The sequence below is a fragment of the Pseudomonas sp. Marseille-P9899 genome, from assembly GCF_903166565.1.
GTDB classification, from domain to species: domain Bacteria; phylum Pseudomonadota; class Gammaproteobacteria; order Pseudomonadales; family Pseudomonadaceae; genus Aquipseudomonas; species Aquipseudomonas huaxiensis.
This window is the reverse complement of record NZ_CAESCG010000003.1, coordinates 512,896-570,162: the sequence shown is the minus strand read 5'-3', so window position 1 is coordinate 570,162 and position 57,267 is coordinate 512,896. Positions and strand designations below refer to the sequence as shown.

48 protein-coding genes, 1 tRNA gene and 2 pseudogenes (2 of these 51 cut by a window edge) are annotated in these 57,267 nt (G+C 61.8%); 26 read left to right on the top strand and 25 right to left on the bottom strand.

Annotation, left to right across the window (positions count from 1 at the left end):
- From HWV67_RS18395 to rpoE, 5 genes are all read right to left on the bottom strand, one after another.
- Positions 1-709 carry the 5' end (the start) of an RCC1 domain-containing protein gene (locus HWV67_RS18395; RefSeq protein WP_175652259.1) on the bottom strand. 3,353 nt of this gene lie to the left of the window's left edge, so 709 of the gene's 4,062 nt are visible here — the first part of the coding sequence; the start codon lies at positions 707-709; its stop codon lies beyond the left edge, outside the window.
- A 202-nt stretch (positions 710-911) separates the two neighbouring features.
- Positions 912-2,285: a DegQ family serine endoprotease gene (locus HWV67_RS18390; RefSeq protein WP_256680158.1), complete on the bottom strand. Its 1,374-nt coding sequence runs from the start codon at positions 2,283-2,285 to the stop codon at positions 912-914.
- A gap of 315 nt (positions 2,286-2,600) precedes the next feature.
- The gene (locus tag HWV67_RS18385) at positions 2,601-3,563 is read right to left on the bottom strand and encodes a MucB/RseB C-terminal domain-containing protein (protein WP_175652257.1); all 963 of its coding nucleotides are present in this window, start codon (positions 3,561-3,563) and stop codon (positions 2,601-2,603) included.
- Positions 3,564-3,580: 17 nt separating this feature from the next.
- A complete protein-coding gene (locus HWV67_RS18380) occupies positions 3,581-4,174 on the bottom strand; it encodes a sigma-E factor negative regulatory protein (protein ID WP_095154837.1) in 594 nt (197 codons plus the stop codon).
- Between the two features lie 31 nt (positions 4,175-4,205).
- Positions 4,206-4,787: an RNA polymerase sigma factor RpoE gene (rpoE, locus tag HWV67_RS18375; RefSeq protein WP_010220971.1), complete on the bottom strand. Its 582-nt coding sequence runs from the start codon at positions 4,785-4,787 to the stop codon at positions 4,206-4,208.
- 456 nt (positions 4,788-5,243) lie between these two features.
- Here rpoE and nadB point away from each other — a divergent pair, with 456 nt between their 5' ends.
- Entirely contained in the window at positions 5,244-6,851 is a 1,608-nt protein-coding gene (gene nadB / locus HWV67_RS18370) for an L-aspartate oxidase (RefSeq protein WP_175652256.1), read from the top strand.
- Positions 6,852-7,465: 614 nt separating this feature from the next.
- Here the strand turns inward: nadB and HWV67_RS18365 are convergent.
- The 3 genes from HWV67_RS18365 to HWV67_RS18355 form a co-directional block, all read right to left on the bottom strand.
- Positions 7,466-7,705, bottom strand: a complete 240-nt coding sequence (locus HWV67_RS18365) for a hypothetical protein (RefSeq protein WP_012273933.1) — start codon at positions 7,703-7,705, stop codon at positions 7,466-7,468.
- A 957-nt stretch (positions 7,706-8,662) separates the two neighbouring features.
- Positions 8,663-9,112: a hypothetical protein gene (locus HWV67_RS18360; protein ID WP_131672185.1), complete on the bottom strand. Its 450-nt coding sequence runs from the start codon at positions 9,110-9,112 to the stop codon at positions 8,663-8,665.
- 194 nt (positions 9,113-9,306) lie between these two features.
- Positions 9,307-10,746: a tyrosine-type recombinase/integrase gene (locus tag HWV67_RS18355; RefSeq protein ID WP_012273935.1), complete on the bottom strand. Its 1,440-nt coding sequence runs from the start codon at positions 10,744-10,746 to the stop codon at positions 9,307-9,309.
- A 43-nt stretch (positions 10,747-10,789) separates the two neighbouring features.
- On the opposite strand from HWV67_RS18355, the pseudogene HWV67_RS18350 reads away from it, so the two are divergent.
- Positions 10,790-10,981, top strand: a pseudogene (locus HWV67_RS18350) (L-aspartate oxidase); the annotation flags it as partial.
- On the opposite strand, the gene HWV67_RS18345 reads toward HWV67_RS18350, so the two are convergent.
- Together HWV67_RS18345 and HWV67_RS18340 are read right to left on the bottom strand one after the other, a co-directional pair.
- A complete protein-coding gene (locus HWV67_RS18345; RefSeq protein ID WP_175652255.1) occupies positions 10,950-11,402 on the bottom strand; it encodes a protein YgfX in 453 nt (150 codons plus the stop codon). The pseudogene HWV67_RS18350 and the gene HWV67_RS18345 overlap by 32 nt on opposite strands.
- Entirely contained in the window at positions 11,386-11,640 is a 255-nt protein-coding gene (locus HWV67_RS18340) for an FAD assembly factor SdhE (RefSeq protein WP_095154834.1), read from the bottom strand. The genes HWV67_RS18345 and HWV67_RS18340 overlap by 17 nt, the downstream gene beginning before the upstream one ends.
- Positions 11,641-11,775: 135 nt before the next feature.
- On the opposite strand from HWV67_RS18340, the gene ygfZ reads away from it, so the two are divergent.
- Both ygfZ and HWV67_RS18330 read left to right on the top strand, forming a co-directional pair.
- Positions 11,776-12,705: a CAF17-like 4Fe-4S cluster assembly/insertion protein YgfZ gene (gene ygfZ, locus HWV67_RS18335; RefSeq protein ID WP_175652254.1), complete on the top strand. Its 930-nt coding sequence runs from the start codon at positions 11,776-11,778 to the stop codon at positions 12,703-12,705.
- A 61-nt stretch (positions 12,706-12,766) separates the two neighbouring features.
- The gene (locus tag HWV67_RS18330; RefSeq protein ID WP_095154832.1) at positions 12,767-13,576 is read left to right on the top strand and encodes an HDOD domain-containing protein; all 810 of its coding nucleotides are present in this window, start codon (positions 12,767-12,769) and stop codon (positions 13,574-13,576) included.
- A gap of 18 nt (positions 13,577-13,594) precedes the next feature.
- On the opposite strand, the gene HWV67_RS18325 is transcribed toward HWV67_RS18330, so the two are convergent.
- Entirely contained in the window at positions 13,595-14,977 is a 1,383-nt protein-coding gene (locus HWV67_RS18325; RefSeq protein ID WP_095154831.1) for a sensor histidine kinase, read from the bottom strand.
- A complete protein-coding gene (locus HWV67_RS18320; RefSeq protein ID WP_110973365.1) occupies positions 14,970-15,641 on the bottom strand; it encodes a response regulator in 672 nt (223 codons plus the stop codon). The genes HWV67_RS18325 and HWV67_RS18320 overlap by 8 nt, the downstream gene beginning before the upstream one ends.
- 202 nt (positions 15,642-15,843) lie before the next feature.
- Here HWV67_RS18320 and HWV67_RS18315 point away from each other — a divergent pair, with 202 nt between their 5' ends.
- From HWV67_RS18315 to HWV67_RS18295, 5 genes are all read left to right on the top strand, one after another.
- On the top strand, positions 15,844-17,133 hold the full coding sequence (locus HWV67_RS18315) for an OprD family porin (protein ID WP_175652253.1): 1,290 nt from the start codon (positions 15,844-15,846) through the stop codon (positions 17,131-17,133).
- A gap of 35 nt (positions 17,134-17,168) precedes the next feature.
- Positions 17,169-18,149, top strand: a complete 981-nt coding sequence (locus HWV67_RS18310; protein WP_175652252.1) for a Bug family tripartite tricarboxylate transporter substrate binding protein — start codon at positions 17,169-17,171, stop codon at positions 18,147-18,149.
- Positions 18,150-18,305: 156 nt separating this feature from the next.
- Positions 18,306-18,764, top strand: coding sequence for a tripartite tricarboxylate transporter TctB family protein (locus HWV67_RS18305; RefSeq protein WP_110973362.1), 459 nt, complete (start codon positions 18,306-18,308; stop codon positions 18,762-18,764).
- A gap of 1 nt (position 18,765) precedes the next feature.
- Positions 18,766-20,280: a tripartite tricarboxylate transporter permease gene (locus HWV67_RS18300; RefSeq protein WP_095154826.1), complete on the top strand. Its 1,515-nt coding sequence runs from the start codon at positions 18,766-18,768 to the stop codon at positions 20,278-20,280.
- A complete protein-coding gene (locus tag HWV67_RS18295; RefSeq protein WP_175652251.1) occupies positions 20,273-21,322 on the top strand; it encodes an AbrB family transcriptional regulator in 1,050 nt (349 codons plus the stop codon). The genes HWV67_RS18300 and HWV67_RS18295 overlap by 8 nt, the downstream gene beginning before the upstream one ends.
- A gap of 65 nt (positions 21,323-21,387) precedes the next feature.
- On the opposite strand, the gene HWV67_RS18290 is transcribed toward HWV67_RS18295, so the two are convergent.
- The 4 genes from HWV67_RS18290 to ung form a co-directional block, all read right to left on the bottom strand.
- Positions 21,388-23,325, bottom strand: coding sequence for an autotransporter outer membrane beta-barrel domain-containing protein (locus tag HWV67_RS18290; protein WP_256680148.1), 1,938 nt, complete (start codon positions 23,323-23,325; stop codon positions 21,388-21,390).
- Between the two features lie 556 nt (positions 23,326-23,881).
- A complete protein-coding gene (locus HWV67_RS18285; RefSeq protein ID WP_175652249.1) occupies positions 23,882-25,834 on the bottom strand; it encodes a hypothetical protein in 1,953 nt (650 codons plus the stop codon).
- Between the two features lie 338 nt (positions 25,835-26,172).
- Positions 26,173-28,086, bottom strand: a complete 1,914-nt coding sequence (locus HWV67_RS18280; RefSeq protein ID WP_175652248.1) for a hypothetical protein — start codon at positions 28,084-28,086, stop codon at positions 26,173-26,175.
- Between the two features lie 176 nt (positions 28,087-28,262).
- Entirely contained in the window at positions 28,263-28,955 is a 693-nt protein-coding gene (gene ung / locus HWV67_RS18275; protein ID WP_175652247.1) for a uracil-DNA glycosylase, read from the bottom strand.
- Positions 28,956-29,084: 129 nt separating this feature from the next.
- On the opposite strand from ung, the gene HWV67_RS18270 reads away from it, so the two are divergent.
- Positions 29,085-30,191 carry an enoyl-CoA hydratase/isomerase family protein gene (locus tag HWV67_RS18270; protein WP_175652246.1) on the top strand — a complete coding sequence of 369 codons (1,107 nt, stop codon included), beginning with the start codon at positions 29,085-29,087 and terminating at the stop codon, positions 30,189-30,191.
- 33 nt (positions 30,192-30,224) lie between these two features.
- Here the strand turns inward: HWV67_RS18270 and HWV67_RS18265 are convergent, their stop codons facing one another.
- Positions 30,225-30,701 (bottom strand): hypothetical protein, encoded by a 477-nt coding sequence (locus HWV67_RS18265; RefSeq protein WP_095154822.1) that lies wholly within the window; start codon positions 30,699-30,701, stop codon positions 30,225-30,227.
- 213 nt (positions 30,702-30,914) lie between these two features.
- On the opposite strand from HWV67_RS18265, the gene HWV67_RS18260 reads away from it, so the two are divergent.
- The 5 genes from HWV67_RS18260 to HWV67_RS18240 all read left to right on the top strand — a co-directional run bounded on the left by HWV67_RS18260 (position 30,915) and on the right by HWV67_RS18240 (position 34,769).
- Positions 30,915-32,402 (top strand): sensor domain-containing diguanylate cyclase, encoded by a 1,488-nt coding sequence (locus tag HWV67_RS18260; protein WP_175652245.1) that lies wholly within the window; start codon positions 30,915-30,917, stop codon positions 32,400-32,402.
- On the top strand, positions 32,395-32,616 hold the full coding sequence (locus tag HWV67_RS18255; protein ID WP_175652244.1) for a cysteine-rich CWC family protein: 222 nt from the start codon (positions 32,395-32,397) through the stop codon (positions 32,614-32,616). The genes HWV67_RS18260 and HWV67_RS18255 overlap by 8 nt, the downstream gene beginning before the upstream one ends.
- A 31-nt stretch (positions 32,617-32,647) precedes the next feature.
- On the top strand, positions 32,648-33,340 hold the full coding sequence (locus tag HWV67_RS18250; RefSeq protein ID WP_175652243.1) for a pseudouridine synthase: 693 nt from the start codon (positions 32,648-32,650) through the stop codon (positions 33,338-33,340).
- A 323-nt stretch (positions 33,341-33,663) separates the two neighbouring features.
- Positions 33,664-34,548 carry an alpha/beta fold hydrolase gene (locus tag HWV67_RS18245; protein ID WP_175652242.1) on the top strand — a complete coding sequence of 295 codons (885 nt, stop codon included), beginning with the start codon at positions 33,664-33,666 and terminating at the stop codon, positions 34,546-34,548.
- Positions 34,549-34,695: 147 nt separating this feature from the next.
- Positions 34,696-34,769: transfer RNA gene (locus tag HWV67_RS18240), tRNA-Gly, on the top strand.
- 157 nt (positions 34,770-34,926) lie between these two features.
- On the opposite strand, the gene HWV67_RS18235 is transcribed toward HWV67_RS18240, so the two are convergent.
- Positions 34,927-35,226, bottom strand: coding sequence for a hypothetical protein (locus tag HWV67_RS18235; RefSeq protein WP_175652241.1), 300 nt, complete (start codon positions 35,224-35,226; stop codon positions 34,927-34,929).
- A gap of 74 nt (positions 35,227-35,300) precedes the next feature.
- Here HWV67_RS18235 and HWV67_RS18230 point away from each other — a divergent pair, with 74 nt between their 5' ends.
- From HWV67_RS18230 to HWV67_RS18220, 4 genes and pseudogenes are all read left to right on the top strand, one after another.
- Positions 35,301-36,653, top strand: a complete 1,353-nt coding sequence (locus tag HWV67_RS18230) for an APC family permease (protein WP_175652240.1) — start codon at positions 35,301-35,303, stop codon at positions 36,651-36,653.
- 42 nt (positions 36,654-36,695) lie between these two features.
- Positions 36,696-37,988 (top strand): annotated as a pseudogene (locus HWV67_RS32175) (PDC sensor domain-containing protein); the annotation flags it as partial.
- A gap of 102 nt (positions 37,989-38,090) precedes the next feature.
- Positions 38,091-38,846, top strand: coding sequence for a methyl-accepting chemotaxis protein (locus HWV67_RS32170; RefSeq protein ID WP_371864275.1), 756 nt, complete (start codon positions 38,091-38,093; stop codon positions 38,844-38,846).
- A gap of 64 nt (positions 38,847-38,910) precedes the next feature.
- Positions 38,911-39,858 (top strand): cation diffusion facilitator family transporter, encoded by a 948-nt coding sequence (locus HWV67_RS18220; protein ID WP_175652239.1) that lies wholly within the window; start codon positions 38,911-38,913, stop codon positions 39,856-39,858.
- A 145-nt stretch (positions 39,859-40,003) separates the two neighbouring features.
- Here HWV67_RS18220 and HWV67_RS18215 read toward each other — a convergent pair whose 3' ends face one another.
- A complete protein-coding gene (locus HWV67_RS18215; protein ID WP_175652238.1) occupies positions 40,004-41,089 on the bottom strand; it encodes a type I restriction endonuclease in 1,086 nt (361 codons plus the stop codon).
- Positions 41,090-41,327: 238 nt separating this feature from the next.
- Here HWV67_RS18215 and HWV67_RS18210 point away from each other — a divergent pair, with 238 nt between their 5' ends.
- Complete coding sequence (locus HWV67_RS18210; RefSeq protein ID WP_175652237.1) at positions 41,328-43,058, top strand: SulP family inorganic anion transporter; 1,731 nt, start codon at positions 41,328-41,330, stop codon at positions 43,056-43,058.
- A gap of 37 nt (positions 43,059-43,095) precedes the next feature.
- Here HWV67_RS18210 and HWV67_RS18205 read toward each other — a convergent pair whose 3' ends face one another.
- Positions 43,096-43,734: a LysE family translocator gene (locus tag HWV67_RS18205; protein WP_175652236.1), complete on the bottom strand. Its 639-nt coding sequence runs from the start codon at positions 43,732-43,734 to the stop codon at positions 43,096-43,098.
- Positions 43,735-43,800: 66 nt separating this feature from the next.
- Entirely contained in the window at positions 43,801-44,874 is a 1,074-nt protein-coding gene (locus HWV67_RS18200; protein ID WP_175652235.1) for a glycerophosphodiester phosphodiesterase, read from the bottom strand.
- A 112-nt stretch (positions 44,875-44,986) separates the two neighbouring features.
- Here HWV67_RS18200 and HWV67_RS18195 point away from each other — a divergent pair, with 112 nt between their 5' ends.
- The 4 genes from HWV67_RS18195 (at position 44,987) to HWV67_RS18180 (ending at position 50,328) form a co-directional block, all read left to right on the top strand.
- On the top strand, positions 44,987-46,012 hold the full coding sequence (locus HWV67_RS18195; protein WP_175652234.1) for a DUF4917 family protein: 1,026 nt from the start codon (positions 44,987-44,989) through the stop codon (positions 46,010-46,012).
- A gap of 103 nt (positions 46,013-46,115) precedes the next feature.
- The gene (locus HWV67_RS18190) at positions 46,116-46,661 is read left to right on the top strand and encodes an RNA polymerase sigma factor (protein WP_095154809.1); all 546 of its coding nucleotides are present in this window, start codon (positions 46,116-46,118) and stop codon (positions 46,659-46,661) included.
- Positions 46,658-47,611, top strand: a complete 954-nt coding sequence (locus tag HWV67_RS18185; protein WP_175652233.1) for a FecR family protein — start codon at positions 46,658-46,660, stop codon at positions 47,609-47,611. Before HWV67_RS18190 ends, HWV67_RS18185 begins: the two co-directional genes overlap by 4 nt.
- A gap of 146 nt (positions 47,612-47,757) precedes the next feature.
- Positions 47,758-50,328 (top strand): TonB-dependent receptor, encoded by a 2,571-nt coding sequence (locus HWV67_RS18180; RefSeq protein WP_175652232.1) that lies wholly within the window; start codon positions 47,758-47,760, stop codon positions 50,326-50,328.
- 34 nt (positions 50,329-50,362) lie between these two features.
- Here the strand turns inward: HWV67_RS18180 and HWV67_RS18175 are convergent, their stop codons facing one another.
- From HWV67_RS18175 to HWV67_RS18160, 4 genes are all read right to left on the bottom strand, one after another.
- The gene (locus HWV67_RS18175; protein ID WP_175652231.1) at positions 50,363-51,580 is read right to left on the bottom strand and encodes a class I SAM-dependent methyltransferase; all 1,218 of its coding nucleotides are present in this window, start codon (positions 51,578-51,580) and stop codon (positions 50,363-50,365) included.
- Positions 51,581-51,686: 106 nt separating this feature from the next.
- A complete protein-coding gene (locus HWV67_RS18170; RefSeq protein WP_175652230.1) occupies positions 51,687-52,304 on the bottom strand; it encodes a TPM domain-containing protein in 618 nt (205 codons plus the stop codon).
- A 195-nt stretch (positions 52,305-52,499) separates the two neighbouring features.
- Positions 52,500-53,252: a TPM domain-containing protein gene (locus HWV67_RS18165; protein WP_175652229.1), complete on the bottom strand. Its 753-nt coding sequence runs from the start codon at positions 53,250-53,252 to the stop codon at positions 52,500-52,502.
- Positions 53,252-53,848 (bottom strand): LemA family protein, encoded by a 597-nt coding sequence (locus HWV67_RS18160; RefSeq protein ID WP_175652228.1) that lies wholly within the window; start codon positions 53,846-53,848, stop codon positions 53,252-53,254. The genes HWV67_RS18165 and HWV67_RS18160 overlap by 1 nt, the downstream gene beginning before the upstream one ends.
- 186 nt (positions 53,849-54,034) lie before the next feature.
- Between HWV67_RS18160 and bglX the strand changes: the two genes are divergently transcribed.
- Entirely contained in the window at positions 54,035-56,332 is a 2,298-nt protein-coding gene (gene bglX, locus HWV67_RS18155; protein ID WP_175652227.1) for a beta-glucosidase BglX, read from the top strand.
- Positions 56,333-56,395: 63 nt separating this feature from the next.
- On the top strand, positions 56,396-57,267 hold the start of the coding sequence (locus tag HWV67_RS18150; RefSeq protein WP_175652226.1) for a sensor histidine kinase. The gene runs 886 nt beyond the window's last position; 872 of the gene's 1,758 nt are visible here — the first part of the coding sequence; its start codon is at positions 56,396-56,398; the stop codon falls past the right edge of the window.

Genomic DNA, 57,267 nt, shown 5'->3' with positions numbered 1-57,267 from the left:
GCCCGACATCGGCCTCGGTCACCTCGTACGTGACGAACTCTGCGCCCCAGTTCAGCGTGATCTTGTCGTACTGACGGATATTGGGATAAGCGTCGATAGTCACCTCTACCCCGCTTTGCGCCGCCTCATCGTCGATGATCCCGCTCGGCGGCAGCGCGAGCTTTGGCGACAGCAAATTTCGATGGCCAGGCAGATCCGGTTCCGGGTCCGTCCCGCCTGGAAATTCCATACGCACGAGAATATCGATCGGCGTGGATTTCCTCAGGTCGCCGCCACTGTCGCGGCTCACCGTACAGAACAAACTGTTGACGCCCGCAGGGATTCTGCTGGCGGCAATGAACATCGGGACGTTCTCACCGACGTGCTCCGGAAACACAAGGCTGGATGCCACCGGGCTGCTGTCGTTTCCCCAGAACACATTGATCCAGTCGCCGTCGCGCATGTTGGCGTAGTGCTGGATCAACACCAGCAAGCCCGAGGCATTGGCATGAGCCACATGATGATTGACGCCGCCCAGCACGCCTTCGGTCTGCACGGGTGTGATCAGGCCTGGAACATAAACGGGGTCCAGCAGATGGGTCCCATCGCTGAGGCCCGATCGGGTCTTGAAGCGTTGGTTGTGCTGCTCGAGCGCTTCAGTCAGGTCATGTGCCGGGGCTGCCTGGATCTGCGCCGGCTGCTTGATTGCAATTAGCCGATCAATGGTCATGAGCATTCTCCAAAGACTATCGGGCCCGATGGATGTGCCAGCGACACGAACGGGCTCAGACGATTGAAGAAGCAAACGCACCAAGCGCACAACTGACAGAAATACCAGTTCCACTGCGGCGCTTTTGCAGAGCAATAAAAAATGCCAGTCAGCTTAGCTGACTGGCATTAATTCAAGACTGCCCTTTTCTAAGGAGAGCGGCTTATTCAGCCAGCTTGAAGGTGATGAAGCTGGCACGGCCCTGACGCAGTACGCGCATGGATACCGAGCGGTTCTTCGGCAGTTCCTTGGCAGTTTCGGCGAACTCCTTGGCCGAACCGATCGCCTGGTTGTTCAGGTGGCTGATGACGTCACCCGGACGCAGGCCGATCAAGGCCGCCGGACCGTCCTGGACTTCCTTGATGACGACGCCACCTTTGAGATCCAGGGTCTTCTTCTGCTCGGCGGTCAGGTCGGAGACCGTAACGCCCAGGCGGTTGCTGTTGCGCTCAAGCCCGCCGCCAGCACTGGCGCTGACTTCCTGATCATCATCCGGCAGCGCACCGATGGTCACGTCGAGGTTCTGGCGCTTGCCGTTGCGGATAATTTCCAGCTTGGCCTTGGCACCGTCTTTCAGACCACCCACCAGGTGCGGCAGGTCGGCGGACATGATGATTGGCTGGCCGTTCAGGTTGAGGATCACGTCACCCACCTGCAGGCCACCCTTGGCGGCCGGACCGTTTTCCAGCACCTGGGCTACCAGGGCACCGGCCGGCTTGTCCAGACCGAAGGATTCAGCCAGGTCCTTGTTGACCTCCTGGATCACTACGCCCAGCCAGCCACGGCTGACCTTGCCGTCTTTCTTCAACTGGTTGGAAACGTCGATTGCCACATCAATCGGGATCGCGAACGACAGGCCCATGAAGCCACCGGAACGGGTGAAGATCTGCGAGTTGATACCCACGACTTCGCCATTCATGTTGAACAGCGGGCCACCGGAGTTACCCGGGTTGATCGCCACGTCGGTCTGGATGAACGGCACATAGGTGTCGTTCGGCAGGGTACGGCCCTTGGCGCTGACGATACCTTTGGTCACCGAATGGTCGAAACCGAACGGCGAGCCGATCGCCAGTACCCACTCACCCACTTTCAGCTTGGACGAGTCGCCCAGCTTCACGGTCGGCAGGTTCTTGCCTTCGACCTTGAGCAGTGCCACGTCGGTGCGCGGGTCGGTGCCGACCAGCTTGGCCTGCAACTCACTGCGGTCGGACAGGCGGACGATGATTTCGTCGGCATCGGCGACCACGTGGTTGTTGGTCAGCACGTAGCCATCATCGGAAATGATGAAGCCCGAACCCAGCGACTGCGCTTCACGCTGGCGATCACCGCCGCGAGGCTGCTGCGGAATGCTGCGCTCGAAGAACTCGCGGAACATCGGCGGCAGGCCCTCGAGGTCCGGCATCTGACCGGCAGCGACGCGGCGATCCGGCAGTTTCTGCTTGGTACTGATGTTCACTACGGCCGGCGAAGCCTGCTCGACCAGGGTGGTGAAGTCCGGAAGGGCTTCAGCCTGGGCAGCAGCCATCTGGCCGAGCATCAGCACGGCCGCAAACAGCGATAGATAGGATTTCAAGCGTGGTATTGACATACGGCTCCCGTCACAACGAGCGTGGTTAAGCAGTAGGGACCTGCCAACGAAAAAGGCCTGGTGACAAACCCAAGGGCTGCGACCAGGCCAGAAACATTGGCATTCTTGATGCTGCAACAGCAGGAAAGGCCAGACCCCGAAGGGGCTGACCTATAGAAAAATCTGGATATTTTTGCAAACTTGAAGGCTTACCAATCATGTCAGCGGCTCTGGGACATGCTTTTCATCCTTGTCATCCATGTACTAAAACAACTCCAGGGTTTATCACTGGCTGGCTTGAGCGTCCTGCAGGCGCATCGACAGCGCCACACGCTCAGCGGTGCCAATCGGGATTTCTCCGACTACCGTGACCATCATTTCGCCCTTTGGCGTGGTCAGTTGCCGCGAGACAGCGGCAGTCGGGCCCAACTGGGTGCGAGCGTCAGAACCGGCACCACTGTCGATCGTCTCGAGGAATACCGAAAACCGCGCCAGACCATCGTCATACATCATGCTGCTGATACTGTGCTTGCCGTCCGGGTCCTTGCGCACACTGCTGTTGACCAGCTCGAAACCGGGCGGCAGCCAATCCGAACGCCAGCCCACCACTGCCTCGTTGACCTGACCTGACGCCGGGGCAACCTGCTGGCAATTGGCACTGGACTTGAGCTCACCGTCGCTGGGGACCCTGGTCTCCAGGCTGGTGAACTGGAAGCGCTCCAGCAGTTGCTCCTTGTCGTTGATCAACAGGGACTTCAGCGGGAGCGCTGTTTTACGATCCAGGTACAACTCGAATGCATACCGATGCTGGTCACGCGGGCGCAGGGTAAGAATCACCACATCGCGCCCGGCGACGCGGGATTGACCCGCGACGCTCAAGTCGTACCAGTTCATCAGTTTCAGAGGATCGAGGACTCGCGCCGACGACTGCGTCGCATTGCCCACACCCGGAACCAGGGCCCCGCTCACGCATTGGGTCTGCCCATCGACACGCACGACTTCCTGGGCCGGACCATCGAGCTGCAACAGCCGCTCGCTGACTTTACCGTCCTGGACCCGATGCCAGATATCGTGGGTGGAGAAACTACCATTGCGCTCGTAAACGAAAGTGCCCTGATAACTTTGCTCCTGCTCGGCCTTGGCCAGACGGTTTAGCCAGTCAGCGGCATCTGTCGACGAGTTGGCGGCCAAGGCCGGCAGCGTCAGGCAGCCGCTGAGCAAGAGCGGTATGAGAGGTAGCGCGCGCATGATCCTCCTTGGTGTTCCTAGCGATTATCCAGGCTGGCGGCACGAGCGTAAGGCAGTGCGCTTTCAGTACCCTTCACTGCTGCTTCCTGAGCGTGTTGGCGCATATAGCCTGGCAGACGCTGGTCTTGCCAGCCGCTTTGGCCTTGCAGCACGCCATTGGCCATCGGCCCGGTAGGCTGTTCAGCACTTTCACTATAGCCTGCCAAAACCGCCGGACCCTGGACCTGTGGTGCAACCAGGCCTTGTTGAACCGGTTGCTGGGCAGCCAGTTGGGCACCCGTGATTTCGTCCTGGTTGTACAGGCGTACACCGACCAGCACTGCCAGCGTCACCGAGGCGGCTACCGCCAGACGACCGACAGTACGCCATGGGCCGCGAGTAACCTTGGCCGGCGTGGCTTCATCGGCCAGCGCGGCGGAGACCGCGGAGGCGATATCCAGTTTCGGCAGCAGCAGTTCCTTGTGCATCGCTGCACGGGCGACCTGGTAACGCGACCAGGTGGCTCGGGTGTCGGAATCGTCCATGGCACTCAATACCCGACGTAATTCCAGTTCGTCCGCTTCGTTATCCATCACCGCGGACAGCGATTCCTGCAAAGCTTCACGACTCATGGCGGTTCCTCTCTTGGCTGTCGCCGCTGTCTCAGGTTTCCTGCAACAACGGCTGCAGGGCTTTGTCTATGGCCTCCCGAGCGCGGAAAATACGAGAGCGCACGGTACCCACCGGACACTGCATGACGCTCGCAATGTCCTCGTAACTCAGACCATCGAATTCACGTAAAGTTAACGCCGTACGCAAATCTTCTGGCAGTTGCTGGATGGTTCGATGGACGGTGCCTTCGATCTCGTCCCGCAACAGCGCGCGTTCTGGGGATTCGAGGTCCTTGAGGCCATGATCGCCGTCGTAAAACTCTGCATCCTCGGAACTGACATCGCTGTCCGGTGGCCGCCGACCGCGGGACACCAGATAGTTTTTCGCCGTGTTGATCGCAATGCGGTACAGCCAGGTATAGAAAGCGCTGTCACCACGAAAATTGCCAAGAGCACGGTAGGCCTTGATGAACGCTTCCTGCGCAACATCCTGGGCCTCATGGGTGTCGTGCACGAATCGCACGATCAACCCGAGAATCTTGTGCTGATACTTCAGCACCAACAGATCGAACGCTCGCCTGTCGCCGCGCTGCACGCGCTCGACAAGCTGCTGATCCTCTTCCTGGGTTAGCATGAACACTCCTCGGTGAACCTGGAGGGGTGCTGCATTGGCCATCGTTCAGGCTTGCAACCATAGACTCGGGCTTTTTGCAAAAGTTCTCCCCCTCCAGACAAGTTTCCGGCGGCCCTTGATCGGCTCGCACGAAAAACGCAGCGCGGTCGCTGCCGGCTGCGTCAATAAATCAGTCTTCTATACATGGGCAACGATCAAAACGACCGTCGCCTCCTGCCGCTGCGGCTGCTGGCGTACAGGCAACCCTCTATGGATAGGTACGTTTCCAGTAAAGTTCCACGCGTGGCTGCCAGAAGCGCGTCAGTGACATGGAAATCAGGGCATTGAGGCTGCTATAAAGGCACCCCACCCAGATTCACGATAGTTTCACAATGCCATAAACGCTTGACCATTGTGCCGATACCACCGTCCTTATACCAGTGTCCTTCGTGGTCGCCCCGCGCGGAAAATCCAGACATGAGCCAACAATTACAACATGACGTCCTCGTGATCGGCAGCGGTGCCGCGGGCCTGAGCCTGGCACTGAACCTGCCCTCCCATCTGCGCATCGCGGTACTGAGCAAGGGCGATCTCGCCAACGGCTCGACCTTTTGGGCGCAAGGCGGCGTCGCCGCGGTGCTGGACGATACCGACACCGTGCAATCCCACGTCGAAGACACCCTCAATGCCGGCGGCGGCCTGTGCCACGAAGACGCGGTGCGCTTCACCGTCGAGCACAGCCGCGAGTCGATCCAGTGGCTGATCGACCAGGGCGTGCCGTTCACCCGCGATGAACATGCCAGCGTCGACGACGGTGGTTTCGAGTTCCACCTGACCCGCGAAGGCGGCCACAGCCACCGGCGCATCATCCATGCCGCCGATGCCACGGGTGCGGCCATCTTCAAAACCTTGCTGGACCAGGCTCGGCAGCGACCGAACATCGAACTGCTGGAGCAGCGCGTGGCGGTGGACCTGATCACCGAACGCCGCCTCGGCCTGGATGGCGAACGCTGCCTCGGCGCCTACGTGCTCAATCGCGCGACCGGCGAGGTCGACACCTTCGGCGCCCGCTTCACGGTGCTGGCCACCGGCGGCGCGGCCAAGGTCTACCTCTATACCAGCAACCCGGACGGCGCCTGTGGCGACGGCATCGCCATGGCCTGGCGCGCCGGTTGCCGGGTGGCCAACCTGGAATTCAACCAGTTCCACCCGACCTGCCTGTATCACCCGCAGGCCAAGAGCTTCCTGATCACCGAGGCCCTGCGTGGGGAAGGCGGGCTGCTCAAGCTGCCCAACGGCGAACGCTTCATGCCCCGCTTCGACCCGCGCGCCGAACTGGCGCCACGGGACATCGTCGCCCGCGCCATCGACCATGAAATGAAGCGACTGGGCGTGGACTGCGTTTATCTGGACATCAGCCACAAGCCGGCCGATTTCGTCAAAAGCCACTTCCCGACCGTCTATGAACGCTGCCTGACCTTCGGTATCGACATCACCCGCCAGGCCATCCCGGTGGTCCCTGCCGCCCATTACACCTGTGGCGGCGTGATGATCGACCAGGACGGCCGCACCGATGTGCCGGGCCTTTACGCCATCGGCGAAACCAGCTTCACCGGCCTGCACGGCGCCAACCGCATGGCCAGCAACTCGCTGCTGGAGTGTTTCGTCTATGGTCGCTCGGCGGCTGCCGACATCGTCGCGCAACTGGAACAGGTCGGCATGCCCAACGCCCTGCCCTGCTGGGACGCCAGCCAGGTGACCGACTCGGACGAGGACGTGATCATTGCGCACAACTGGGACGAGTTGCGGCGATTCATGTGGGACTACGTCGGCATCGTGCGCACCAACAAGCGCCTGCAACGGGCCGAGCACCGTGTGCGCCTGCTGCTGGATGAAATCGACGAGTTCTATAGCAACTATCGCGTAAGCAGAGACCTGATTGAATTGAGGAACCTTGCTCAAGTAGCGGAACTGATGATCAGGTCTGCCATGAAACGTAAGGAATCTCGGGGTCTGCACTACACGTTGGACTATCCAGAGCTGCTGCCAGAGGCGAAGGATACGATCCTTACACCCGACAAATGAGGCACGTTAGGAGCCATAGCGTAGCACCATGGGGCCCCAGTTTGTAACAGCTTTGGCGCACATTTGTCCCAACGCTGAGGTCCTTATCACCTGCCCGCAAGGGTCCTTATCGTGCGCCTGAGCGAGCATGCGAGGGCCTATGGGGGTAAGCGCGCAGGTTAGTAGTTACAGGTGGTCACTCAGATTTTTGTGCCAGATCCTCATGAGGTGCCCTTGAGGCACCCATACAGCCAGAAGGCCACATGGACTCCAACGCAGGCCCGTAGGCCGCGCTAAACGTGTCCATGAAGTTGTCCTAAGAGTTAAGGGATCGGTGAACCGTCAGGTTTGTGAGACCGTATTGAGTGGCAATCTCAAGGATGCCCTCATAGGATTTAGGCCAGCCTCCACCACTTGAGTCGTTGGTGGCCCCTGACTGGAGCAGGGCAAAGCAAACGGCTGCATATGGGGTCAGGTGATCGACTTGTATCTTCGTAACCACCCGTTTGTCCTTGTAGGTATAACAGAGAGTAAAACTCATGGCTGGCCTTGCCGTAACATGGTCGATGCCCAAGCATAGCAACTAAACAGCTCGCCCATGAGGCCCATTACGGACCTCATGGATACAGCGGGTGTTACGGCTTGACGACCACACGGGTGATCAGCGGAAAGTCTACGGTCTCGACCTGAAGTTTCTCAGTAGGGTCCGCTGGGTTTGCCAGCTTGATCTTGACCTTGGCCTGAGCCATTACGTCAGCCACACCGCTCACCTCAAAGTCCCAGCCCTGTACGCCAACATTACGGCTCGCAAGGATCTTCCATACGTCGCCTTCTTGGTCATGACGGAACGACAGCGAGGCAAAGCCCTTGTGCATCTCGAAGTACGTTGTCGTGACGCTTGCCAGTCATTGCGGCAATCTCGACGGTGGTCATGGTGATTTCTTTGATACCGTTAAACATAGTAGTGGACTCCTTTTGAATGCTCCCTGAGTTCGCTCCCACAGGCCGACCGTCAAGGCCCCACTACGGGCATCGACCATGGCTCAAGAAGCATTCAGAAAGACTTGACGTTGAAGTAAGCCCAGCGACGGACGTAGAGGAATTCAGAGCGACCGCTTAGCTAAGCAGTCTGCCCTGTTCTTGTGAGGATTTTTAATCTGGTCATACTGGAGACCCAACGAGCCGTTACGGTCACAGTTCGGTTACCACGACACCGAAGGTAGACCCAAGATCTTAATGAGCTACCTTAAGGTAACTCTAAGAGTATTCTCTTTAAGTTTTTATTCTTTATAGAATTAAACTAATAAGACTTAAACTTATAGTCATCTTATAGAGGTCTTTAAGTTAAAAGGCCCCTTTATACTGTGCGATCAGTGATAGGAGGCCCAAACCTATCAAGGGTCATTCCACACGGAGTGGTCAGACAGAATCGCTACAGTGGACCTGATGCTGGTCCCAGAGGTCCCGTTAGGGCTCTGCTTGGTGGTCGTGGGGTCTTGGATATAGGGCTACCTATGAGAGGTAGCGCCAGTCACTGGACGTACACGCCTTGCCCGCAGAGGGCCACCTTGAGGTGACCTTGCGGCATCTTGAAAGGAAAGCAACGCTGATTTAGCCTGTCCCTCTTTGGGTGAGGGTTTTTAAATCTTCGTCGAACGTGCTGCCAACTTGTTAGTTAAGCCACACGCTACAACTGGCTACGCTGTCTCCGACCACTCCGCCCTGTAAGACGCAGTTCGCTGATCGACGGACTCACCTGCTGCTTCACCCAGCTCCAAATCGCTTCGGACCGTGGTACCGATAAGGAATAGCGCTCAGAGCACAAACTAAATCTAAGCCATCCCGCTATACCGTTTGTAAACTTTTAGCGGACACTGAATTTTTTTGCTCAGCCACTCGAATAGCTCGTTACCTCCAGAAAGCATACCTTCCTCGAACTCATCAAAGCCGAAGAGCTTCGCCGCTTCCGAATCTGACTTAAGTGCCATGCGCACTACGTGATATTGCGCCACCGCCGCGCTTGCATCTTCTTCACCATAGAACACGCAAAAAATAAGCTCCAGCGCATTAAGCTCGAATGGACAGCCTCGACTTTGACTGGCTGCATCATAAAAACCACTTATATAGCCCATCAGCCAAAGATCAATAATCGGTTTTCCGTCGTTGGTCCAGTGAACTAATGGAGGATTTCCTCTATCTTCACCACCGCAGAGTAACTGGTACTGCGCCTTGAGCGCCGAGCACACATCAGCTACAAGGTCTGTCACCGCTGGACTACTCACAGGGTAAACCTTCGGCGCTGGCTCGCTCCGCCTCTTAAAAAAACTCATTAGGCCCATTTGCAATGGATTCCTTTCAACCCGTAATGGCTGAAGGCTACCACATACCCAGCGAATCTCCTGAAGCCCGCACACCATAAGCACCATTGAGGCGCTCGCATTGCCTCCGTACAGATCGAACGCCAGCGACCCTCGAATCAGCCTTCTGATAATGCCTCAATCAGAGCTTCGGCCATTCGTTTTACCTCAACCGCACTCCCAGCCCCGTACAGGTCATAACTGATCGACCCCGAGGCGTGCCCCAAGATGGACTCAGCGGTCCCCACAGGCACCTCAGCGGCCTTCAGGGCACCGGCCAGAGAGTGACGCAACGAGTGGAAGGTCTGGGTCCGATCAGCTTTCAAGCTCAAGACATCCCGTAGCGCCCCATTAAGCACGTTCGAGAACTGACCAGCTCCCAAGGTGAACAGCCGAGAGTCGGCCTTCCTGACAAACTCAAGGAACGCCTTAAGGTCGAACCCATAGGCCCCGTCAGTTAGCGGTATGACACGCAGAGCATTCTTGGTCTTGGCTGTCTTGCCATCGTTCCTATTAATGTCGATGACCCACACTTCCCCGACCTGCTTAACGTCAGCTTTGGTCAATTGCCTCAGTTCCTCAATACGGGTCCCAGTGATCGCACCAAGGGACAACGCCCAGCGCTGCCATGCGTCCACTGGTAGAGAATTAGCATGGGTCATCAGAGCCTTTACCTGAGCCTGAGAGAGCGCCTCACGCGAACTGTCAGCGCCCTTAGTCGGCTTCAGACCCTTGTCGAAACTCTTGTCGAGATAGCCGTTATTCACAGCCCAATCCATGACCGTCGATAGCCGGGTCAGCAGCTTCTTAACCGTCGACGGTTTACGGTCCTCAAGGAGCTTGTCCCGTAGGCCCTTCATCTCCTCCCGTGTGTGGCTCTTCATGTCCAAGTCACCAAGGACCGCACCGATGGCCTCACACGATGACTTCACGTCCCGCATGGTGCTGGCCTGAATGCTGTCCTTGCGTTCCTCCATGTAGAGCGCAGAGAGAGACTTAAAGGTCAGACCCGGAGAAGCATTTACAGATTGGGAGAGAAAGAGGGCTTCAGGCGTGCCACAAGGTTCATCGTTGAGGTCCTTAACGATCTCGACCAGCTTCCCTGAACGGCCCCGCATACGCTCCTGAGAGGCCTCAAGGATCTCAAGGGCCTTACTGACTGCCCGCTGCTGATTCACACTCAGAGGCAACGTTGCGGACGCCTTACGCAACGCCAAGTGATGCTCATCGTTGATCATCTCGTAAGCGACCAGTGAGCTGTCACCGTGTGCCATCGTCAAGTTGTACTCAGCGAAGTCAGTCAGGCGCGCGCGCAGTTCATCCCATGACGCCTCTGGGTTGTCCAAGTGGTAGGCCTTGAGGGTCGAAAGGATGTCGTCTGAGATGGTCATTGCGGTGGCCTTGTCGGTGGTCCTGAGTGACAGCGTGAAGAAGCCCTTAACGGTTCCTTGCGGGCGAAGGCGAAGGTAATAGCGACCAGACCGGCGATAGTGGTATGGCTTGGCGAGCGCAGTTTGTAACAGGTTTGTCCCACTTTGGGAGCGGTGGTTGACGGTCATCGGCTGAAACCCCTGTATCCATTGGGTTTAGCCTCACAGGGTCGAGTTCTACAGCAACTACAAAGTCAGCCGTGACCTGATCGAGCTGCGCAACCTGGCCCAGGTTGCCGAGCTGATGATCAAGTCAGCCATGCAGCGCAAGGAATCCCGCGGCCTGCATTACACCCTGGACTACCCGAACCTGCTGCCGGACGCCAAGGACACTATTCTGCAGCCGCCCACCTTTTCCGACTGAACTTCAACCGCAAGCGCAGGCGCCGGTGCTGCACCGGCTCCAGCGCGTCATGGCCGATGCACTGGCTGCGGGCGAATAATTGCCCCGGCCTGCGGAAACGCAGGATTACCAAGCCCGGCAGCGCCATGCTGTCGCGGCGCAATTGCACCGAGTGCCAGCCACGAACGGCACTCCATAGCTGCCAGCCATGGGCATCGCGACGCAGGCGGGTGATGGCGTCGGGGTGGGAAAGGAGGATCTGGCGGGGAATGACCCAGAAGGCATGCCCCAGGCAAAGGGCCAAGCCCGCGAGGGCAAGCAGTGGCGGGATCGCCAGGAGCGCAAGCGCCGTGATGGCCAGCGCGAGACAGGCGAGATAAGCCGCCAGCAGTAGCTTCGAGCCCTGCCAGCGGCACTCGAAACTGTTACTTGGGCTGGACACGGTCCAGGATGATGCGAACCATGCGTTGCAGTTCCGGGTCTTCGGACTCGGAGCGTTCCATGAACCAGCCGAACATGTCCTGGTCTTCACAGCTCAGCAGACGAACATACAGCTCGCGATCCGTCTCGCTCAGGGTCGAGTAAACCTCCTGGGTGAAAGGTACCAGCAGTACGTCCAGTTCCAGCATGCCGCGGCGGCTGTGCCAGAACAGTCGATTGAGTTCAGTTTGTTCGACCATGGGGCCCTCCTCGAATAGGCGGCCAGTATACAGACCGGACCCCACAAGGGCACACGGCATTGGTCTAGGTCCGCTACCTATTTTGCCAATGGCACTCTATGATGGCCCCCAGTCTTATTTCACCTGCGATGAACCATGGCCGACTCCGCTTTTTTCTGCACCCTCTCCCATGAAGGCGTCCTCGCTGTACGCGGTTCGGACGCTGGCAAGTTCCTTCAAGGTCAACTGACCTGCCATATCGGTTATCTCAGCGAAAATACCTCCAGCCTCGGCTCACGCTGCATGCAGAAAGGCCGGATGCAATCGAGCTTCCGCATCCTTCCCGAAGGCGATGGCTTCCTTCTGGCCATGACCCGCGAGCTGCTGGAGCCGCAACTGGCCGACCTGAAGAAGTACGCCGTGTTCTCCAAGGCCAAGCTCACCGACGAAAGCGCTGCCTGGGTCCGTTTCGGCCTGAGCCACGGTGACGCCGCCCTCGCCTCCCTGGGCCTGGACGTGCCGGATCAGGCGGGCGCCACCGTGCGCCATGATGGCCTGATCGCGATCAATGTGTCCCCTGACCGTGTCGAACTGTGGGTGCCTGCCGCCCAGGCCGACTCGGTGCGTGCACAATTGAGCGACCATCTGTCGGAAGGCGAGCTGGATGACTGGCTGCTCGGACAAATCCGAGCCGGTATCGGACAAGTAATGGAACAAACCCGCGAACTGTTCATTCCACAGATGATCAACCTGCAGGCGGTGGGTGGCGTCAGCTTCAAGAAAGGCTGCTACACCGGCCAGGAAATCGTTGCCCGCATGCAATACCTCGGCAAGCTCAAGCGCCGCCTGTACCGGCTGGCCCTGAGCGAAGGCGAGATGCCGGCCCCCGGCAGCGAAATTTTCTCGCCGACCCACGGTTCATCCGTCGGCGAAGTGGTGATTGCTGCCCGCGGCGAACTGCTCGCGGTGCTGACAGCCGACGCCGTCGAAGACGACAACTTGCATCTGGGCAGTCTCGAAGGCCCACGCCTGAGCCTGCTGCCGTTACCTTACGAACTGGACCGCGACCGCGAGATCCAGCGCTGAACCCGCCACGCCCCACCGCGCATACCGACGGGGCCATCCCTGAACGCGGGAGAGAATCACGATGAACACGCTGGCCGAGATGGTCCAAACGCAGTTACTGGCCGCCATCGACAATGACGATCTGGTCTTGCCGACCCTGCCCGAGGTTGCCTTGAGCATCCGCGAAGCGGCGGAAGACAGCGAGATCAGTGTCAGCACCCTGAGCAAAGTGATCGGCAGCGACGCCGCCCTCGCCGCTCGCCTGATCAAAGTGGTCAACAGCCCGCTGCTGCGCGCTATTACTGAAGTCACCGACCTGCAGACCGCGATCACCCGACTGGGGGTCAATTACAGCTGCAACCTCGCAATCGGCCTGGTGATCGAGCAGATCTTCCATGCCCGCTCGGAAGTGATCGAGCAGAAAATGCGCGAAATCTGGGCGAAAAGTCTTGAGGTTGCGGGGATAAGCTATGAACTGTGCCAACGCTTCACCGAGCTGAAACCCGATCAGGCCGCCCTCGCGGGGCTGGTCCATCAGATCGGCGTGCTGCCGATCCTGACCTATGCCGAGGAGCACAACGAACTGCTGTCGGACCCGGTTTGCCTGAACCATGTGATCGAGCAGATCCAGCCGGTGCTGGGCGACAAGATCCTCAGCGTCTGGGAGTTCCCCGAGCAACTGGCCGGGTTACCGGGCGAGGTGCAGAACCTGGACCGGGAGTCCGCCAAGGTGGACTACATCGACATCGTCCAGATCGCCCGGGTGCTGTGCGATAGCAACGAGTGGGAACGGCCGCTGGCGGCGTTGCCGGCGTTCAGGCATTTGCGGTTGTCGGCGAGCAGTCCGGTGCTGTCGGAAGAGCTGATGGATGCGAAGCGGATGTTTCGCTGACGTTGAGGCCTGAAACCATCACCCCGCCGGATTGAAACTCACCCGAACCTTCAACCCGCCCTTCTCGCCATCATGCAAGCTGATGGCGGCAAGGTGCGCGCGGCAGATTTCGCCGACGATCGCCAAACCCAACCCGGTGCCCTGGGCACTGCCCCGGTAAAAGCGTTCGAAGACTTTCTCCCGCTCCTGCTCCGGTATGCCCGGCCCGTCATCCTCGACTTCCAGCTCGCCCGGCGCCGTGACCCGCAAGATCACGTTGCCGCCCTTGGGCGTGTGCGCCAAAGCGTTGTCCACCAGATTACTGAGCAACTCGTTGAGCAGCGTCGGCTCGCCGCGAACCCACACCGGCGCCTCGGCCTCAAGCGCCAGGGCGATCCCGCGGGCATGGGCCAGAGGCGCCATGGCCATGCCCAGTTCCCGCGCCAACTGGCTGAGATCGAGCAATTGTGCGCCGCCCTCGGCAATCGCCCGGGCGCCGTTTTCCACCCGCGCCATGGACAGCAACTGATTGGCCAGGTGTGTCAGCTTGTCGGTGCTCTGCGCCGTGGCCTGCAGGGTTTCATGCCAGACCTGCGGCTCTTTCGAGCGCAGCCCCAACTCGACCCGCGCCTTGAGCGCCGCCAGCGGCGTGCGCAACTCGTGAGCGGCATCGGCGATGAATTGCGCCTGACGCTCGAATTGCTCGCGCAAGCGTTCGGTGAAGTGGTTCAAGGCCCGCACCAGCGGCCCCAGTTCGTGCTGCACTTCCACTGAAGGCAACGGCCGCAGATCGTCCGGCTGGCGCTCTTCCACGGCGCCGCGCAACCGTTCCAGCGGTCGCAGCGCCGCACTGACGGCAAACCACACCAGCAGCAATGCCCCCAGCGCCAGCATGCCGAGGCGCAGCAAAGTATCAGCCATCAGGCTGCGGGCCATGCGGACCCGCGCTTCCTCGGTCTCGGCCACGCGAATCTCGGCCATGCCGTTCATGTTCGGTTCACTGACCGCCTTGAGCAGGCTGACCACGCGCACGTCCTGGCCCAGGTAGCGCGCATCGTAAAACCGCGCCAGCGCCGGGTAATCGTCGGTGCGCGGGGTGCCGGGGGGCGGCGCCGGCAGGTTTTCGTAGCCGGAAATCAACTTCTGGTGGATGTCGTTGACCTGGTAATAGATGCGTCCGGCACTGTCGTAGGCAAAGGTGTCGAGTGCCACGTAGGGCACGTCGGCGCTGAGGGTGCCATCGCGTTGCGACAAGCCGGCGGCGATGGTCCGCGCCGAGGCCAGCAGGGTCCGGTCGTAGGCGGTGTCGGCGGCTTCGCGACCGTTCCAGTAGGCGCTCAGGCCGCTGGCGATCATCAGCACCACCAGCAGCAGCGCCAGGTTCCAAAGCAGACGGCCGCGCAGGCTGCCGGCGCTACGCATCACGGTGCTCAAGGAGGTAGCCGAGGCCACGGAAGGTGACGATGGCGACAGCGTGGCCATCGAGTTTCTTGCGCAGCCGATGGACGTAGATTTCGATGGCATCGGCGCTGGCTTCCTCGTCCAGACCGAAGACTTGGGAGGCCAGTTGCTCCTTGCTCATCACCCGGCCAGGACGGGCGATCAACGCCTCCAGCACCGCCTGTTCGCGGGAGGTCAGGGTCAGCAGTTCATCGCTGAGGGTGAAACGCCGAGTATCGAGGTCGTAGACCAGCGGACCGCAGCGCTGCTGGCGCTCGCCGCCAAGCACGCTACGCCGCAACAGGGCCTTGACCCGCGCTTCCAGCTCGGTCAGTTCGAACGGCTTGGCCAGGTAATCGTCAGCGCCGAGGTTGAGGCCGTGGACCCGGTCCTTGACGTCGCTGCGCGCGGTGAGCATCAGCACCGGGACGTTCTTGCCACGGGCACGCAGGCGCGCCAGCACTTCGAAGCCGTCCATCCGCGGCAGGCCCACATCGAGCACCACCACGGCGTATTCCTCGCTGGCCAGGGCCAGGTCGGCGGCCACGCCATCGTGCAGCACGTCCACGGTCAGGCCGGTGCTTTTCAGCGCCTGGGCCACGCTTTCGGCCAGTTGCAGATGGTCTTCGACGAGCAGCACTCGCATCGATTTCTCCCGGTCGCATCGCGTTCAGTGGCGCGGAGTTTACAGAGGAAGCATGGCCTGTGAAGCCACCGCGCGGATGAAAGTCGATTGAAAGGTTAGCGAAAGGTTGAGCCCCTAGCATCCGTTCACGGCCCTTTCCGGGAGCCGTAGAACGAACCGCAGTGTTCGAACCGATAAGAACAATAAACGGGGTTACTCCACGATGCTGTCATCACAGCCGCAGGCGTTCGCGCCTACTCGTCGTCCTATCACTCGCCAGACTTCCCTCGCCAGCGCCATCGCCCTTTGCAGCGTCGCTCCGCTGAGCCAGGCCGCCTTCTTCGAAGACAGCAGCGCCACCTTCGAAACCCGCAACATGTACTTCAACCGCGACTTTCGCGACGGCACCAGCGCGCAACAATCCAAGCGCGACGAATGGGCCCAGGGCTTCATGCTCAACCTCCAGTCCGGCTACACCGAAGGTACCGTCGGCTTTGGCGTCGATGCGCTGGGCATGCTTGGCGTCAAGCTTGACTCCAGCCCCGACCGCACCGGCACCGGCCTGCTGCCGACCCATGACGACGGCCGCGCCGCCGATGAATATTCCAAGCTCGGCCTCACCGGCAAAGTGAAGATCTCCGCCACCGAGCTGAAGATCGGCACCCTGATCCCGGAACTGCCGACCCTCAAGCCCAACGACGGGCGGATCCTGCCGCAGACCTTCGAAGGCGGATTGCTGACCTCCAAGGAATTGAAGAACCTGACCTTCACCGGCGGGCGCCTGGAGAAGGCCAAGGATCGCGATGACACCAACAAGGAAGACATCGCACTGAACAACAAGAACGGTCGCTTCCTCGGCACCGTCGCCGGCAATCATTTCGACCTTGCCGGCCTGGACTACAAATTCACCGACCGCATCACCGGCAGCTATCACTTCGCCCAGCTCGACGACGTGTATCGCCAGCACTTCGCCGGCCTGGTCGCCACCCAGCCGTTTGGCCCGGGCACCTTCGGCGCCGACCTGCGCCTGGCGATCAGCGATGACCAGGGCCAGGCCCGCGGCGGCAAGATCGACAACACCTCGCTCAACGGCATGCTCAGCTACGGCCTCAACGGCCACAAGTTGAGCGCCGCCTACCAGAGCATGTCCGGCGACAGCGCCTTCCCCTACGTGGATGGCTCCGACCCGTACCTCGTCAACTTCGTCCAGATCAACGACTTCGCCGGGGCCGACGAGCGCTCCTGGCAAGTGCGTTACGACTACGACTTCGCCAAAATCGGCATTCCAGGGCTGAGCTTCATGACCCGTTACGTCAACGGGGACAACGTCAGCCTGGCGAACGGCAGCGAAGGCAAAGAATGGGAACGCAACACCGAGCTCAAGTACGTGGTGCAGAGCGGGACGCTGAAAAACGTCGCCGTACGCCTGCGCAACGCCACCTACCGCTCCAACTTCGCCCGCGACGCGGACGAGGTGCGGCTGCTGGTGAGCTACAGCGTGGCCCTGTGGTAATCCGCCTATAACAATTAAAGCTACGGAGACTGACGATGACCTTTTCACTACGCCGAATCGCCCTCGCCACTGGTTGCCTGTTGCTGGCCGGCCAGGTGCTGGCTGCCGAACCGAAACGCCCTGAATGCATCGCCCCGGCCTCGCCGGGTGGTGGCTTCGACCTGACCTGCAAGCTGGTGCAAAGCGCACTGGTCAACGAGAAAATTCTCAGCAAGCCGATGCGTGTGACCTACATGCCCGGCGGTGTCGGCGCGGTGGCCTACAACGCCGTGGTCGCCCAGCGTCCGGGCGACGCCGGGACTCTGGTGGCCTGGTCCAGCGGTTCGCTGCTGAACCTGGCCCAGGGTAAGTTCGGCCGGTTCGACGAAAACGCCGTGCGCTGGCTGGCGGCGGTGGGCACCAGCTACGGTGCTATCGCAGTGAAAAATGATTCGCCCTACAAGACCCTCGACGATCTGGTCGTGGCCTTGAAGAAAGATCCGAGCAAAGTGGTGATTGGTTCCGGTGGCACCGTAGGCAGCCAGGACTGGATGCAAACCGCGCTGATCGCCAAGGCCGCCGGCATCAACCCGCGCGACCTGCGCTACGTGGCCCTGGAAGGCGGCGGCGAAATTGCTACCGCGCTGCTCGGCGGCCATATCCAGGTCGGCAGTACCGACATTTCCGACTCCATGCCGCATATCCAGAGCGGCGACATGCGCCTGCTCGCAGTGTTCTCCGACAAGCGCCTGGACGAGCCGGAGATGAAGGACATTCCTACCGCGAAGGAACAGGGCTACGACATCGTCTGGCCGGTGGTGCGCGGGTTCTACCTCGGGCCGAAGGTGAGCGACGAAGACTATGCCTGGTGGAAAGCGTCCTTCGACACGCTGCTGGCCTCCGAAGAGTTCGCCAAGCTGCGTGACCAGCGCGAGCTGTTCCCGTTCGCCATGACCGGTGAAGAGCTGGACACCTACGTCAAGAAGCAGGTCGCCGACTACAAGGCGCTAGCTCGGGAATTCGGGCTGATTCAGTAGTTCCCCGGGGCTGCTGCGCAGTCCTTCGCGACCGTACGGCAACCCGCCAGGCTCGCTCCCGCCGGGGCGAGCCAATCCTGACTACCGAACCCTGTGGGAGCGAGCTTGCTCGCGAAGGCCGCAACGCGGCCCCCTGCCCTCACTGAGGATTTCTTGATGATCCTGCAACGTGTCTTCGCCCTGATACTGCTGGCGGTGTGTGCCGCCCTGGCCGTCATGGCCTGGCCCTACCAGGCCGCATTTTCCTACGAGCCCGTCGGCCCCCGCGCCTACCCGCTGTTGATGCTCGGCCTGATGGGCCTGGCCCTGCTCTACCTGGCCTTTCGCCCCACCCCGATCGTCCGCAGTGAGGACGAGCCGGAACTGGACCGCGAAACCCTGAACAAGATCGGCCTCTGCGTCGGTCTGCTGGTGGTTTTCGCCGCCACCTTCGAATCCCTCGGCTTCATCGTCAGCAGCATCCTCATCGGCGTGCCGATGGCCCGTCTCTACGGTGGTCGCTGGCTGCACAGCGTGATCATCGTCGGCTTCATGAGCATCGCCCTGTACGTGCTGTTCGACCGGGTGATGGACGTTCCACTGCCGCTTGGCCTGCTCGACGTTCTGGAGAATTGACATGGATACCTTAAGTTATCTGGGCCAGGGCTTCGGCGTGGCCCTCAGCCCGTACAACCTGGTCACCGCACTCTGCGGCACCCTGATCGGCACCGTGGTCGGCCTGCTGCCGGGCCTCGGTCCGATCAACGGCGTTGCGCTGCTGATCCCCATCGCGTTCGCCCTCGGCCTGCCGCCGGAGTCGGCGCTGATCCTGCTGGCGGCGGTCTACCTGGGCTGCGAATACGGCGGCCGGATCAGCTCGATCCTGCTCAACATCCCGGGCGAAGCCTCCACCGTGATGACCACCCTCGACGGCTACCCGATGGCCCGCCAGGGCCTGGCCGGTGTGGCGCTGTCGCTGTCGGCGTGGAGTTCGTTCATCGGCGCCTTCATCGCCACCTGCGGCATGGTGCTGTTCGCCCCGCTGCTGGCGAAATGGGCGATCGCCTTCGGACCGGCGGAGTACTTCGTGCTGATGGTGTTCGCCATCGTCTGTCTCGGCGGGATGGCCGGCGACCGACCGCTGAAAACCTTTATTGCCGCGTTGATCGGCCTGTTCCTGTCCAGCGTCGGCATCGACGCCAACAGCGGCGTGTACCGTTTCACCGGTGACAGCGTGCACCTGGCTGACGGCATCCAGTTCGTCGTGCTGGTGCTGGGCCTGTTCTCCATCAGCGAAATTCTCCTGCTACTGGAAAAGACCCACCACGGCCACGAAGCGGTGAAAGCCACCGGACGCATGCTGTTCAACTTCAAGGAAGCGGCCTCGGTGTTCGTGGTGAATATCCGCTGCGGCCTGCTCGGCTTCATCATGGGCGTGCTGCCCGGCGCCGGGGCGACCCTCGCCAGCGCCGTGGCCTACATGACCGAGAAGCGCATCGCCGGTGCCAGCGGCAAGTTCGGCAAAGGTGACGCCCGTGGTCTCGCTGCCCCTGAAACCGCCATCGGCGCCTCCTGCTGCGGCGCCCTGGTGCCGATGCTGACCCTCGGCGTTCCAGGTTCCGGCACCACCGCCGTGATGATCGGCGCACTGACCCTGTACAACATCACTCCCGGCCCGATGCTGTTCGAACAACAACCGGACATCGTCTGGGGCCTGATCGCCTCGCTGTTCATCGCCAACATCATGCTGGTGATCCTGAACATCCCGATGATCCGCATCTTCACCCGCATCCTTGCCGTGCCGAACTGGGCGCTGGTGCCGGTGATCGCGATCATCACCGCGATCGGCGTCTACGCCGTGCACGCCACCACCTTCGACCTGTTCCTGATGGTCGGCATTGGCATCATGGGTTACATCCTGCGCAAGCTGGACTTCCCGCTGTCGCCGATTCTGCTCGGCTTCATCCTCGGCGGGCTGATGGAACAGAACCTGCGCCGCGCGCTGTCGATCTCCAATGGCGCGCTGGACATCCTCTGGTCGAGCCCGATCAGTGTCGCGGTGTGGACCCTGACCGTGCTGATGATGACCCTGCCGCTGATCCGCATCTGGCGTCGCCGGGTACTGCAGCGTCGCGCCCTGGCCGATGTCTGAGTCGTCTTTCAGACAATGGTGGGCAACCCCGCTGGTCGGCCTGGCCGGCGGGTTCGCGGCCAGCGCCATCGGCTGGCCGTTGCCGTTCATGGTCGGGTCGTTGCTGGCGATCATCCTGGTGCGCTGCCTTACACCGTGGCAATTGGCGGAGATCCCGGGTGGGCGCAAGTGCGGGCAATGGGTGGTCGGGATCGGCATCGGTCTGCACTTCACGCCACATGTCGCTGAACAGGTTGCCAGCCATTTCGGCCTGATCTTCTTCGGCGCGCTGATCACCAGTTTTTCCAGCGTGGTCGGCGTCTGGCTGCTGCGGCGCACCGGCGAGGACCGCGCCACCGCGTTCTTCTCCAGCATGCCGGGCGGCTCGGGCGAGATGGTCAACCTTGGCGCGCGCAATGGCGCCAACCTCAGCCGTGTGGCGGCCGGGCAGAGTCTGCGGGTTTTGGCGGTGGTGCTGTGCGTGCCAGCGGCGTTCAAGTACCTGCTGGGAGACGGCGTGCCGATCGCCCATGCCGGAGCGGTCAATTGGGCCTGGCTGGCGCTGCTGTTCCCGCTCGGCGCGCTGGTGGCGTGGACCTGGCAACGCTTGAAGCAGCCCAATCCGTGGCTGTTCGGGCCACTGCTGGTGGCGGGTGTCGCCAGTATCGGCTGGAACCTGCATCTGGGTCTGCCGGACGGCGCCAGCCAGATCGGCCAGTGGCTGATCGGCAGCGGTCTGGGCTGTCATTTCAACCGTGCGTTCTTCCGGCGCGCGCCTTCGTTCCTCGCCCGCACCCTGGCGGCCACCGTATTGACCATGCTGATTGCCGCCATCGCCGCCCTGGCGCTCAGTGCCGCGACCCATCTAGACCTGCGTTCGCTGACGCTGGGCATGATGCCCGGCGGTATCGCCGAGATGAGCCTGACCGCGGAAACCCTGCAACTGTCGGTACCGCTGGTGACGGCGCTGCAGATGATGCGGCTGTTGTTCGTGCTGTTTCTGGCGGAGCCGTTATTCCGGCACTGGGACAGCCAGTTCTCGCGCGATTCCACCGAGCCATAAAAAAAGCCCGGGGCACCGACCCGGGCCACAAAACGCAGCTCCATGCTGCCCCCCATCCGCTTCGCTTACCAGAGGTAGCGAAGTCCTACGTTCATGCTGTACGGCATTTCGATGTTCTTGCCGTTGCTGTATTCAAAATCGGCATGCACCTGGAAGTCCCTCGACAGCGACAGTGCGACACCGGCGCCCAGCTCCCCACGAGAACCGGACAGGTCGTTGTTGAAGCTGTTTTCGTTGACCTTGACCTTGTTGTTGCTGGCGAACTCGTGGGCCAGCGCAGCCTTCAGGTACGGCTGCAGGATGCGGCCCTCGTCCAGGTGGATAGTCTTGCCCACAGTGGCACCGGCTTTGCCGAGCAGGGAACGGGTCGCACCGCTGTCGGCTTCCATGTCGTTGCTGAAGCGATAGTCCTTCGACTGGATCACGGTCCCCGCAATCTGCGCGAAAGGCTCGACGAAGTAGTTGTCCTTGAGCTTGATATGCCGCCCCACTTCCACCGAACCACCGATACCGTGGTTGTCGTAATCGCCCTTGGCCCGGGTGCCATCACTCAGGCCGACCTTGGCATCGTTCTGGTAGCGGTTGTACTTGATCACGGTGTCGACGTAGTAGCCGCTCTTGGCGTCCAGCCAGGTGGCATAGCCACCGAGGTAGTAGCTATCGATAGTGCCGCTGGATCCGTGGCTCAAGTTCAGGTCGGACTTGCTGTAGCCGGCCAGGGCACCGATCAGCCATTGGCCGTCACCCCAAGGCAGCGGCGCGTCCGCACCGAAGGACATGCCTTGTTGGTTCTGGGTGTAACCCACGCCAGACGAAGCATCGGCGACGTTGTACTGGTTGCTATGGGCGCGCATCCAGACACCGGCGCTACGGCCTTCGCTGTAGCGCAACTCGCCCATTCGGGTACGCAGGGTGGTCAGTTCGCCGTAGAACACAGTCGGCGCGGTACCGGAGAGGGCCATTACCGTCTTGGTGCCGGGGCTGATGGTGCGGGTTTCCGGATCAAGGAACCAGTCGTCGCCTTCCTGCTTCAGGCTGTAGGAGTAGGCACCGAGGTCCACTGCACCACCCAGCAGGCTGAACTGGGCACCGCCGCCGCCGGTATGCACCACCTGCAACGGCACGCCAGCCGCCGGATCAGTGCCACTGGCGCTGATCAGCAGGTCATGGTTGCCAGCGGCCTCACCGGTGATGTTGATGAAGTCGGTTTCGTTGTTGGCGAAGTTCGACCCCATCACGAACGTGCCGTTGCCGGACAGGGTTTCGAGATTGAGGGTGTAGAAGGAATCGGTGTCGCCCAAGGTGACGCGGCCGCCATTCATGTTCAGGTTGGTGACGCTGCTGTCGCCGGTCATCATCCAGTGGGACGTGCTGTCGATGCTGGCGTCCTGCACGTTTTCCATGCGGCCGGTGAACAGCGAGCCGTTGTTCAGCGCGAGAGTGCCGGTACCGCCCTGCTCGACGATGAAGTCACCGGTCAGGCCACCATTGTCGAAGGTGAAATTGCCGGTGCTGTTACCGGAGACCTTGAGATTGCCGGTCAGGTTGCTCTGCCCGACGTTTACGGTGGCAGTCGAGGCGTTCAGCACATCGATGATGGTGCCGTTGCCCGCGCTGAGGGTGGTGCCGTTGAGAATATCGACGGTGGTGGTGCTATTGCCGGTCAACTCGATGGCGGAGCCGTTCTGGCCGGTGACCCGGGTGCCACTGAGGACCAGCGAGCCTGCGGCAGTACCGCCCGAGGAGCGAACGGTGATGCCCTCTTCCACACCGGTGATGCTGCCACCCTGAGCACTCGCCGTGCCGGAAAGCAGCACAAGCCCCGAGCTGTTGGCACCTGTGGCGACAAGATCGGTGTTCAGCAGGTTCAGGGTGCTTTCGGTGGATACCAATACTGCCGCGGCGGTACCTGTGATGCTGCTGTTGGAAACCTGGGCGTGCGAACCTTCACGGGTTGCACCGTCGGTGCCCAGGGTCAAGCCCCGGCCCGAGCTGTGGGTCACTTGGGCACCGTCCAAATTGAGCGACGATGCGCTGAATTCAAGCGCAGCCCCAATACCAGTACCGGTCACTGTTCCGCCGGTGATATTTACTTTCGCACCTGACATGGCAACGATTTTATTGGTGGTCGCTCCCTGCGCATTGAGCGTCCCCCCATTACGAACTTCATACCCGTCAACTGCAGTGCTCGAGTCGATATCAAGTTCCACACCATCGACAACGGTCGCAGCATTGATCGGGTTTGAATTAAAAGACAGTGGAAAAATCAATAAAAAGGGAAGTGCACGAACCAGGCCGTACTCGACCACTTGCTTTTTGATATCCATGACAGAGTTACCTACGTTGTTGAATTGAATATTCCGTACAGAACCAACAAGATCGATACTTTCCGAACAGAAGCTTTTGGGGAAACGTAGAGTAATTAGCGTCCTACAGACTGTATGTAGGAATTTTCCACATGACTTATAAGAAATTTCACCAACTCATTACATTTTCACCTCCCGGCCATTCCATGGAAAACAGTCCGGAATATTGCTATTCCGGACCGCTGTTTTCAGGTCACACTGCCGGTCCGCAGATAACCCCTGGACCCTCACGGCTCAGTCTCACGAAACTTTGCAGTGAAGTTCCGGTAACCGTGCCGTTGTCTCGCGAGAGCTTCCAGAACACAACGATCGAGCCCCGCGTCACGGTGGACAACCAAGGCCCCCAGGGCACGTTGAAAATCACCTGACCAGCAGCCGCTTCGGTAATGTTCACCGTATGCGGAAACTCCTTACGGGTCGCTTCCACGGGGGTTTGCGGAAGCGGGCCAACAGCAGGCGGGTAGGTCGAATCCAGCACCCAGTTCAGGGTCAGGATGTCGCCCTCCCTCAAGGCCGGATAAGGCATCAGCACATCGACGCCGTTGATCCAGGGCTCATGAGAGCAGTTGATGACGTTGCCCGTCGGATGGCGGCCAGGGAATTGCGCATCGGGCAGGTCGCTGATGTTATTGACCGTTACCGTCACGTCGGTATCGGGCGACTGCTGCCAGTTCTCCGGCTTGCCTGCCGGGTAGATCTGGTAGAACAAGCGGATGGTGCCGTTGCCTTTTGCCTGGATCTGCGCCCAGGTCAAGTTGACGGTGATTTCACCCGCCGTGATGTCCCCAGCCTCGAGATCAACTGGCTGGCCAACCGGCGATGCAGCGTCGCCGTAATACACCTGGATCAACTCGCCGACCGCAGCACCCTGATAAAGCTGCACGGTAATGGTCGCATCCTGTCCAACGTCCGCCGCTTCGATCAGGTCGGTCTGGTTGGTCGAACTAGTCAGGACTGCCGGATCGAGCAGTGTGTTGATCGGGTTGGGCTCATCAGGGTTCACCGGTCCGGTGTGGTTCAGGTCGACATCGATCTGGGCAGGAGGTGATAGATAAATGGCACCGTCCCGATTCAGTTCATAGGTCACCTCACCACTGTATTCCCGACCACCACCCTGCAGGATGTCCTCGAAGGTTGCCGTTTTGTATTCGGTCGGAATGAAGTGCGAATCCAGCCGTACCCCCGCCCAGGTGACGGTCACGATATCGCCCGGCAACGGATCGTCATAATCGTGGCGGACATCCACACCTATACGCGCTTCGGCCAAGGTAATGGCGCCCCCTGCTGACAGGTCGGGTGCCCTGAGCACGGGCGCCGGGACTTTGGACAAGGTGATAGTTTCCTGGACCGACATATCAGTGCGATTTCCGGCACGGTCGGTCAGTGTGTACTGGATGCTGTAGAGCCCGGCAGACAAGCCATCGAAGGTACTGCGAGGCACGACGACCTCGAATGGGGTCGCCAGAGGTTGATTGGTAACCACTTCCTGGCTGTCGATGAAGAAGCTGTACGTATCACCCGGCTTGTGATCGTCCGGCGTCGGCAGGGTAAAGGTCACGCTGCCATGCTGATCAAGGTAAGCGGGGGTGATCACCCCGCCGGGCAGGTCTAATGGCAGTAACGGCTTGTCAGGCTCATTGTCCCGGTTGGGATCGATGATATCTACGTAGAAATCGAAATCGACCCCTTCCCATTCATTGAAATCGAGTTCATTCAGGCCTAAGTAACGGAGGGTATGCCGACCATGATCATAACTGTGGTCTCCCAACGGAATGGTCACCTCCAGGGAGGTAAACCCGGGAGAGACCGTTTCTATCACCGTCCAATCGTCGTCGTCGATGGCGAACGACATCACCCAATTTTCCGTTCCAATGTCTGGCCATTCGTGCAGGGTCACTTTCAGGCCGTTCACATGTTCATCCACAGGTAACGTATTGGTCTGCCCGTCACCGTTATCCGCCAAGGTATTCACGGGTTGCAACGGCAGGAGATCAATTCTCGGCATTCCCGCGCTCGGGAAGAACTCGCCCGCCGCTTGACGCGCCTGAAGATCTTTCATGGCATCGCGGGCGCGCTTGTCGCTTGCGTTGCGTTCAGCGAATACGCTCGGTTTTTCCTCACCCGAGATATTTTCGACCTTGGTCATGATAATAACTCCAAACTTTCCAAGTTAAATGGCCTTAAGCCATGAATGACCTGTCCAGGAGCGTCGTACTCAAGTAGATTCCAAAATTCACGAATCCGCACCTGATAAAAATGTCAGGTCTGCCTTCCTATCACCACGTGAAACTCGGGCACTCGATTTATAGTTGACGAGCGAATACCTACGCCGCTAGCGCTCGCAATACCGCTGTTCACTTCGTGCACGTTGCATCAAATAGTGATTCGCTATTGACGCTATGTTTCATCGCCCTGCCTGTAAGTAAATCCCACACTTGGAAATTGCGCACCTGATAAAAATATCAGGTACGCCATCCGCGCAACTTACGAACTGCCATCGCAAGGCTTGGTATTGCCCGGTACCACCAGGGAGATTTTCACGACCTTGTTCGCTGAAATGCCCGGCGTGCCATCGACCTTGGTCAGGCGGTAACCCACGTTGGCCGAGCCGTCTTCCATCTGCAGCGGCAAGACCAGGTCGATGAATCGCTCCATCAGGAAATCCAGGCCCTGCGCCGCCTCGGTGGCAGTCAACCTGACCGGTGGAAAGAACACGGTGTCCAGAAGCGGTTGTTCACCGGTCAGCCCGGTACACAATTCCCAGCTCACTTCGATTTCGTCGCCCGCCGCCAGGAGGTCCGGGTTGCCCGGGACACGGATGCGGATGCCGTTCCAGGGTTCGGCTTCACAGTTGATAAAGCCCCACAGGGTGGCATCGGGGAATGACACCGGGCCCAGGCCTTCCAGTGGCAAGACAGCCACCCGCACCGGGGTATCCGCGCTGCGCTGGCGGTTCGTATCGTTGGAAACCCAGTACCAGACCGGCAGCGCCGGATCGTTGCCCACGGCCTCGATGATGTCCCAGGGCACGCTGAACACAATCTCTTGCCCGGGCCTGTCGGCCGCCTGCACGCGGTGGATATCCACCGGTTGCGGATGATCGCCCCAATGCAATTCCAGCAGCTCGCCGACGACCGGGTTGGCATAAAGCGCCACCACCACCCGCGCATCCTGGCCATGATCGGGCCCCGCCAGCACGTTATCGCCGGTCAGGCCCTTGACCACCACGGTAGCCAGGCCCGGGTTGATCGGGTCTGGTCCGATCGGGTTCGGCCCGGCAACGGAAAGATCGACTTCGAACAGTGTGGAAGGCGACTTCCTGGGCGCACCGCCGCCGCGCTGCCATTCGTAGAACACCTCGCAAGGCTCGGCGCCGTCGAAGCCATCCGCCGAAAGAGTGGCCCAGTCAACCGGCGCGCTCTGCGGCCATTGGAAACCGTCACCCAAGGTCAGCACGGGCAATGCCCGACCATTCCACCAGATCTGTAGCGTATCGCCGGCCGCCGCGTCGGCGATCTCGTCGATACGCACTGTCACACCGGTGCGCGCATCTTCCAGGTCGATGAGTTTATCGACACTGGCCAGCGGCACGACGGGTGCGGGAAAGTCGCCCGGAGTGGCAGGAAGATCGATGACCCTGATCGGTACAGGGGGCGCCGGATCGCCAAGGTTGCCCGCGCGATCACTGAGCCGGTAATAGCCGTGGTGCGTGCCGCCGCCTTTCTCGCGCAGGGTATCGCCCAGGTAGTGGAATTCGATCACGGTGCCCGGCACCAGGTGGCTGGAATCGATCACCAGCCGGCCGACTGGCACGGACTCGTTGGTTCCGCCCCAATAGAGCAGCACCTCGTCCTCGAGCTGCATGTCCGGCCAGCGCGGCACCTCGACCCGGAGTCGGTCACCGTTGAGCGCCAGCCAGGCTTCGGTTACACCGTCACGGATGACCTCGGGAGGAAAGATCAACGGCTCGCCAGGGTTGTCGCCGTTGGGTGCGCGGTGGTCGACTTCCAGCAAGACGGGAACGGAGTCGGCCCAGTTGAAGTCCTCGAACAGCACCCGGTAGAACAAGGTGTAGATATGCGGCACTGCTAGCTTGTCCGCCGGCACCGTGAAGCGCACCGGGAACTGGGTCGCGGCGTCATAGGGCGGCAGCAGCTCAACGATATCGACGATGACGCCGTCTACGTACAGACCGAACTGCATCCAGACATTGGGATCATCTTCGAATTCAGGCCAGGGGTTGGTTGCCTCCACACTCAGCGGCTGACCTTGCATGGCAACCGGCAGGACAGACGCCGCGTGGCCCGGCAAGGGCGCCAGCACACCCGGGATTTCAAGTGGCTCGAACACGCCGGTGCGGGACGCCAGGCAACTCTGGCAGAGCGGTGCTTTCTGCATGGTGATTACTCCTCGGCAAATCAATGGGAGCATTCAACACCCAGGCCGTGCTTCGCGAAACTGACAAAAATGCTAGGTCTCTCGCTTGCGGCTGGCGTTGTCGGGACCATTCATGAACGCCCACGAACGAAAACGCCCGGTCAAGACCGGGCGCGGAGTAGAAAGCAGAAGTGGCGCTAGAGCGCGGGGATTTGCCAGTCGATCGGCGTCAGTCCACGCTCTTCGAGGAACTTGTTGGTACGGCTGAAATGCCCGCAGCCGAGGAATCCGCGATAGGCGGACAGCGGCGACGGGTGCACGGATTTCTGTACCAGGTGCTTGCTGCCATCGATCAGCTTGCTCTTGCTTTGCGCATGAGCGCCCCACAGCAGGAACACCACATTGGACTGCCGCTCGCTGACCACCTGGATGATCCGGTCGGTGAAGAACTGCCAGCCCTTGTTGGCGTGGGACGCGGCGTTGGCGCGCTCCACGGTCATGGTGGTGTTGAGCAGCAGCACGCCCTGATCGGCCCAGGACTGCAGGTAGCCGTGGCGGGGAATCTCGATGTTGAGGTCGCGGTGCAGCTCTTTATAGATATTGACCAACGATGGCGGCGTGGCCACGCCCGGCTGCACCGAGAAGCACAGGCCGTGGGCCTGGCCCGGGCCGGGGGACGGGTCCTGGCCGAGGATCACCACTTTCACCTGGTCCAGCGGCGTGGAGTTGAGGGCGTTGAAAATCAGCGGGCCAGGCGGATAGATCTCTTTGCCGGCGGCTTTTTCCTGGCGCAGGAATTCGCGCAGTTCGTGCATGTAGGGCTGTTCGAATTCGGCGCGCAGGGCCTCCTTCCAACTGGGTTCGAGCTTGATACGGTCGTCGTCGGTCATGGGGGTATCCGTTGAACAATGGGGCGGACACTAGGAAAGCTGTCCGCGCTTGTCAATCGATCCGACCGGCGACCTGCACGATCAGCCTCAGCGACCATACTTGTCGGGTCTACTTGAGTGAGGTCGCCCATGGCTGTGCAGTTCGAAGTACTCACCGGTGTCGACGGCGCGCGCCTCGGCATTGCCACCCTCGATGCGCCGTCGAGCCTCAACGCCCTGTCGCTGCCGATGATCGAGCAGTTGAGCCTGCACCTGCGTGCCTGGGCCCAGGATCCGGCGATCGTCTGCGTGCTGCTGCGCGGCAACGGCGCCAAGGCGTTCTGCGCTGGCGGCGACGTGCGCAGCCTGGTGGAGGCCTGTCGAGCCCACCCCGGCGAAGTGCCGCCGCTGGCCGCGCACTTTTTCGCCGCCGAATACCGTCTCGACCATTCGCTGCACCACTATCCCAAACCGTTGCTGTGCTGGGGCCACGGCCATGTGCTCGGTGGTGGCATGGGGCTGCTGCAGGGCGCCGGGGTGCGTATCGTCACGCCGTCCAGCCGCCTGGCCATGCCGGAGATCAGCATCGGGCTTTATCCGGACGTCGGCGCCAGCTGGTTTCTCGCCCGCCTGCCCGGCCGTCTCGGCCTGTTTCTTGGCCTGACCGGTGCGCCGATCAATGGCCGCGACGCCATCGACCTGGGTCTGGCCGACCGCTTCATGAAAGACGAACAACAGGAGCAACTGATCGACGGCCTGCTGCAACTGAACTGGCAAGAACAGACCGCCATGCAACTCAACAGCCTGCTCAAGGCGCTGGAGCAGGAGGCGCACGAGGCACTGCCCGCAGCGCAATGGCTGCCGCGTCGGGAGAAGATCGACAAGGTGCTGGATGTCAGTGATCCGGCCTGTGCCTGGAAGGGCATCGGTCAACTGGCGCAGCAGGACGACGTGGTGCTGGCCAATGCCGCGCGGACGCTGCTCAAGGGCTGTCCATTGACCGCGCATCTGGTCTGGGAGCAGATCAGCCGGGCGCGTTATCTGTCGCTGGCGCAGGTGTTCCAGATGGAATACGCCATGAGCCTGAATTGCTGTCGGCATCCGGAATTCAGTGAGGGTGTGCGGGCGCGTTTGCTGGGCAAGGACAACACGCCGCACTGGCACTGGCCGGACATTGCCCAGGTGCCGGAGGCGGTGGTCGAAGCGCATTTCAACAAGGCCTGGGAAGGACGACACCCCCTGGCCGATCTGGCGTGAGGCCAGGCGTCAGGGGGTGTTCGGGTTCAGCGATCAGTGGTCGCGGCCACGGTCGCCGTTGCGGTCGCCATTGCGTCCATCGCCGCGGCCATCACCGCGGTTGCCACGCCAACCGCCACCCCGGTCGTCACGACCTGGTCCGCGGCTCCAGTTATGGTCGTTGCGATCAGGACCACGGTTCCAGCCGTGATCATTGCGGTCAGGCCCGCGGTTCCAACCACCGTCTGGACGGCCCGGACCATGACCGTCATAGCGACCGGGGCCGGGATACGGGCGGTGGGACGGGCCTGGCGCCGGTTGGTAGTAGCGCGGCGCCGGAGCGTAGTAACGCGGTTGCTGGGGTACTACGTAGTAACCGCGGTTGTAGGGATAAGCCGGCCGGTAGTAGCCCGGATAGTCATAGCGATCGACCGAATAGACATCGGTTCGATAGTAGCCACCGCCCCCATAAGGCGCACAAGCGGTGAGCAACAAACCCAATACGGCAAGCAGAGAGAGTTGGCGATACATGGCGGCCTCCTGGACCGCGGAACTGCCCATCCCAGCGGCGCTGGTCGGCGTCGATCGGCAAACGTTCATCGACATTGAATCAGACCGCGAAAAGTCCGTGCCGTGCGATTTCAGCAATAATTTGAAATAGGTTGAAGCCGACAAAAATCCTCCGGTTATTTTTTTGTTACACCTCTAGAATAGGAGGCATTGGTAGCTGCTCCCGGGATTCCCATGCCGCTTCGTTCCGCCCTGTTTTCGCAACGGTCCCTGCTACTGGCATTACTGCTGTTACTTGGCTGCGGCTTCATCTCGACTTCGCTGGTCAGCTACTACGCCTCGCGCAGTTCGATCCGCGACAACATCGTCAATACCGAACTGCCGCTGACCTCCGACACGGTCTATTCGGAAATCCAGAAAGACCTGATCCGGCCCATCGTGGTGTCCTCGATGATGGCGCAGGACACCTTCCTGCGCGACTGGACCCTCGCTGGCGAAACCAATCCGGAGCAGGTCACCCGCTACCTCAGCGAGGTCGAGCGCCAACAGCGCGCCTACACCGCGTTCTTCGTGTCCGAGGCGAGCGGTACCTACTACCAGGCCAAGGGTATCCTCAAGACAATCGACCCGAGCACCGAGCGCGACCGCTGGTACGCGCGGGTCAAGCAAATGACGGCGCCCTACGAAATCAACGTCGACCTGGACATGGCCAACCAGGACCGCATGACGGTGTTCATCAACTACAAGGTGTTCGACTACAACCACAACTTCATCGGCGCGGCCGGTGTCGGATTGACGGTCGATGCGGTGGTCAGGCTGATCGATGCCTACCAGTTGCGCTACCAGCGGGCGGTGTATTTCGTCGACGCTCGCGGCAAGATTGTCCTCACCGGCTCTTCCGGCGGCCCGGAAGGCGCCCGTGCGGGTATTTCGCTGGACAGCATTCCAGCGCTGAGCCCGCTGCTGGCGCGCATGCCGACGCCGACCACCGGCAGCCGCGACTACGAGCGCAACGGCCAGAGCCACTACCTCAATGTGCGCTTCATTCCCGAACTGGACTGGTACCTGTTCGTCGACAAACCCATCGGCGACAGCCTCGACAGCGCGAAGCAGTCGCTGTACCTGAACCTGGCGATCTGCGGAGTCATCTCGCTGATTGTCCTGGCAATGATCAACGGCATGATTCGCCGGCATCAGGACGGTATCCAGGAACTGGCGACCCTCGACAGCCTGACCCACCTGCACAACCGCCGTGCCTTCGACCTGCTGGCGGCCCAGGCGCTGCTGGAAGCAGAACGCACGCCGGCGCCGCTGACCGCCTTGCTGCTCGACCTCGACCACTTCAAGGAACTCAACGACACCTACGGCCACCTGGCCGGCGACGAAGTGTTGCGCCAGTTCGCCCGGGTGCTTGAAGGCAGCCTGCGCCAGGCCGACATCCTCTGCCGCTGGGGCGGCGAGGAATTTGTCGTCCTGCTCAAGGACACCGACGCGACAAAAGGGCTCGCCGTGGCCGAGAAGATCCGCCAGCGCACCGAAGAGCGGACGTTCATGTTCGGGGAAACCGCCATCGAACTGACCACCAGCATCGGCTTGAGCAGCCTCCACGCCAACGACACCCTGCACAGCCTTATCGCCCGCGCCGACCTGGCGCTGTACCGGGCCAAACAGAGCGGGCGCAATCGCGTCTGCTGCGAACCTTCGGCGCCCGACCATGGCTGATCCCGATCGCTGCCCCGCCTGCGGCGCCCTCAATCAGTGCAGCCTCGCCGATCCGCGCACCGCAGACCGGGCCTGCTGGTGCTACAGCGTGCAGATCGATCCGGCGCTGATCGAGGCGCTGCCCGCCGAGCTGCGCAACGTCGCCTGCCTGTGCCCGTCGTGTGCGCAGGTCGATGCCCAACTGAAAGCTGCCGACACTTCGTCAAACGGCTAAACTGCGCGCCCTTTTACGGCCGTCCTTACCCATGCGCCTCGATCGTTTCCTCACCAACCTGCCCTGCTTCAATCGCCAGCAAGTGCGCTTGCTGCTGGTGGAACGCCGCGTGCGGGTCGATGGCCAGGTGGTGAATGATCCGCGGCATGAAGTGCGGGTATTCAGCCGCGTCGAGGTGGACGAGCAAGTGTTGCAGGCCGGCCATCCGGCACGTTATTTCATGCTGCACAAACCGGCCGGCTGCGTCAGCGCCACCACGGACCCGGTTCACCCGACGGTACTGGACCTGCTCGACGAGCCGGACAAGGACGACCTGCACATTGCCGGGCGCCTGGACTTCAACACCACCGGCCTGATGCTGCTGACCAACGACGGGCAGTGGTCGCGACGCCTGACCCAGCCGCAGACCAAACTGCCCAAGGTCTATTACGTGGAGACCGAGCAGCCGATCGAGGAGCACTACGTCGCGCGCTTTCGCGAGGGCTTCTACTTCGCCTTCGAAGACCTCACCACCCAGCCCGCCGACCTGGAGCCACTCAGCAGCCACAGCGCACGCCTGAGCATTATCGAAGGTCGCTACCACCAGGTGAAACGCATGTTCGGCCATTACGACAACAAGGTGGTGCGCCTGCATCGCGAGCGCATGGGCCCGCTGGAACTGGACCCGGCGCTTGCCCCCGGGCAATACCGGGCGCTGCGGGCAGACGAAATCCTGGCGATCTGAACCGCCCCGCGTCCGACAGAAAAAATTCATTAATTGCCCGAACGGCACTTGCAGCATCGTCCACGGGCTGCTTGAATCGAATCGTCGGTCTTCATGTGACTTACCAGTCACAGTCATAGTCCAAGACACCTTTTTGCTGGCTACCCGTGCCTTGATGCGCAGGAGACCTGCAAATTGCCCGCCAAGAACAACACCCGTCGACCAGGCCGGTATCGGATCGACAAGGGCCCCTCGCTTCACTTCCAGGCGTATGCCTACCTGTCATAAAGAACGTGCAAGCTTGCTTGGACGGATACCCTTTTTTTGCGCCAGGAGTCCATGACATGAGGCCAGAAATTGCTGTGCTGGATATACAGGGGCAGTACCGGGTTTACACGGAGTTCTATCGTTCGCAAGAAGCCGAGAAAACGATCATCCTGATCAACGGCTCGCTGGCTACCACGGCTTCTTTCTCGCAGACCGTGCGCAATCTGCACCCGCAATTCAACGTTGTGCTCTACGACCAGCCGTATGCCGGCAAGTCCAAGCCGCACAACCGCCACGAAAGGCTGCTGACCAAGGAAACCGAAGGGCAGATCCTGCTTGAACTGATCGACCACTTCGGCGCCGACCAGGTCATGTCCTTCTCGTGGGGCGGCGCCTGCACCCTCATGGCCCTGGCGCACAAGCCACGGCGCATCGAGCGGGCAGTGGTCAGTTCGTTCTCGCCGGTGATCAACGAACCGATGCGCGACTACCTGCAGCGCGGGTCGCGGTTCCTCAAGGACTGCGACCGCTATCAGGTCGGCAATCTGGTCAACGACACCATCGGCAAGTACCTGCCGCCGCTGTTCAAGCGTTTCAACTACCGGCACGTCAGCAGCCTGGACAACCACGAATACGCGCAGATGCACTTCCACATCCACCAGGTGCTCGACCACGACCTGGAGAAAGCGCTGAGTTCGGCCCGGGCCATCGATATTCCGGTGCTGTTCGTCAATGGCGAATGGGATGAATACACCACCACCAACGATGCGCGGCAGTTCGGCCGTCACGTGCGCAACTCGCACTTCAGCGAGATCCGCAGTGCCGGGCACTTCCTCGACATGGAAAACAAGTCGGCCTGCCGCGACACCCGCGATGTGCTGCTGAACTTCCTCAAGCCGACGCAACGCGAACAACGCCTGCGTTACCAGCCTGTACAGGGCCAGCATGCACTGGCCATCTGAGGGAAACGGGCACCTGTAGCACAGCCAGCGGTATCGATTGCCCTGCCGGGCAATCTGAAGATCATCGCCCTGTCGCTACAGGTCGCACGCACGATTCACGGATAAAGCTTCAAATCGTTTCACGGTTCTGGTAAAAAGTCGGCCTGCGCGGGTGTCGTATAATGGCATTACTCCAGCTTCCCAAGCTGATAACGAGGGTTCGATTCCCTTCACCCGCTCCAGATCCCTCAACACCCGCCTCACGTTCCGCCCTTCCCGTGCAACCCCCCTCCTGATTCAAACCCTCGCGAACTACCCGAACTCCAGACGCATTCGCGTCGAACTGTTCATCGCCAACTGATTAAAAAACCCTGCCAACCACGTAAATTTTTACGAACATCAAAATCGACAATCAGGCGTTAACGCCGGAATATCGCCGAAAAAATACAAAAAATCTCGATAAATATTCATGAAATAAAAATAATGTAGCGTTTTACTTGACACGCTACCGCCCCTTCGTTTCTTATTTTTCACACCTTGCCCTGCGCCCGATAAACGAAGAAGAACAGCGCCGCCGCCATCATGACGCCCGTCCGCCCTTGCCCACACGCACCGCCTTCGTCGTTCCGGTCCTGCAAAACCTGACACCGGCGCCTTGCCCGCGCCCATTTCCGCTCCGCCATAAAAGGTAAACAACATGGAGCTGATCCGCTCAACCTTGCCGTGCCCGCCGCGCGCCGTATCCGCCGTCCTGCTTCAGGAGCATCGCCCTCATGCAGCCTGAACACAGCAGCGCCGGCAACGTCCAATTGCGCAAATCCCTTCGCCTCTGGCAGGTAGTGGTCATAGGTCTGGCGTATATCGCACCGATGACGGTGTTCGACACCTTCGGCATCGTCTCCGGCATCACTGCCGGCCACGTGCCCAGCGCCTATGTCCTGGCCCTGCTCGGCATCCTCTTCACCGCAGTGAGCTACGGCACGCTGGTGCGACGTTTCCCCCAGTCCGGCTCGGCGTACACCTACACCCAACGGGCAATCAATCCCTATGTCGGCTTCCTTGTCGGCTGGTCGTCGCTGCTGGATTACCTGCTGCTGCCGATGGTCAACGCCCTCCTCGCCAAGCTCTACCTGTCGGCGATGTTCCCGGAAGTGCCGGAGTGGATCTGGGTGGCGGGCTTCGTCACGCTGATCAGCCTGGTCAACATGCGCAGCATCAATCTGGTGGCGAACTTCAACACGCTGTTCGTCGCCGTGCAGATTCTGATCATGGCGGTGTTCGTTTACCTCTGCCTGCGCGGCCTGCACCAGGGCGAAGGCCTGGGCACGGCCTGGTCACTGACCCCGTTCGCCGACGAGAAAACCCAGTTCAGCGCGCTGATGGCCGGGGCGACCATTCTCTGTTTCTCGTTCCTGGGCTTCGATGCGGTCACCACGCTCTCGGAAGAAACCCACCAACCAGAGAAAGTCATCCCACGCGCGATCTTCCTGATCGCCCTGATCGGCGGCGTGGTGTTCATCCTCATGTCGTTCTTCATCCAGTCCTACTTCCCAACCATGGAGCGCTTCCATGACCACGAAGCCGCCCTGCCGGAAATCGCCCTGTATGTCGGCGGCAAGCTGTTCCAGTCGATCTTCATTGCCTGCACGGTGATCAACACCATCGCCTCGGGCCTGGCGTCCCAGGCCAGCGTGTCGCGCCTGCTGTTTGTCATGGGCCGCGACAAGGTCATCCCGCACAACGTCTTCTCGCGCCTGCACCCACGCTTCAAGACTCCCGTGCTGAACATCGCCATCGTCGGTTTCATCGCCCTGTCGGCGATCTTCTTCGACCTGGTGACCGCCACGTCGGTGATCAACTTCGGCGCGCTGGTGGCCTTCAGCTTCGTCAACCTCTCGGTGATCAACCACTGCTACCTGCGCGAAGGGCGCAACCAGGGGTTGGCCAACAAGCTCAAGTACCTGGTCCTGCCCACCATCGGCTTTTGCATCATCGCCATGCTCTGGCTCGACCTCGACGAACACTCGCTGCTGCTCGGGGGCGCCTGGGCGTTGTTCGGCGTGATCTACCTGACCTGGCTGACCAAGTCTTTCCGGGTTGCGCCGCCCACCTACATCGCCGAATGAGCCAGCCCGTCGACAACGCCCGCCGCTGAGCGGGCGTTGTTCATGATCGAGAAGGAAATCACCCCCATGCTCCAGCGCCGCCTCTCCATTCAGTGGAAGATCATTCTCCTTACCGGCCTGTGCGTTTCGGCCATCATCGTGTTCCTGATGCTTACCTCGCTGACCCAGGCCCGGCGCAGCGCGGAGCAGGTGTTCGCGGCCAACACCGAACTGCTCGACCAAAACGCCCGCCTGCGGCTGCAAGCCCACGGCGAAACCCAGGCGCTGCGGATCCAGCGTTACTTCATGGATGCCTGGCAGTACGGCAATGGTTTCGCCCGCCTGGTCCAGGTCCTAAAGAATCGCGGCGACGCCGACCTGCGCGGCGAACTGGTCAGCCAGGCGCGCACAGCCCTGGCCGACAATCCAGACCTGATCGGCCTGTACCTGGTATTCCAGCCCGGCGCGCTGGACCAGCAGGATGCCCGCTTCGCCGGCCAAGACAGCCTGGGCAGCAACGACCTTGGGCGCTTCTCGCTGTATTGGTCGCGGCCAAAACCGGGCACCCTGGAATCGGAAGCGATGCCCGAATCGATGCTGGCCGACACCACCGCCGCCGCCAACGGTTCGCCCTACAACCGCTGGCTCACCTGCCCGCTGGATACCGCCCGGGCCTGCGTGCTCGATCCTTATTTCGACGAGGTCAACGGCCGTCAGGTATTGATGACCAGCATCGCCCTGCCGCTACTGGAAGACGGCAAGGTCATCGGCGTGATCGGCCTGGACATCGGCCTCGACAATCTGCAGCAACTGAGCCTGGACAGCCGCAAGGAGCTGTTCGACGGCCAGGGCCAGGTCAGCATCGTCAGCCCCGCCGGCCTGCTGGCCGGGTACAGCCGCGACGCCACGCAACTGAGCAAGACCCTGGAACAGGCCTTCGGCGCGCAAGCAGGCGAACTGGTCACGGCGATCAGTTCCGGCAAGGCGGTCGAGCGTCTGGAAGGTGGCGAGATGCACATCACCCGCCCCTTCGCACCCATTCCCGGCGCGGCGCCGTGGCAGGTGCTGCTGGAAGTGCCGGAAGCGGTACTGCAGGCGCCCGCCATCGCCCTCAATGAACGCCTCGCCGCGCATAACCAGGCGGCCAACCTCACCAGCCTGTTGATCGCCATCGCCGCCGCCGTGGTCGGCCTGCTGCTGGTCTGGCTGACCGCCCGTAGCGTCACCCGGCCGATCCTTGCCGTGTCCGAGCGGCTGCGCGACATCGCCAGCGGCGAAGGCGACCTGACCCAGCGCCTGAACTACACCCGCGAAGACGAACTGGGCCAGTTGAGCGGCTGGTTCAACCGTTTTCTCGACAAGCTCCAGCCGGTGATCATCCAGGTCAAAGAATCCTTGCACGAGGCGCGCGGCACCGCCGACCAGTCCGCCGCCATCGCCAGCCAGACCAGCGGCGGCATGCAGCTACAGCAACGGGAAATCGAACAGGTCGCCACCGCCGCCAACGAAATGAGCGCCACCGCCCATGACGTCGCCCACAACGCCTCGCAAGCGGCCCATGCCGCGCGCGGCGCCGACCAGGCGACCCGCGAGGGCCTTGAACTGGTGGCGGTCACCCGCGAATCGATCGACCGGCTGGCCGCCGACATGGACCTGGCCATGGACCGGGTCCGCGCCCTGGCCGGACGCAGTGAAGAAATCGGCTCGGTGCTCGACGTGATCCGCGCCATCGCCGAACAGACCAACCTGCTGGCGCTCAATGCCGCCATCGAGGCCGCCCGCGCTGGCGAGGCGGGTCGTGGTTTTGCCGTGGTCGCCGACGAAGTGCGCAACCTCGCCCAGCGCACCCAGGTTTCGGTGGAAGAAATTCGCCATGTGATCGAGGCGCTGCAACTGGGCACGCAGGACGTGGTCGATGCCATGCACGAAGGCCAGCGCCAGGCCAAGGACAGCGCCACCCGAATGGAACAGGCGGTGCCGGCGCTGCAACGGGTCGGCGACGCGGTGACGGTGATCAGCGACATGAACCTGCAGATCGCCTCGGCCGCCGAAGAACAGAGCGCGGTGGCCGAAGAGGTCAACCGCAACGTCGCCGGAATTCGCGACGTGACCGAGTCGTTGTCCGGTCAGGCCGATGAGTCGGCGCGCATCAGCCAGGCCTTGAATCGCCTGGCCAATCAACAACAAGCTTTGATGGAGCAATTCCGGGTCTAGGATATGACCAGCAAAAGACGGGCGTGCCGTTGTGGACGCCCGGCAATCAAGGGAGCCCCATTGAATGGGTACGCGTTTTTTTGACCTGACGAGCGAACAGGGCGTGCTGCGCACGTCCATCGTCGTCACTTTATTCATCGCCGCAATCGGCATTGGCTTCGGCCTCGCCTCAGGCTCGTTCTCCATCGTCTTCGATGGTGTCTACTCGATGGTCGATGCCAGCATGAGCGGCTTGTCCCTCGTGGTGGTCAAGCTGATCACCGCCCACACCCGCACCGAACGCATGTCACGCAAGTTGCGCGAGCGTTTCACCATGGGTTTCTGGCACCTGGAACCGATGGTTCTGGCGCTCAACGGCATCCTCCTGACCGGCGTGGCGCTGTATGCGCTGATCAACGCCGTCAGCAGCCTGCTCGAGGGCGGGCGAGACCTGGAGTTCGGCGTGGCACTGGTCTACGCCGTGGTCACCGTGAGTGCCTGCCTGGCCATCGCCATCCTCGAAGCCCGTGCCAACCGCAAGATCCGCTCGGACTTCGTGGCGATGGACGTGAAAGGCTGGGTGATGTCGGCAAGCATCACCGCGGCGTTGCTGATCGCCTTCTGCTTTGGCCTTGCGGTCCAGGGCACGCGTTGGGAATGGCTGTCGCCGTACATCGACCCGGCGGTGCTGGCGCTGGTCTGCGTGGTGATCATTCCGATGCCGATATCGGTGGTGCGCCAGGCGCTGGCGGACATGTTCCTGGTGACCCCGGCCGATTTGAAACAACACGTCGATGAAGTCGCCCAGGCTTTTGTCGAGCGGCACAGCATGCTGTCGTATCGGGCTTATGTGGCGAAGGTCGGGCGGTCGCGGGAAATCGAGCTGTACTTCATCGTGCCCCGGACCATGCCCGCTCGAAACATCGCCGAGTGGGACGCGTGGCGGGATGAGATCGGCAATGCCATTGGCGGTGAAGGGCCGGATCGGTGGTTGACGGTGGTGTTTACCGGGGATCCGGAGTGGGCGGAATAACGCCGGGCCTGCTTTGCAGTCCTTCGCGAGCAAGCTCGCTCCCACAGTGACCGCAGTCAGCCTGGATCTCCAGTCCTGCCAAAGCCCGTGTGGGAGCGAGCTTGCTCGCGAAGGCCGCGAAGCGGCCCAAGAGCAAGTTAATCGCTCATTCGTAAAAACCCGCTGTTTTCTTCAGCGCATCTGAGAAGTTATAGATTTCGTCCAATGATGAGATCGGATGGCGTGTTTCGTTTTTTTCCTCATCAAAAATACCGATGTATTTCTGCGAGCGATTGAAATGCAAACGACAAATCGGCTTACGGTTGTTGTCGTCAAGTAGGATTCCGAAATAGCTCTGAGTATCGCGCTGCACAATCCGCTTGGCATCAACTACCGCCCGAACAACGGCCCGAACGATATGGTAGCCCTCCAGTTCCTCCAGAGTTGTCATCACTTTGTCGTCAGCTTCAGGACGCTCCGGCGATTCATTAGCGGCTTCAGGAGTCGTTCCGACAAACGCCAAGTCTGACTTCACAGCACCGCTCATGGCGGACTTCAACCGATCGTTGATCTGATCATTCAAATACTGCGCCAGCGCCTTGCGGGTCAGCTCATAAAACTGGTCACGAACCTTTTGGGTCAGCGCACCGTCGTAGACGCGAGACGCGAAAACCTTGACGAAATCATCGTCAGGCTTAGTAAATTGCGCAGCAATAAGCTTTTTGATCTGACTGACGTACTTGAGCTCCCCTGCCGCACTGATGATGGAATCAACATCAAATGCAGACTTCGTAAGCTTTATCAGTTCAGGAACCGAGTACTCATCGATATTCAGCAGATCGAGCTCGAGGAAAGGCTTCTCATCCATCTTGTTTGGCGCGTCAAGATCAGTGAAAAACTTGTAGACCTGCCCGTTGGTCAAGATCGAGATCCGCGCACTGGTTACGTGGAAATAACGGAACAGCTGGGAAGCGTGATTGATATGTAGAGGCTCACCGATTTTCTTACACTCGATGAGCACCTGAACCTCACCATCTTTCATGATGGCGTAATCGATTTTCTCCCCCTTCTTCGTACCCACATCACACACAAATTCAGGGGTAACCTCCGTCGGGTCAAACACGTCATACCCAAGCACCGTACTGATGAACGGCATGACAAAGGCATTCTTGGTCGCCTCTTCTGTCTGAATGGCTGCCGCTTGCAGACGGACCTTCGCCGCGAGGCTGGTCAGCTTTTCAAAGAACTCCATGGGTTACCCCTTCTCTATGTCTGTGCCGTATGATGCTGGCTAAATGCCTGCTACCCGCAAGACGGATATCAGGATTTACTAGCTGTCGGCAACTCCTGTACTACTGCACACAGCATTGAAACACCACGCCTCACATTTTCGAGACCGATCACCGACAGACCACCGACCGTCCCCAAGGACGCGCCGGGCGCCAAGGTATTGCGCTAGTGTCTGCCCGATACATCAAAAGGACCTGATCATGTTTCTTTCCCGCTGGCTTCCGGGCCTGGCCAACCTGCTGCATTACCGTCGCGAGTGGTTCCGCCCGGACGTGCAGGCTGGCCTTTCGGTTGCCGCCATCCAGATTCCCATCGCCATCGCCTATGCGCAGATCGCCGGCCTGCCGCCGCAGGTGGGCCTGTATGCGTGCATCCTGCCGATGATCGTTTACGCGCTGGTGGGCAGTTCGCGGCAGTTGATGGTCGGCCCGGACGCGGCCACTTGCGCCATGGTCGCCGGGGCGATCGCGCCGCTGGCCATGGGCGATCCGCAGCGGCTGATGCAGTTGTCGGTGGTGGTCACGGTGCTGGTGGGCCTGATGCTGATCGCCGCAGGGGTGGCGCGGGCCGGGTTCATCGCCAGCTTCTTCTCGCGGCCCATTCTGATCGGCTACCTCAACGGTATCGGCCTGAGCCTGCTGGCCGGGCAATTGGGCAAGGTGGTGGGCTTCAAGATCGAGGGCAACGGTTTCATCCTCAGCCTGATCAACTTCTTCGAACGGGTCGGCGAGATCAAATGGCTGACCCTGAGCATCGGCCTCGCCGGCCTGGCGATGCTGATCTGGCTGCCGCGACGTTACCCCAAGCTGCCCTCGGCGCTGGTCACGGTGGCGGTGTTCACCCTGATCGCTGGTGTGTTCGGCCTCGACCAGTACGGCGTCGCGGTGCTCGGCCATGTGCCCGGCGGCATGCCGGAACTGGCCTGGCCGCAGACCTCGCTGGAAGAAATGAAAAGCCTGCTGCGCGACGCCCTGGGTATCGCCACCGTGAGCTTCTGTAGCGCCATGCTCACCGCCCGCAGCTTCGCCGCGCGGCACGGCTACGCGATCAACGCCAACCACGAGTTCGTTGCGCTGGGCGTCTCCAACCTGGCCGCCGGGGTGTCGCAGGGCTTCGCCATCAGCGGCGCCGACTCGCGCACCGCAGTCAACGACATGGTCGGCGGCAAGAGCCAACTGGTGGGGATCATCGCCGCGCTGGTGATCGCCGTGATCCTGATGTTCTTCACCACGCCCATGGCCTGGATTCCGCAGGCGGCGCTGGGCGCGGTGCTGTTGATGGCCGGCTGGGGCCTGATCGACGTGCAGTCGCTGCGCAAGATCTGGGCGCTGAGCCGCTTCGAATTCTTCCTGTGCGTGTTCACCACCATCGGCGTGCTCGGCGTTGGCGTGTTGCCGGGGATCATCATCGCTGTGACCCTGGCGATCCTGCGCCTGCTCTACAGCATCTACCAGCCCACCGACGCGGTGCTCGGCTGGGCACCCGGCATCGAAGGCCAGGTGGACATCAGCCGCCACAAGGACGCCCGCACCGTGCCGGGCCTGGTGGTGTACCGCTTCGACGACGCGATCCTGTTCTTCAACGCCGACTACTTCAAGATGCGCCTGCTCGACGCGGTGCAGCGCGAGCCCGAGCCGAAGGCCGTGCTGTTCGATGCCGAGGCGGTGAGTTCCATCGATGTTAGCGGCATCGCAGCGCTGCGCGAAGTGCGGGATACGCTAAAGGCCCAGGGCATCGAGATGGGCATCGCCCGGGCGCGCGGGAATTTCCTCAGGATGCTGGTGCGCTCGGGCCTGGCGCGGGAGATGGACAACCATCTGCTGTATGGCTCGGTACGCGCCGGGATCCGCGCGTACCGGTTGTGGCGCAACAAGATCAAGCGGGATGAAGAGGATGCCGGCCGCGTAGCGCCGGTGCCTGATCTGCCTTGAGGATGGCCCAGCAGGAGCGAGCTTGCTCGCGCCTGCATCAGCCGCGCCGTGGAATCAGCCCCGGCAGCGCATGCAGCAAGGCATTCACGGCAAAGCCGATGAACATCAGCCCGCACGCCCGGGTGATCCACAGCTCGTAGCGGGTGTACAGCGTGCGCACGTGCCGCGCGCCGACCACCACGATCAGGATCAGGTAAGCCAGCAAGCCGCCAAGGAAACTCAGCGCGATCAGCGCCGGCAGCATCGACCAGTCCAGCGCTTCGGCGCGGCTGGAGAGCAGCGCGGTAAAGGTCGCCACGGCCACCGGGTACGCCTTGGGGTTGGTCAGACCGAAAACCACACCGTGCCAGAACGGCTGGCGTGCCGCGCCCTGCTCGCCATTCGCGGCGCCCGGTCGGCTGCGCAATGCGCGCAGGCCAAGCCAGAACAGGTACAGGCCGCTGATCAGGCCGAGGATGTCGAACACCGAACTGCCGATCTGCCGCGCGCCGACGATTGCCACCAGCGCGGTGCTGCACCAGAGCACATCCCCCAACAGGTGACCGCAGAGAAACCCGGCGCCAGCGCGACGGCCACGGGTGGCGCCGATCCCCAGCACGGCCAGCACACCGGGGCCCGGTGTGATGCCATAGATGAAGCCGGAAGCGAGCACGGCGAACAGCAGCGATAGCGTCATGGGGAGGAAGTCCGTATCAGGTAGACGCCAGAGTCTACGCCGCCTCCAGGGCAATCGACCAGAGGCTCAATAGCCCCCGGACTTCAACAATATCGCCTCGTCCTGCGGCACCCCTCGCCCATAAAAGCGCAGCAGCGCACCCGTGCGATTGGTGAAGATGCCATCGACCCCGGCGTCGCTGACCCGCTGGAAATCCACCGCCTCATCGACGGTGTAGGCGTGCACCAGCAGGCCCTTGTCGTGAGCCATGCGGTTCATCCATGGCTGCACCAGGTCGGCGTAACTCTGCTCGCCTCCCGCTGCCAGCGCAGCGGACGGGCCGACGCCGACGGCGCCCGCCGCCTTGGCATGATCGAGCCAGCGCTCGAACTCGGCGCGGTCCCTGGGTTGCTGACGGGCGAGGAAGGCGGCTTTGTCGCGCTCGCCCGACTCGGCAAAGGTCGGGCCCGGCATCGGTTCGATATGCCCCTTGCCCAGCCACAACAGCAGCACCTTGGGCACCTGCGGCATGGCCGTGTGCAGCAGCGCGAGGCTGTCGCGGTCAAAACTCTGCAACACCACGCGCCCCGGCACGTCCAGCCAGCCGCGGGCCTGCAAGGCGCGCTGCAGGTCCTGCTCGATACCGGGAAACAGGTTCGGCACCTTGGTTTCGATATACAGCCCGGGCCGCAGGGCAGGATTGGCTTCAGCGATGTCCATCACTTCCTCAAGCGTCAGCACCTTGAGGCCGGCGAACGCCGCCCGGGCGCGCTCGGGATAGGCCTGGTTGAACCAGCTTCCCGCATCCAGCGATTTCAATTCGGCGAGGGTGAAGGCGCTGACCGGACTGTCCTTGCGCTCGGGAAAGCGTTCGGCCACATCGCTGGTGCGGTGCAAATCATTGTCGTGCACCACCACCAGCACGCCGTCGCGGGTGCGTTGCAGGTCCAGCTCGAGGTAATCGGCGCCCAGGTCGCGGGCCAGTTCATAGGCCGGTGCCGTGGACTCCGGCGCATCGAACGATGCCCCGCGATGAGCGATTACCGCCGGATAGGCAATGCCCTGCGCCTTGGCCAGCGCCGCGCCGTCGCGGGCCATGACCGGCGCGCTCAACCCCAACAGCGCAATGCCCAGCCCCAGAAAGATCCCCTTGAATGACATCGACCGCTCCTCATCAAAACCGGCCCAGAGCATAGTCGCCGACACGGATGACAGCCCGTGACGTGCTACAGTCCCGCCCTGCCAATTTGCAACAGATTCCTACGAGACAAGCATGCCCCTCGCCGACGTCGACGCCACCCTCGCCTCCTGGCCGGATCTCAACACCCGTCACCCGTGCAGCGGCCTGCTGCTGGGCAACGGCGCCAGCCGGGCGATCTGGCGGCCGTTCAGCTATTTCTCGCTGTTCGAGCTGGCCCAGCGCGTGCGCAACAAACCGCTGGGGGTGAGCGACCAGGCGTTGTTCAAATCCCTCGGCAGCGAACTGTTCGAGCCGGTGCTCAGCGCCCTCAACACCACGGTGCGGGTCAACGCCGCACTGGCGATCAGTTCGTCGGCGCCGCTGAACCGCTATTACGCGATCAAGGAAGCGCTGATCCACGCCGTGCGCAGCGTGCACATTCCGTGGAAGCTGCTGCCGTCCAGCACCCTGGCAGCGATCAACGCCGAGCTGCGCAACTACCGCGCGGTGTTCTCCGGCAATTACGACCTGCTCAACCACTGGGCCGTCAGTCATGACCCGCAGGGTTTCCAGCCGTTGTTCGATGAAGAGGGCCACTTCGACGTCAGCCGCACCCATGGCGAAGGCACCCGCATGCACTACCTGCACGGCGGCCTGCACCTGCTCAAGACCCAGGACGGCGGCACGCGCCAACGCGAGGCCGATGGCAGTCAGTTGCTCGATGGCTTTGCCATCAACACGCCGGGCGATGTGCCGCTGTTCGTCAACGAAGACACCAGCGAACACAAGCTGCAAGCGATCCGCGCCTCGGATTACCTGACCTGGAGCTACGCCGCGCTGGCCGCGCACACTAGCGGCCTGTGTATTTTTGGCCATCACCTCGACCGTGCCGATCGACATTTGCTGCGAGCGATCCAGCAGGCCCGTCCGGCCCATCTGGCGATCGCGATCCTGCCGTTGAACGACGCTTCGATCATCAGCCAGAAGCAGCATTACGCGCGCATCTTCGGTGAATCGCCGGAGATCACCCTGCATTTCTTCGATGCCAGCAGTCACCCGCTCGGCCGTGCCGAACTGAACGTGCCGGCCCCCGCGCCAATCACCCGGCGGCGCCGCTGAAAGACGCCGGCGGCAGGAACATGCTGAAACACCCATAGTAAATAACAATAATTCTCGATAACATTTGCGACCTTTCTCTCCGGCACTTTCCTGGAAAGCTCGCATGCGCCGCCCCAAACCCGATCCTTTCGCGCAAGAAACCTGCCATGGGTTTTACAGCGACATCCTGCATTTCCTGCGCAAGCGCATGGACAACGCCAGCGATGCCGCGGACATGACTCAGGACGTCTTCACCCAATGGCTGGGTTACCGCGACAAAGCCCGGGTGGAGCAGCCTCGCGCGTTCCTGTTCCAGATGGCGCGCAACCTGTTGCGCGATCACTGGAGACGGCAGAAAGTGCGCCACACGGTGCTCGACGAACATGCCGAGTCGGCGGAGCAAACCCAGGCCTGCGAGGCCCCAAGCAGCGACCCGATGGCCAGCGCGCAGCACCTGCAACGCCTGGATCATTTGAAAATTGTCCTTGCCGAACTCTCGCCGCGACGGCGCGAAGCCCTTATGCTGCACCGCTTCGAAGGTTTAAGTCAGGCACAGATCAGTGAACGCATGGGCATTTCAGTCAGCATGGTGGAGAAACACATCGCCGCCGCGCTGCTGTACCTCAAGCAGCGCCTGGACAGTGACAACGTTGCGGAGCAACCAGAATGACCCTTCCTGACATGGACAGCCGTTCGGTCGACGCCCAGGCGGCGAGCTGGTTTACCCGTAACCGCAATGAGCGCTCGCGAGCCTCGCGCAAAGCCTTCGCCCAGTGGCTGGAACACCCCGCAAACGCCCGCGCATACCATCAGTTCGAACAGCTCTGGGACGATCTTGCCGCCCTCAAGGAACTGAACAAGCCGGTGCAGCTACGCCCGCGCAAAGCCTCGTACTGGCGCCCGGCGCTGGCCACGGCGGCAGCGCTGGTCTGCGCATTGCTGGCGAGTAACCTGGGCAAACCGGCCGCGTCGGTGGAGCAACAACTGGCCAGTCTGGATGGCCAGCCGCGCACCATCACCTTGCCCGACGGCAGCCGTCTCAACCTCAACGCCAACTCCCGCGTGCGGATCGAGTTCGATGCCGAACGGCGACTGGTGCACCTCGATCAAGGCCAGGTCTACCTGGAAGTCAGCCCGGACAAGGAACGACCGTTGTTCGTCGATGCCGGCCCCGCCCGGGTCCGGGTGGTGGGCACCGCGTTCGACCTGCGCCGCGGCCAGCAGGAACTGGTGCTGAGCGTGGACCACGGCCTGGTGGCGTTCGACGCGCCGGGCGAGCGCCGCGAACCGATGCTGCTGGGCGCCCGCGAGCGCGCGGTGTACAACCTGGCCCGCGGCGACCTGGTGCGGCAGACCCTGAGCGACGGCGAAGTCGCCGACTGGCGCAGCGGCCATGTTTCGTTCCGCAACCGCGAACTGGCGAGCCTGGTGGACGAACTGTCGCTGTACCGCCCGGCGGCGGTGCTGCTGGCTGACCCGGCGCTGGCGAAGTACCGGGTTTCCGGCAACCTCGATGTGCATGACCCTGACGCCCTGCTCAATGCCTTGCCGGCGTTATTGCCGGTGAAGACCGCCGTGTTGGCGGATGGGCGGATGCGCATCGAGCGCGCCGGAAAGTAGAACCACCGCGTCGCAGCAAGCCTGCTGAAAAATTCTGAGAATATTTTTCATTCGCATGTGAGGGTTTTTCCTCGCCCCGCGTCTTCCTCCCCGTCCGCGCCCTGCGCACTGACTTTTTCTGGCCTTTGGCCGCACTGGGGGATTTCATGTTTCGCGCGTTTCGACCTTCCAAGCCGTTGTCTGCCCGTCCATCGCTGCTTGCCGTGTGCCTGGCCCTGAGCCTTCAGGCCCAGGCCGCACCCGTTGAGCTGCAGTTGCCGGCCCAGCCACTGGCCACCTCGCTGAGCCAGGTGGCGCAACAGACCAAAGTGCAACTGCTGTTCGACGAGTCGTTGCTGCGCAACGTTTCCGCGCCAGCCCTGCGCGGCAATTTCAGCGCCGAGGAAGCGATTGCCCGCCTGCTCGCCAGCAGCCGCTTCACCCTGGTCAAGGTGGGCACCACCTACGTGGTGCGCCCGAAGGAAGACGAAACCACGCCTCCAGGCAACAACAACACGTCCATCCAGCTCGGCGCCATGAGCATCGTCGGCGACGGCCAGCAAGTGACCCCGGCCACTGTCGGCCGCTCGACCCTGACCCAGCGCGATATCGACCGTGAACAGGCGAACAACGTGCCGTCCCTGCTGAGCACCCTGCCCGGCGTGGAAATGGCCGGTTCCATGATGCCCGGCGGGCAGAAGATCAATATCTGGGGCATGGGCGACGCCGAGGACGTGCAACTGACCGTCGACGGAGCCACCAAGACCGGCTTCGAGCGTTACCAGCAGGGCACGATGTTCGTCGAGCCGGAGCTGATCAAGAGCATCGAGGTAGAGAAAGGCCCGCACTCGCCGTTCGTGGGCAACACCGGCCTTGCCGGCAGCGTGCACATGACCACCAAAAATGCCCCGGACCTGCTGCAGGAAGGCCGCGACACCGGCGCGATGGTCAAATATGGCTACTCCAGCAACGACCATCAGCAGGTGTACAGCACGGCCTTGTTCGGGCGCACCGAAGATCGCCGTATCGATGGCCTGGTCTACCTGACCAAGCGCGACGGCGACGATTTCAAGCTGGCCTCGTCGCAGCCCGACCCACGCAACCAGTACCCGATCAACCCCAAGCGCCTGCCTGACAGCGCCCAGGACCTGGAAGGCGGCCTGTTCAAGCTGAATGTCCAGCTCACCGATGAGCAGTCGCTCGGCCTGTCCTACTCGCGCTCGAACAACCAACGCATGACCCGCTACTCGTCGACCAACTACTCGACGCCGCCGACCAAGGCCAACATCGACCGCTACGGTTACAAAGACGCCATGCGCCGTTTCCTGGCGCACCGCGAAACCATCGACACCACCTGGTCGGCCAAATATCGCTTCCAGCCGGTGGACAATCCGCTGGTCAATCTGGAAGTCAGCTATTCCGAATCCGATGTCGACCAGACCGACGAGCGCGGGCCCAACGCCGTGTTCCAGCTCGCCACCGGCGGCCGGCGCATGGATACCGAATACAAGGACCGCAACTTCGAAGTACGCAACACCGCGCAGTTCAACACTGGCGTGCTGGAACACTCGCTGACCACCGGCGTCGAGTTGCACCGCCACGCCCGCGAAACCGAGATGTGGCTGCCGGGCAACGCGCAAAACACCGCGGCCTACAACTACGGCCACTTCCAGCCGAACTTCATGCCCCACGGCAAAGTGGATACCAACAGCGCCTACGTGCAGGACGCCATCACCCTTGGCCAGGTGACCATCACCCCGTCGTTGCGCTACGACCATGTGCGCAACCGCGGCGAAGATAACGACGCGCCGTTCTACAACGTCGCCTCGGCCGGCCACGACTACAGCGCCAAGACCTACACCGGCTGGTCGCCGCGCCTGTCCGTGTTCTGGCGTGCCACCGACGACGTCGCGTTCTTCGCCGACTATTCGAAGACCTGGCGCGCGCCGGTCATCGACGAGCAATACGAAGTACAGAGCGCGGCCAGCACACGCAGCGCCACCAGCCGCGACCTCGATCCAGAGCGCGTCACCGCCCTGCGTGCCGGTAACGTCACCGACTTCTCCGGCCTGTTCTTCGCCGACGACAACCTGCAGGTCCGCACCACCCTGTTCCACAACAAGATCAAGGACGAGATCTTCAAGAACCTCGGTATCGAGTGTCAGGCGCAGATCGCGACCGGCGGCAACATCGGCCAGAGCTGCGGCAACTACCTGATCGGCAACTACCGCAATCTCGAAGGCGTGACCTACAAGGGCTTCGAGGTGGAAAGCTTCTACGATTCCACCTACCTGTTCGGCACCCTTTCCTACACCTGGATGACCGGCAAACACGAAGGCGCCTACAACAACCCGTGGGGCCCGGATGTCTGGGCGCGTGATGTACCGGCACCGAAATGGGTGGCACGTCTGGGTGTGAAGATTCCCGAATGGGATGTGGTGGTGGGCTGGAAAGGCCTGTGGGTACGCCAGACCGATCGTCTGCCGAGCGACAAATACCCACCGGGTTTCATGGGCAGCGCACTGGGTGACAGCGCCTGGGACCATCGCGCCAACGACGCCTACAACGTCCAGGGCCTGTTCGCCAGCTGGAAACCGAAGCAGCAATACCTGAAGGGCACCGAGGTCAACTTCACCCTCGACAACATGTTCAACCGCGATTACGTGCCGATGCTCAGCGACAACAACGTCTACAGCACAGGGCGCAATGCCAAGGTGAGCATTACCCGGTTCTTCTGAGTAACGTAGGGGCCGCCTTGCGGCCCCGATTCACTCACGCCGGAATCAGTTGATCCGCCCGCAGCAATGTCTCCAGACAATGCTCAGAAACCCCATAGAACGCCTTCAACTCCGCGATCTTCTCCAGCAACGCCGCTGAATCCCCCGCCTCCTTGCGCTTGGTCGCGAGGATCATCTTGTTCTTGTTGGTGTGCTCCAACGAGATGAACTCGAACACCTTGGTGTCGTAACCACAGGCTTCCAGGTACAGCGCGCGCAGGCTGTCGGTGAGCATTTCCGCCTGCTGCCCCAAATGCAGGCCGTATTGCAGCATCGGCTTGAGCAAGCCCGGGCTGTGCAGCTGCGGACGGATCTGTTTGTGGCAGCACGGCGAGCACATGATGATCGCCGCGCCACAACGGATGCCGGTGTGGATCGCATAGTCGGTGGCGATATCGCAGGCATGCAGGGCGATCATCACATCGATCTCGGCCGGCACCACGGTGCGCACGTCACCCTGTTCGAACACCAGCCCCGGATGCTCCAGATGAGCGGCCGCGGCATTGCACAGTTCGACCATGTCCGGGCGCAACTCGACCCCCGTCACCTGCGCCGGACGCTGCAGGGTGTTGCTCAGGTAATCGTGGATGGCGAAGGTCAGGTAACCCTTGCCGGAGCCGAAATCCGCCACCCGCACGGGTTTGTCGTCCGCCAGCGAAACACTGGCGAAGGCATGGGAAAACACTTCGATGAATTTGTTGATCTGCTTCCACTTGCGCGACATCGCCGGGATCAGTGCCTGCTGCTTGTCGGTCACGCCGAGGTCCTGAAGGAACGGCCGGCTCAGTTCCAGGTAGCGTTTCTTCTCGCGGTCATGCTCGCCGCCCGCGGCCTGGCGCTCTTGCTGCGCGGCGTTGCGGTGCAGCATCGGCTTGCCCTTCTTGCTGAACTCCAGTTGCGCGTCATCGGCCAGGCTCAGCAAGTGGGCATTGCGAAACGCGCCCGGCAGCCACTCGCCGACCTGTGCCAGCGCTTCGTCCAGCGGCAGGTTGCGGGTGATGTCGCGGGTCTTGTAGCGATGGACGAATGACAGGCAGGCCTGCCCCTTGACCGTCAGCGGCTTGGCGATGATGCGTTGCAGGTCGGCTTCGGCGCCGACGTGACGGGCCAGTACCAGCTTGACGAAGGATTGCTGGTGCAGGCTCTCGGCCAACAGGGCGAGAAACTGCGCACGCGCATCCGGCGCGGCCTGGGCGGTGGGGGTAGCGGACATGGGGATTGGGTGCCTCGGGGGTTGCGGGGGCGCCAGCCGGCGCGCAATGGCGGGCATTTTACGTTGATGCCCGGCCAGCGCACAGCTTTTGTCGATCAGCGCGGCATCAGTCGAGGATCACTAGGCGGTTGGGCAGCTCGTTGCGGCTTTGGGTCAACGGCACATGGGTCTTGAGCAACTCGCCGCAGGCCTCGATGCAGGTGAGGAAACCCGCAAGCGTCTGGCCCGCGCGGACCTGGGCGGTGAAGCCGGCGACGATGGCGTCCCAGGCCTGGTTGTCCAGACGCGAGGCGATGCCGTCATCTACCAGGATTTCCACATAACGCTCCGCCTCGCTGACGAAAATCAGCACACCGGTACGGCCTTCGGTGTGGTGCAGGTTCTGTTCGAGAAACTGTCGCCGCGCCAGGTTCGACGCGCGCCAGTGGCGCACTGCCTTCGGCACCAGGCGACTGGTGAACAGCGGCAGGCGCAGCACCAGGCAAAGCACGATAAACGTCACCCACTGGGTGATCAGCAGACCGTGGGCGCTGAACCAGCCCGTGACGTAATACACCAGCCCCGGCACCAGCAGCGCCAGCAGGCTGGCCCAGACCAGCGGCACATAGGCGTAGTCGTCGGCGCTACGGGCCAGCACCGTGACCAGCTCGGCGTCGGTGTATTTCTCGACCGCCGTGATCGCCTCGGCGACCTGTCGTTGTTGCAACTCGTTGAGCAATGCCATCAGGTTGTTCCTTGAACACAATTAAGAGGCGCTGCGTTTTCTGTGGGAGTGGCTTCAGCCGCGAATGGGCGCGCAGCGGCCATAAAACCTGAGCCCGCGGTGTATCAGGCTGGTCGGGGACTCAGGTTCTACGACGGCTCTGCCGCCGTTCGCGGCTGAAGCCGCTCCTACAGGGATTCCGTCGCCCCAACGAACTCACCAGCTACCGGACGATCCGCCGCCGCCAAAACTGCCGCCACCGCCGCCAAAGCCACCACCTCCGCCGCCGCGCCCAACCCCACCGCCGCCGCCCAACCCGCCGAAGCCACCGCCAAAACCGCCGCCCGGCCCGCCACGACGACCGCCGCCACCAAGGCCCTGCAAATACAGCACAACCACCACCATCAGAATGAACAGCCCGATGGACAGCAAAGACGGCGACTCACCCTCGCTTTGCCCGCCGCTGAGCGCGGACGGCTGGGCCAGCGGATTTCCGCCGAGTACCTGCAGGATCGCGGCCGCGCCCTGGACGATGCCCTGGCTGAGTTCGCCGCGCTTGAAGGCCGGCAGGATGATCCGGTTGATGATGACCGACGACTGCGCGTCGGTGAGGCGTTCTTCCAGCCCGTAGCCCACTTCGATGCGGACCTTGCGTTGCTCGGGCGCGACGATCAGCAGCGCGCCATTGTCCTTGCCCTTCTGGCCAATGCCCCAGTGCCGGCCCAACTGGTAGCCGTAATCCTCGATGGGCAGCCCTTGCAGGTCGGTCAGTGTCACCACCACGACCTGCTCGCCGGTGGCCTGCTCGTGGGCTTCGAGCATCTGCCCGAGCTGGCTGCGGGTATGGGCGTCGAGCAGGTTGGCGTTGTCCACCACCCGCCCGCTGAGCGCCGGGAACGACGGCTCGGCGCGCACCGCCAAGGCCATGGCGAGCAGCGCCAGCAGCACCACGGCCTTGAACAGGCGCATCAGAATTTCACTTCAGGGGCTTTGTCGGCGTCGGCACTGGTCGCTTCGAAGCTCTCGCGCAGCGGCAAGTCGCTGTACATCACGCTGTGCCAGATCCGTCCGGGGAAGGTGCGAATCTCGGTGTTATAGCGCTGCACGGCGGCGATGAAATCCTTGCGCGCCACGGCGATACGGTTTTCCGTCCCTTCGAGCTGGGATTGCAGGGCGAGGAAGTTCTGGTTGGCCTTGAGGTCCGGGTAGCGCTCCGAGACCACCATCAGCCGGCTCAACGCACCGCTCAACTGCGACTGCGCAGCCTGGAACTGGCGCAGTTTTTCCGGATCGTCGAGGGTGCTGGCATCGACCTGAATCGACGTCGCCTTGGCCCGCGCCTCGACCACCGCAGTCAGGGTTTCCTGTTCATGTTGGGCATAGCCCTTGACCGTCGCCACCAGATTGGGAATCAGGTCGGCACGGCGCTGGTACTGGTTCTGTACCTGGCCCCAGGCCGCCTTCACCTGTTCGTCATAGTTGGGAATGTTGTTGATCCCGCAGCCGGCCAGCAGACTGGCCAGCAGCACCAGCAACCATGGCTTTGCACCCTTTAATACCCGCATCGTCGCAACGCTCCTTGATTATCCGTAAAGCACCGGACTTGAGGCATAATCCGTGGCCGCCGCTGGATACTGCAGGCCCAATCGGCTAAAAACATGCCCCAGCAAACTACAACAATAGCCGCTCCCCCAATTTCGGCTGGCCGGTATCCACCGTGAATGCCGGCGCGAGCCTCGAGAACTGAATCCATGAACAAGCTGTGTTTGCTGGGCCTGCTCGTCAGCCTGGCCAGTCAGACGGCCCTGGCCGACACCTCTGCCGCCGCCACGCACCTGCAAGAGAAAAAGGTGTTCGTCGCCAAGCTGCTGGAGCAGATGACCCAGGACGAGAAGATCGGCCAGTTGCGCCTGATCAGCATCGGCCCGGAGATGCCACGGGAGAAGATCCGCGAGGAAATCGCCGCGGGCCGCATCGGCGGCACCTTCAACTCGCGTACCGGCCCGGAAAACCGGCCGATGCAGGACGCCGCCATGCGCAGCCGGCTGAAGATCCCGATGTTCTTCGCCTACGACACCATTCACGGCAACCGCACCATTTTCCCGATCGGCCTGGGCCTGGCGTCGAGCTGGGACATGAACGCCATCGCCAAAGTCGGCCGCACTTCGGCCATCGAAGCCTCCGCCGACGCCCTCGACATGACTTTCGCGCCGATGGTCGACATCGCCCGCGACCCGCGCTGGGGCCGCACCAGTGAAGGCTTCGGCGAAGACACCTGGCTGACCTCGCGGATCGGCGAAGTGATGGTCAAGTCGTTCCAGGGCAAGAGCCCGGCCGAGCACGACAGCATCATGGCCATCGTCAAGCACTTCGCCCTGTATGGCGCGGTGGAAGGCGGGCGCGACTACAACACGGTCGATATGAGCCTGCCGAAGATGTACAACGACTATCTGCCGCCGTACCGCGCGGCCATCGACGCCGGTGCCGGCGGGGTGATGGTGGCGCTGAACTCGATCAACGGCGTGCCTGCCACTTCCAACACCTGGCTGATGAACGACCTGCTGCGCAAGGAGTGGGGCTTCAACGGCGTGACCATCAGCGACCACGGCGCCATCCAGGAACTGATCCGCCACGGTGTCGCCCGCGACGGCCGTGAAGCGGCCAAGCTGGCGATCAAGGCCGGCATCGACATGAGCATGAACGACTCGCTGTACGGCGAAGAACTGCCGGGCCTGCTCAAGTCCGGTGAAGTCAGCCAGGCCGAGCTGGACCAGGCAGTACGCGAGGTGCTCGGCGCCAAGTACGACATGGGCCTGTTCAAAGACCCGTACGTGCGCATCGGCAAAGCGGAAAACGATGTGCCGGACTACTACGCCGATTCCCGCCTGCACCGTGACGCCGCCCGCGACGTGGCGCGCCGCAGCCTGGTGCTGCTGGAAAACCGCAATCAGACCCTGCCGCTGAAAAAGAACGGCACCATCGCCCTGGTCGGCCCGCTGGCCGATGCGCCCATCGACATGATGGGCAGTTGGGCCGCCGACGGTAAGCCGGTGCACTCGGTCACCGTCCGCGAAGGCCTGCGCCGCGCGGTCGGCGACAAGGCCAAGCTGGTCTACGCCAAGGGCTCGAACATCACCGGCGACAAAGCCATGTTCGACTACCTGAACTTCCTCAACTTCGACGCCCCGGAAATCGTCAACGACCCACGCCCCGCCGCGGTGTTGATCGACGAAGCGGTCAAGGCCGCCCAGCAGTCTGACGTGATCGTCGCCGTGGTCGGCGAATCCCGTGGCATGTCCCACGAATCGTCCAGCCGCACCACCCTGGAAGTCCCGGCGGTACAACGCGACCTGATCAAGGCGCTGAAAGCCACTGGCAAGCCGCTGGTGCTGGTGCTGATGAACGGCCGTCCGCTGTCGATCAACTGGGAGCGCGAACAGGCCGACGCCCTGCTGGAAACCTGGTTCAGCGGCACCGAAGGCGGCAACGCCATCGCCGACGTGCTGTTCGGCGACTACAACCCGTCCGGCAAGCTGCCCATCACCTTCCCGCGGTCGGTCGGCCAGATCCCGATGTACTACAACCACATGCGCATCGGCCGTCCGTTCACGCCGGGCAAGCCGGGCAACTACACCTCGCAGTACTTCGAGGAGCCCAACGGCCCGCTGTATCCGTTCGGTTACGGGCTGAGCTACACCGAGTTCTCGGTGTCGCCGCTGACGCTCTCGGCGAAAACCCTGAAACAGGGCGGCAGCCTGGAAGCCAGCGTCAAGGTGAAGAACACCGGCAAGCGTGACGGCGAAACCGTGGTGCAGCTTTATGTGCAGGATGTCGCCGCGTCCATGAGCCGCCCGGTCAAGGAACTGAAAAACTTCCAGAAAGTCCTGCTCAAGGCGGGTGAAGAACGGGTCGTGACCTTCCGCGTCAGCGAAGACGACCTGAAGTTCTACAACAGCCAATTGAAGCTCGCCGCCGAACCGGGTGAGTTCAACGTGCAGGTCGGCCTGGACTCCGAGACAGTGCAACAGCAGAGCTTCGAGCTGCTGTAACACCTCGCCCTGCCCAAGGGGAAGCGCCTCATGGCCTTCCCCATCGCCGCGGATGGTCTATCGATGCTTTTCTCCTTTCGCACCCTGCGTCTCGGCCTGATTCTCCTGCTGATCAGCGCCGGCACCTTGCTCGCCGCCGCCTGGGCCATGCACCACGCACAACGCCAGGCCATGGTCGAGGAAGCGGAGCGGGCCAACCAGCAACTGGGCCTGTACGCCACCTCGCTGCATACCCTGATCGAACGCTACCGCGCCTTGCCCGCCGTGCTGGCGCTGGACCCGGAATTGATCGCCGCACTCGACGGCCCGGTGAATTCCGTCACCCAGGACCTGCTCAACCGCAAGCTCGAGCGCATCAACGACGCGGCCAATTCCTCCACCCTGGAACTGCTCGACCACACCGGCCTGGCCGTGGCCGCCAGCAACTGGCGCCTGCCCAATACCTACGTGGGCCATAACTATGGCTTCCGGCCGTATTTCAAGCAGACCCTCAGCCAGGGCACCGGGCGCTTCTACGCCGTGGGCGTGACCAGCGGCATTCCCGGTTACTTTCTGTCCAGTGCGGTGAAGGACGACAACCAGCGCTTCCTCGGCGCCATGGTGGTCAAGCTGGAATTCCCCGAGCTGGAACGGGAATGGCGCCTGGGCAACGACGTGCTGCTGGTCAGCGACTCGCGCGGCATTGTCTTCATCGCCAACCAGGAGGGCTGGCGCTACCGCAAGCTCAACACCCTTTCGGCCCATGACTTCAACGAACTGGAACAGACCCGCCAGTACGACAAACAACCGCTGGTGCCCTTGCAGCGCCAGGTGCTCAACCGCTTCGACGACAACAGCAATCTGGTCCGCGTGCAGGGCCCGGAAGGCACGCAGGATTACTTGTGGGAAAGCCTGCCGCTGGAAACAGAAGGCTGGACCCTGCACCTGCTGCGCGC

What these genes read in the sequence shown, in the direction of transcription:
- HWV67_RS18390 (WP_256680158.1), bottom strand. Translation starts at nt 2,285, where the DNA reads ATGCTCGGCCAGATGGCTGCTGCCCAGGCTGAAGCCCTTCCGGACTTC.
- HWV67_RS18385 (WP_175652257.1), bottom strand. Translation starts at nt 3,563, where the DNA reads ATGCGCGCGCTACCTCTCATACCGCTCTTGCTCAGCGGCTGCCTGACG.
- HWV67_RS18380 (WP_095154837.1), bottom strand. Translation starts at nt 4,174, where the DNA reads ATGAGTCGTGAAGCTTTGCAGGAATCGCTGTCCGCGGTGATGGATAAC.
- rpoE (WP_010220971.1), bottom strand. Translation starts at nt 4,787, where the DNA reads ATGCTAACCCAGGAAGAGGATCAGCAGCTTGTCGAGCGCGTGCAGCGC.
- nadB (WP_175652256.1), top strand. Translation starts at nt 5,244, where the DNA reads ATGAGCCAACAATTACAACATGACGTCCTCGTGATCGGCAGCGGTGCC.
- HWV67_RS18365 (WP_012273933.1), bottom strand. Translation starts at nt 7,705, where the DNA reads ATGCACAAGGGCTTTGCCTCGCTGTCGTTCCGTCATGACCAAGAAGGC.
- HWV67_RS18355 (WP_012273935.1), bottom strand. Translation starts at nt 10,746, where the DNA reads ATGACCGTCAACCACCGCTCCCAAAGTGGGACAAACCTGTTACAAACT.
- HWV67_RS18340 (WP_095154834.1), bottom strand. Translation starts at nt 11,640, where the DNA reads ATGGTCGAACAAACTGAACTCAATCGACTGTTCTGGCACAGCCGCCGC.
- ygfZ (WP_175652254.1), top strand. Translation starts at nt 11,776, where the DNA reads ATGGCCGACTCCGCTTTTTTCTGCACCCTCTCCCATGAAGGCGTCCTC.
- HWV67_RS18330 (WP_095154832.1), top strand. Translation starts at nt 12,767, where the DNA reads ATGAACACGCTGGCCGAGATGGTCCAAACGCAGTTACTGGCCGCCATC.
- HWV67_RS18325 (WP_095154831.1), bottom strand. Translation starts at nt 14,977, where the DNA reads ATGCGTAGCGCCGGCAGCCTGCGCGGCCGTCTGCTTTGGAACCTGGCG.
- HWV67_RS18320 (WP_110973365.1), bottom strand. Translation starts at nt 15,641, where the DNA reads ATGCGAGTGCTGCTCGTCGAAGACCATCTGCAACTGGCCGAAAGCGTG.
- HWV67_RS18315 (WP_175652253.1), top strand. Translation starts at nt 15,844, where the DNA reads ATGCTGTCATCACAGCCGCAGGCGTTCGCGCCTACTCGTCGTCCTATC.
- HWV67_RS18310 (WP_175652252.1), top strand. Translation starts at nt 17,169, where the DNA reads ATGACCTTTTCACTACGCCGAATCGCCCTCGCCACTGGTTGCCTGTTG.
- HWV67_RS18305 (WP_110973362.1), top strand. Translation starts at nt 18,306, where the DNA reads ATGATCCTGCAACGTGTCTTCGCCCTGATACTGCTGGCGGTGTGTGCC.
- HWV67_RS18300 (WP_095154826.1), top strand. Translation starts at nt 18,766, where the DNA reads ATGGATACCTTAAGTTATCTGGGCCAGGGCTTCGGCGTGGCCCTCAGC.
- HWV67_RS18295 (WP_175652251.1), top strand. Translation starts at nt 20,273, where the DNA reads ATGTCTGAGTCGTCTTTCAGACAATGGTGGGCAACCCCGCTGGTCGGC.
- HWV67_RS18285 (WP_175652249.1), bottom strand. Translation starts at nt 25,834, where the DNA reads ATGACCAAGGTCGAAAATATCTCGGGTGAGGAAAAACCGAGCGTATTC.
- HWV67_RS18280 (WP_175652248.1), bottom strand. Translation starts at nt 28,086, where the DNA reads ATGCAGAAAGCACCGCTCTGCCAGAGTTGCCTGGCGTCCCGCACCGGC.
- ung (WP_175652247.1), bottom strand. Translation starts at nt 28,955, where the DNA reads ATGACCGACGACGACCGTATCAAGCTCGAACCCAGTTGGAAGGAGGCC.
- HWV67_RS18270 (WP_175652246.1), top strand. Translation starts at nt 29,085, where the DNA reads ATGGCTGTGCAGTTCGAAGTACTCACCGGTGTCGACGGCGCGCGCCTC.
- HWV67_RS18265 (WP_095154822.1), bottom strand. Translation starts at nt 30,701, where the DNA reads ATGTATCGCCAACTCTCTCTGCTTGCCGTATTGGGTTTGTTGCTCACC.
- HWV67_RS18260 (WP_175652245.1), top strand. Translation starts at nt 30,915, where the DNA reads ATGCCGCTTCGTTCCGCCCTGTTTTCGCAACGGTCCCTGCTACTGGCA.
- HWV67_RS18255 (WP_175652244.1), top strand. Translation starts at nt 32,395, where the DNA reads ATGGCTGATCCCGATCGCTGCCCCGCCTGCGGCGCCCTCAATCAGTGC.
- HWV67_RS18250 (WP_175652243.1), top strand. Translation starts at nt 32,648, where the DNA reads ATGCGCCTCGATCGTTTCCTCACCAACCTGCCCTGCTTCAATCGCCAG.
- HWV67_RS18245 (WP_175652242.1), top strand. Translation starts at nt 33,664, where the DNA reads ATGAGGCCAGAAATTGCTGTGCTGGATATACAGGGGCAGTACCGGGTT.
- HWV67_RS18235 (WP_175652241.1), bottom strand. Translation starts at nt 35,226, where the DNA reads ATGTTGTTTACCTTTTATGGCGGAGCGGAAATGGGCGCGGGCAAGGCG.
- HWV67_RS18230 (WP_175652240.1), top strand. Translation starts at nt 35,301, where the DNA reads ATGCAGCCTGAACACAGCAGCGCCGGCAACGTCCAATTGCGCAAATCC.
- HWV67_RS32170 (WP_371864275.1), top strand. Translation starts at nt 38,091, where the DNA reads ATGCAGCTACAGCAACGGGAAATCGAACAGGTCGCCACCGCCGCCAAC.
- HWV67_RS18220 (WP_175652239.1), top strand. Translation starts at nt 38,911, where the DNA reads ATGGGTACGCGTTTTTTTGACCTGACGAGCGAACAGGGCGTGCTGCGC.
- HWV67_RS18215 (WP_175652238.1), bottom strand. Translation starts at nt 41,089, where the DNA reads ATGGAGTTCTTTGAAAAGCTGACCAGCCTCGCGGCGAAGGTCCGTCTG.
- HWV67_RS18210 (WP_175652237.1), top strand. Translation starts at nt 41,328, where the DNA reads ATGTTTCTTTCCCGCTGGCTTCCGGGCCTGGCCAACCTGCTGCATTAC.
- HWV67_RS18205 (WP_175652236.1), bottom strand. Translation starts at nt 43,734, where the DNA reads ATGACGCTATCGCTGCTGTTCGCCGTGCTCGCTTCCGGCTTCATCTAT.
- HWV67_RS18200 (WP_175652235.1), bottom strand. Translation starts at nt 44,874, where the DNA reads ATGTCATTCAAGGGGATCTTTCTGGGGCTGGGCATTGCGCTGTTGGGG.
- HWV67_RS18195 (WP_175652234.1), top strand. Translation starts at nt 44,987, where the DNA reads ATGCCCCTCGCCGACGTCGACGCCACCCTCGCCTCCTGGCCGGATCTC.
- HWV67_RS18190 (WP_095154809.1), top strand. Translation starts at nt 46,116, where the DNA reads ATGCGCCGCCCCAAACCCGATCCTTTCGCGCAAGAAACCTGCCATGGG.
- HWV67_RS18185 (WP_175652233.1), top strand. Translation starts at nt 46,658, where the DNA reads ATGACCCTTCCTGACATGGACAGCCGTTCGGTCGACGCCCAGGCGGCG.
- HWV67_RS18180 (WP_175652232.1), top strand. Translation starts at nt 47,758, where the DNA reads ATGTTTCGCGCGTTTCGACCTTCCAAGCCGTTGTCTGCCCGTCCATCG.
- HWV67_RS18175 (WP_175652231.1), bottom strand. Translation starts at nt 51,580, where the DNA reads ATGTCCGCTACCCCCACCGCCCAGGCCGCGCCGGATGCGCGTGCGCAG.
- HWV67_RS18170 (WP_175652230.1), bottom strand. Translation starts at nt 52,304, where the DNA reads ATGGCATTGCTCAACGAGTTGCAACAACGACAGGTCGCCGAGGCGATC.
- HWV67_RS18165 (WP_175652229.1), bottom strand. Translation starts at nt 53,252, where the DNA reads ATGCGCCTGTTCAAGGCCGTGGTGCTGCTGGCGCTGCTCGCCATGGCC.
- HWV67_RS18160 (WP_175652228.1), bottom strand. Translation starts at nt 53,848, where the DNA reads ATGCGGGTATTAAAGGGTGCAAAGCCATGGTTGCTGGTGCTGCTGGCC.
- bglX (WP_175652227.1), top strand. Translation starts at nt 54,035, where the DNA reads ATGAACAAGCTGTGTTTGCTGGGCCTGCTCGTCAGCCTGGCCAGTCAG.